Origin of the sequence: Haloarcula sp. CGMCC 1.6347 (assembly GCF_037078395.1) — an archaeon.
In the GTDB taxonomy this organism is placed as follows: Archaea; Halobacteriota; Halobacteria; order Halobacteriales; family Haloarculaceae; genus Haloarcula; species Haloarcula amylolytica.
Map to the genome: position 1 here is coordinate 1 of NZ_JAYMGX010000002.1, position 56368 is coordinate 56368.

A 56368-nucleotide genomic window follows, 5' to 3' on the forward strand; every position below is an offset into this window, starting at 1 on the left:
AAAGCGAGGGCTATATGCCCTCACACTCGGAGTCCCCCTATCGCACTGTCGTGCAGTGTAAAGGTTTCGCGCCTGCTGCGCCCCGTAGGGCCCGGTATCTTGTCTCAGATACCGTCTCCAGGCTCTTGCTCTCACAACCTGTACCGATTATCGGCATGGTGGGCCGTTACCCCACCATCTACCTAATCGGCCGCAGCCACATCCTACAGCGCCGGAACGTTTCTAACTCTCGACACTCCAGTCTGAGAGTTATATCCGCTATTGGCCTCAGTTTCCCGAGGTTATCGCGGTCTGTAGGGTAGTTTGGCCACGTGTTACTGAGCTATATGCTACGAGTCTGAACTCGTGCAACTAGCATGGCTAAATCGGACTCCGATAGCAATGGCCTCCGGCAGGATCAACCGGAATGTGCTGATATACATCAGCGGCGGAAGTGGTTGCACTCCGTCGGAAGCAAACACATTGGTTCCTACACCAATGTTGACTACTGCATGGGTCCGTGGGCTCACATCAGATTCCATCTTGACGGCGGACCGCAGGGGTGGAATCCTCATGGGGTGGATCTCGCCGGCCCCAGAAGGGGAAGACGAGATCCTCTCGTAACCCGCACCGACCCAGGTGGCCGGCCGAGCGTGTCGACCCGGGCTCGCTGCCCGGTGCGACCTTCGCATTAGTTCAGAAGACGGGGGAACATATAAATGGATCGTCTCACGACCGCCCTGTGTAGAACACACACGACGCATACGTAACGTGATGCCGTGACACGCATAACCGCAAGACAGCATCCGGGTGTCGGTGATCCAACGTGTATTCGTTCTCGGATCCTGACATGCGGTTCAGTGACCGAGTTCCAGCCAGCCATTATATATCAATTGGGAGTAGTAGGAACTCGACGGTAGACGACTGTAGTGTGCCGGGAGCTAAGACGGAGCAAGGGTCGGGACACTCGACAAGCAAGCAGTCAGACCAGCGACAATTGCTGGTCACAGCAGAGAACTATCTCACCGTCGTCGTGAACCAGGACGCGGTACAGTGGTAAAATTAGGCGGTCAGCGAGTCGATGTGGCCTTCGGCACGGAGCTGATCAGCGTCTTGCCCCTTGTAGCGCCATTCGATGTTGGCCTTCTCGTCTTGCCAGTCCCACGGTTCGGCGAGAACGATGTCGTCCTCGTTAATCCAGGTTCGGAACTTCATCCGGCCCGGTATCCGTCCGAGTCGGGTTTCGCCGTCCTCACAGCGAATGCGGACGTGGTTCCCGCCAAGGTGCTCTGTTACCACTGCAAACATCTCGTCGTTTGTAGGCATGCGGAGATTCCGCCGCCCTGAATCGTCGCTCACAATATAAATACAGTGTCCTCCCGTATAAGTCGTTTGAGAGGCGGGATAGCGTGTACCATGCGGCCGACATAGCGGCCGTGCCACGGCAGGAGCTTGCCGATAGCTACTGGAAATAGTGAACGGTGAAAACGAACTGACGACAGGACGTCGATTCAGTCGGCAGTCAGCGCCTGTGGTTCGTCGGCTTCCTCGGCCATCGAATCCGTCAGTCCGGAAGCGAGCGCAAACACTGCTTCCTTGTGGTCAGTCTTCGATTTGTGGATCGATGTCGGTTTGACACCGAGATCAGCGTACAGATCGTGCTCGACGCTCGTGTCCGCTTCGTGCTCGTAGTGGTGTTGTACCTGCGCGAGAAGGCTGTGAAGGTGAATGAGTTCTTGCTTCTTCATTAGTGTCCAATCTTATGGAGTGGAGGGTAATAGTACTACCTTGCCAACGGCTCACATGCCGCTACCGTTCGGATACGACTCTACCCAATCTCAGATGCAAAGATAGAGCCGTTTACCGGCGTATGAGCGCCTGTATCACGAGTTCCGCCTACGGATCGTAATATTCTGTTTTCCACCCTAATATCGAACAAAACAGAGAATTGCCACTATGTGACTCTTCCTTCATTAGCGGCTAAAGAGAATTGAGGTGCTACTGACCTGCGAAGCGCTCTCAATCATGAAAGACCACGACAATATATTAGTATTCGAACACTTCATACCTGCTGAGCACATACCTATGGCCGTAATGAACTGGAAGCACCCACGAGACAAGACTGCGGCTATGGCGAAACAAGAAGAAGCAAACAGCGGGACGGAGTGGTCATTCATCGCAGCGCTGATGACTGCTGCATAACGGTTTTCTCGCCGTCCAGAACTGAGTCTGACAGCAACGGATCTATGCACTGCAGGCAGAGGCCTTAGGTGATAGTACGGATATCGACCGTCGTATTGTGGACGACAGCGCGGCTGACACCAGTACACTGGTAGGTGTGTGGTTCCGAGTGGCCCGACCAGTTCGACAGTTCCTGCTCGAACAGGCGGTGCCATGCATCCGGATATGCAGTCTCCGAGACGTTGATCGAGACGGTTGTCGCGGACGGTGACTTGCCAGCCTGTGGCGAAATAAGCGTCTTGTTCTGGATAGCGGTCTCGATTGTGACGCGGTTCGACGACGAGAAATCCGTCTGTCCGTCGAGCGAAAGGGCAGAGATGTAGACACTGTCACTTCCGGGGCTACACCGGAAGCGGGGTTTCCGTGAAACGACCAGCCCCTCCTGCTGAACCCGGTACACTGCACCGCTGGTGTAGACGATATCAGTCCCCGAATCAGTCTCCCGAACGAACGCTCCGGTCGAAATATTCGTTGACTGTCCGTCGACAGTTACGTTAAGCGTCGACGATCGGATGGAGAGTCCGTGACCCTGGAGTTTCATACTCGTGGTCCGTCGTGGAGCGTCGCCCTGAATGTGGTCGCCCGTGGTTTCCGCGAACCCGACCATCGACGTTTCTGCGACATCGGTTGTCGCCCCCTGTTGGATGGCATCGAACGCCCCAAGCCCACCAAGCGTCACCAGCGCAATCCCAGTAATGATGATACTGAACGTGAGCGTAAACGCGAGCAGGTCGGACACACCACGGTCGTGACCGCTTTGGCTTGACAGCGGCGAAGTCATCCGCGAGTCACCTCCATACAGCCGGCAGTCCGGTTGTACGATACAGCCAGAGGCCCACTGGAGACGACAGATGGGCAGACATTAGTTTCGTTCTCGAATCGGACGACAGCATACCGATTCAGTCCTGATGCGTTCACGTACACACGCGTGCGTGAAGTATCAGGAGAGACCTCGACGTTGTACGACTGATCAGCGATGCGCTCGGGATACATCGCACGGAACGATACTGTCGAGTTGAGAGTGGCAGTGTCGAACGCATCCAAGCGGATCAGGTCGCGCGCGATACCATCGCCAACGTTCTCTAGAGCTTCTTCAGTCACTCGCTCACGCTGTGAGTCGACCATCTGGCTCCCGCCGATGAGGAGGCCGGTCACCAGCAGCGACGTGATACCGATAGTGAGTGCCTGCGTGACCGCCGGCGAGACACCACGGCTGTCAAACAGGAAACGGGTGAGGCTCATCCGTCGTTCACCTCCACCAGTACTGTTCGGTTGTAGCTCGCAGACGGTGTGTCGTAAGTCATGTCGATGGCAGGGACGACTGGATAGTTGACACGAGCAACTGGAGAGGCATAGTTCGAGGACGGGAACGTCCCGACTGCCGCAAACTGGTACCGCCCTTCGGCCTTATTTCCGTTCTTTATTTCAACTGAGTACGGGGGGTCAAGGCTGTGATAGCTATCGAAAGAACTGCTGTTACTTCCGACAGTGCATGACCCAGCGACAAGGTCGACGTTGACGTCTCCGTTGCCGTGACACTGCGTTTTGCCGTCGACCGTGACGTTGTTTCCACTATCAATTGTACTCGGCTCAACTGACAGTTTCATGTCCTCAGAGCCGTTTCGAATGACGACAGTGAAGGTATTCATCGAGCCGCCGACGACGTCCGCAGTGAGATTGAACACCGCAACGCGAGAGACATCATTCGCAACTAGCCAGTCGTTCTGCGGCCCGCCCGAGGGGTCTGGACGTTGGAACTTGGAGGACGTGCCCGTCTGATTGACTTCGGTACCAAGCGACGCCGACTCGTTCAGCGTCGCGTTGAGATAGGTTCCGCCGCTGCTTGCGACGACCCGGTTGTGCGTTCGCGTGTAGTTCCGAAGCGCGTACTCGTATCGCTCCTCGAATCCATCGAGGCCATCGCCCCGCGTCTGGGCCGCGAGTTGTCTGAGATCGCGCTCGACAGAGGCTTCGCGGTCAGCCGTGCGCTCGATGGTATCCGCGCTTCCGGTGGTCGTAATACCGTCAGTGACCGCGAGACTGTGGGCAAACAGAATCGTACTGAACACGACGATAGCGACAGCAATACCCCCGATCAACAGCAGTTGTCCGCGTTCGTTGGCTACCATACGACCAGACGCACCTCCACGACGTTGTAGACGATAGAGTCGGACTCCGCGTCGGGAGCGAAATACCCGTCGACGGTCGAGAGGGACGGTCCGGTCCCGCTGCAGTCGCCGATTCGAGCGGGCATATCGTCGGTCAGCGTCACCGTTTCGGTCGCGACGGCTGCGTCGGCTGGCCGGTCAGCAACGTTTGCGTCTGTTTCCTGCGAGACGATAGTCGTCTGGCGCGCGTCCGAATCCGAGTCCCAGTAACTGAAGTATAGATTGTATTGGTCGCCCTGGCGGTCGAAGGTCTGGTTCAACATCATCTCGAACTCGGTGGAACTGCCCGTCTGATTGCCGTTGAGTGTCGGCGTTCCGACGCTGTAACACGCCGTCGCGTTGTGCAGCGCTCCGGTTTCTGCCGCCAGTGATAGCGTGTCGCTCGCACGACTCTCCAGTTCTGCTGTCCGCTGCTGGGAACCCGTCTGGAACGGGCCGGTGTCGACTGCCGACAGGCCGTAGACGGTCGCCGTCACAACGACGATGGCCGCGAGAACGCCTTCCAGCGTGTAGGCTTGGCCACGCATCGTTACCACACCCTCACGACGAGCCAGCAGACCGGATCGCACTGGCCGGTTGCGTTGGTCAGTTTCACCACGCGAGACGTCGTTGCGACGTTGTCTCTGTCGGCGACATCGGGCCCCCAAGCGAGCCGCTGGTCGTGGTCATCAACTGCCGGGTCCCGTGTCCCTGCTTTGAGCGATGACGCGTTGACCACCGTTACGTTCACCCGCGGGTTCACGCGGCGCTCTGTCGCGACGTCGAGTCCGGCTTTCTCCTTGAGACCGCTGAGATCTGTGTCCGCGTTGAGGGACGCATTGATCCCACCACTCGTGTTGTAGCGAATGAGGTTTCGCGTCCCGTCGACGGAGTAGTTTTCGACGAGGTACGTCCCCGCCCTGTCCGCAATTGGTTGGTTACGCTGTACGTCTGGGGATTCGTACACGCCGACCGCGCTGCCCTGTACGAAGGCCAATACCCCGATTATCGTCACGAGCAGGACGCTCACCCCTACGGCGAAGTCCTGCGGTGTTTGTGCTCTTGTATCCATGTCCCACACACCCTATTTTCTGTCTGATACGTTCGCTGTCGAACCGCGAGTGGGGCGCTATCCCACGGCGATCCACACCACCAGTGCAATCGTCGACAGGACGACTGCGAACTTTACGCCGGCGACGAGCTTCACTTCCCGAATGTAGCCGGCGATAAACGACGACAACAGCGCCTGCAGCGTCACCGCGTGGAAGAACAGCATCGACAGCAGTTCCGTGTCGACACTGCCACCGAACCCACCGCCGGGCGCGCTCGAACTGCTTGACCCGGAGGCCTGCGTCGCCAGCCCCGACATCACATCGAGGAACTGTGTCTTTAGCAGCGCCATCACGCCCAAAAGCGTCAGGTAGGTCATCAGGATGATGACCGTCTGCATCCGCGTTCGGGACTTGCGCTCCCGTTCAATGTCGTCCTGGTTCTCCGAGGCCTGAGCGGCCGTCGAGAGCACGTCCTGAATCTGGCTGGAGGCCTCCTGTGCCTCCGCGATAAGCTTGACCGTCCGCGCCAGCCGCGGGACGTTGTACTTGTTGTTAAATTCCCGGAGCGCGTCCTTCAGGCTCGTCCCGTAGTTGACCTTCGCGTGAATGGTCTCGAACTCCTCTGAGAGCTTTCCGGAGGACGTCTCGGAGACCACTTTGACTGACTCCAGCAGCGTCATCCCGGTGTCGTTAGCCGACGCGAGTTTCCGGAGGTTCTCCGAGAGTTTCCCGATTATCGCCTTCCGCGAGCGCTGGTTCCACTCGTAGAAGATCATCAGCGGGATGAAGTTGAGGTACATCGGGACGTACACCCAGAAGAACGTCGAGCGGACCGGGACGGCGATCATCCCATCCAGCGATAACGGAGCCCAGCCGATGACGATAGCCGCGACGATGGCGAGGATGGACAGCGGCACCGTCAGCCACAGCACCAACAGCGGATGGTCACGGAAGAACAGGTCAGGCCGTTTGAGAATGCCGAGAAGTTCGTAAGTCCCTTCCCGGCTCTTGATCCGGTCGAAGACGCTGTAGGTGCCCGTGTAGCTCTCGATGAGTCCGAGGTTGAACACGCCGACACCTTCATCCACGACGAGTTCCTTCTCGCCGGGACTCGAACGCAGATAGCCGTCCCCGATAGAGTCCTGTGTCACAGTCGAGACGAGGACGAGAAAGCCCAGGCCGGTTAGCGGAATCAACCCGTACACAGTGCCGTAGATGAGCGATTTCTGTGCGTTGCCCATCATCGACATGATGACCAGAATGATGATGAGAAGCAGCGGGAACAGCGAGAGCGTCATGTACATCTCGCCGAACAGCTCCAGCGTCTCCAGCATCTTCTCCTGTTCCTGCCTGGCGGTTCGCATGTGCTTTTCCTTCTGGTCTTCGAGGAAGGAGGTCATGTCCCCGCCGGAGTTGATTATCGAGAGCATGTCCGTCAGGAACTGCGACAGCTCGTCCGACGGTGTCTGGAGCGCCTGGTTCCGGACTGCAGTCCGGTAGTCCGTGTCGAAATACTCCGTCTCCAGTACGATAGACTGGAACTCCTGTGCGACCTCACCGTACGTGTCTTCGGCCCGCCCCATCGACTGCAGGATTTCGAGTTGATTGAGCCCGCCCACGGACAGCGCGTACATGAACGAGATCGAGTCGGACAACAAGACGTTGATTTCGCGCTCGCGCGCGCTCGCACGGAAATACGGAATCGAGACAAGCGACCCGAACCCGATACCGAACCCGATGGCACCGAAGACGAAGCCGGTGACGATGACGAGGAAGGGGAGTTTCAGCACGGCCAGAATCTCTGAGACGCTCTCAGACACCGGAATCCCGATGAGCGTCGGCGCTTCCCCACCGGCAAACAGCAACTGGACCAGCAGATAGCCGAGGAACGTGCCGACGAGCCACAGTGCGAGGCCCGCAATGACACCGACCGCGAGCGCGCGTGCGAGGAACATCTCGACGTTGTCGGCCATCCGGGCCTCCGCGAGTTTGTTCTCGACGCTGTTGACGAAGTCGCCCTCGTCGTCGAACACCATCTGGTACGCCGGGTAGAACGTGTCACCGAGGGCACCGCCGCTGCCCACCTGTTGCTGACTCGGTGTGTCGAGGCTCATTCGCTATCTGCCTCCGCTCCGGCCTTCGGAACGAACTGGCCGAAGTCGATGCTGTCTTCGTCAGCGCTTTCCTCGGAATCGTCCATCAGCGCCGAGACGATGTCCGGCGTTTCACGGCTCTTGTAGGTGTTGAACAGCGGCTGTGCGTTGTCGAGCACCTGCTTTGTCTCCTCGACCATCTCCGGCGGCGCGTCCGGCCGGGGCACCATCTCCTCTTTCTCCGGATCGATATCGATCTTGACAGATTCCATCTCCCGGAGGTCCTCGAGCGACAGTTCGAGCTGGTCGTTGGCGATGAGCGTGAGAATGGTGTCGGGGTCGTTGATGAACGCCTGGATGGTCGCCGCGACCTGCGTGTAGGTGTTCAGCCCCTTCTCGATGAGGTACGCGAGGACGACCTTGCGCTTGAACAGTTCCTCGTCGAGTTTATCCTGGGTCCACCCGCGGTCGAACTTGATCTCCTCGAGGGTGTTGGAGTTCCCCATCTGGATGTACTCGTCCGTCTCGGCGCGCCACTCGTAGACGTCCCGGACGTTGATCTCGTCGTTCTCGGCGGAGTACTCGTTGATTTCGGTCAGGGACTTGTTCCGGCGGACCTTGTTGCCGTCGACCCGCGTCTGGGTCTGAATCGACACGAGGTCGAGCGCTGTAAACAGCGTTTTCGAGACGTTGATAGGTTCGGTCGTGAACCGCTTGATGACCTCGCCGACGGAGTCGGCGTGGAACGTGGTGTAGGTGGTGTGGCCGGTCGACATGACCTGGAACAGCGTCCGACCTTCCTCACCACGGATCTCACCCATGACGATGTAGTCCGGGCGCTGACGGAGTGCGGCCTCCAGCAGGTCGAACTCGTCGACGTCGCCCTTGTCGTCCTCACCGAAGGAGGGGCGCGTAACGCTTGCCACCCAGTTCCGCTGTGGCAATTCGACCTCGCGCGTGTCCTCGATAGAGACGATCTTGGAGTTCGACGGGATGAACAGCGAGACGGCGTTCAGGCTCGTCGTCTTCCCCGAGGCAGTACCGCCGGCGAAGATCAGGCTCTTGTTGTTCTCGATACAGAGCCAGAGGAACGCCATCTCGTCCAGCGAGAAGGTGTTCCAGTTGATGAGGTCGATCGGGGTAAAGGGCACGTCCTTGAACTGCCGGATGGTGTAGTTCGTCCCGTGGTCAGACACCTCCCGGCCCAGGGTCAACTGGGCACGCGACCCGTCCGGCAGCGTCGCGTCGACCTGGGGCTGGCGCTTCGAGATACCCTTCCCGGAACGCTGGGCGAGTTTCACGACGAAGTCGTCGAGTTCCCCCTCGCCGTGTTCGACGTTCGAAATAATCTGCTCGTAGTCGGTGTGATAGACGAACACCCGGGAGTTGTATCCGTCACAGGAGATGTCCTCGACGTTGATGTCGTGTTTGACGCCGTCGATGCGCGCGTAGCCGACGAAGTCCCGCTTGAGCATGTACAGCAGCTTCTCGACCTGATACTCGTTCAGCTTCGGGTCGTCGTCTTCGAGGATAGCCGGCTCAGGACGTGTCGAAATGCCGGAAAGTTGGCCCGTGGTTTCACTTTGTGTTTCCTCGTCCAGTCCGAACAGTTCCTTGACCTGCCCGAGAACGCTTTCTTCACCGCTACTGGAGACCGATCCGTTGTAGAGGTCGTACCGCGAGAGGAGTTGTTCGGCCTCCCGCTGGATGACCTGTGCTCGGTCGGCGTCGGTCCCCTGAACGATCACGTCGTCCTCGGAGTACTTGATCGCGGTCTTGAGCTTGCCCGAGAGGAACTCTCGGAGGTCGATCTCGATATCGGTGAGATACGGCTCGATGACGTAGTACTTCTTCTCGTTCTCTTTCCGTGAGTGGAAGATGATGACGCAGGCGTAGGGCTTGTTGACCCAGTATCGTTCCAGTTCGTTGAAGTGAGATTTCTTCGACTGGGGAACGGCTTTTTCGAGGTCGTAGCGGTTGACGACGGTTGTGTGGCCGTCTCGTGTCGAGAAGAACTCGTCTTCGTCCAGTTCCGGATTCACGTCGACGGTGTTTTCGTCGACGTACTCGTGCAGTTCACTGGCGATGTCTTCGGCGGCGGACAGCTTGTTTTCCGTGTGTTCGGGGTCGAAGTTCAGATACTCACTTTCGTCGAAAGGGATGACTTCGCCGTCACTGTCACGGGGGAGACTGCCGTCCTCGTAATAGTACTCCTGTTTGAAATGCTCCCATGTGTAGATGTCTTTCGCGACTGGTGTCGTGGTTGGGTCGAGATACTCCTCGAACGGCGCTTGCAGTGTTTTACCGGCACTTGCCGCGTCTTCGAGCCGCTGACTGAGTTCTCTCGGCTCGAAGCCGAGGTACACGCTCCGGTCGAACCGCCCCCCATCGTGTACCTCCCGCCGGAGATCGTCCCATGTGTATTCGCCGACCCGTACAGGCTCGTCAGTCAGGTTCCCCCCACCGTTGACCTGATCTGACTCACCTCCCCCAGTATCATCGATAGCCATTGTTATTCATCTCCAGTTAGGCAGGAAAAAACTTTATCCCCACCAAATGTCGATGAAAAAGAAGTTCCGGTTGTTCGTATCACGGTCTCCTTACGGTAGTAAGTGGACCATACTGAATGTTTCGCCGAGATTAATTGTCAATTAAGGAACGATTCGATCCGGGCCATCGCTTCTTTGAGATCGTCGAGACCGGTCGCGTACGACACTCGCAGGTGGCCCGACCCGCCCTCACCAAAGGCAGTTCCGGGTACGACTGCGACCCGCTTTTCTTGCAGCAGACTCTCGGCGAACTCGCCGGCATCGTCCCATGGACATTCCGGGAACGCGTAGAAGGCTCCAGCCGCCGGGAAGCAGTCCAGTCCCATCTCTTCGAAGCGTGTGAGGACGTACTTCCGTCGGCGGTCGTACTGGGCGGCCATGTCTGTGACCTCGTCGCGGCAGTTGTCCAGCGCCTCGATAGCGGCGTGCTGGGCCGTCGTCGGGGCCGAAAGCATCGAGTACTGATGGATACGGTTCATCGCCTCGATGGCCTCCGGCGGGGCCATCGCGTACCCGAGTCTGAACCCCGTCATGGCGAACGCCTTCGAGAAGCCGTTGAACACGACGGTCCGTTCACGCATCCCAGGGAGGGTAGCGATAGACGTGTGGTCGTGTTCGTACGTGAGGTCGGCGTAGATCTCGTCGGCGAACACGAGCAGATCGTTTTCGCGGCAAAAGGCCGCGACAGACGCCATCTCCTCGGCCGTCATCGTCGCTCCGGTCGGATTGTTCGGGTAGCAGTACACGAGGGCGTCGGCCTCGGCCGCACCGGACGATTCCAGCACCTCTCGGGTGAGTTTGAACTCGTCTTCCGCGCGTGTCGGAACGTCGATAACGTCGATACCGGCGAACGTCGCGCCAGGGATGTACGAGACGTAGCAGGGCTGGGCGATAGCGATCGAGTCACCGGGGTTTAGCAGCGCCCGAAAGGCGAGGTCGAGCCCCTCGCTCGCGCCCGCCGTGACGAGGATTTCCTCGTCCGGGTCGTACTGCAGATTGTGTGTCGACGCCTCGTAGTCCGCGATGCGGTCCCGGAGTTCCCGCTTCCCGCGGTTGGCTGTGTATGATGTCTGGCCGCGTTCGAGCGACGCGATAGCGGCTTCGCGGGCGGCCCATGGGGCCGAGAAGTCCGGTTCCCCGACCCCGAGCGAGATGATGTCGTCCATCTCCTCGGCCAGTTCGAAGAACCGCCTGATACCCGAGGGCGGCACGCTGTCGACCCTGTCCGCTGCTTCGAATGTCATGGTGAGACGGACAGGCGGTCGTCGTCGTCGTGGTCGTCGAACTCCATCCCCTGCTCCTTGTACGACTCCATGATGTAGTGGGTTACCGTCTGCGTGATCTCGGGAATCGGCGCGATTTTGTCGCTGATGAAATGCGACACTTCGCGCATCGAATCGCCCTCGACCTCCAGATCGAAGTCGTAGTCACCGCTGACGAGGCGAAGCGAAGTCACTTCCGGAAACTTCGCGATCCGGTCGGAGATGTCGTCGTAGCTGGTCTCACGGTCCAGCGTGACGTTGAGTTCGACGGTGGCGCGAACGCGCTCCTCGTCGGTCTCGACGGCGTTCCAGTCGACGACTGCCCCGTAGCCGCGGATAACACCTGCCTCCTCGAACTCCTCGATAGCCTCGGCTACCTCGCTCTCGGAGTAATCAGTCAACCGAGCGATGTCCTCGGTCGTGTAGCGAGCGTTCTCCCGTAGCAGGTCGAGTATCTCGCGGCGACTGCTCATACAGTGCCAGGAGAGTGACGCGGACAAAAGCCTTGCTCAATAGTGAGAGAGCATCACACCATTCGGTCGGAAATACACCAGACAGTTTTAATATCTCTGACGGTTAGGTGTCGACTAATGTTCGAAGAGGGTGGCCAGCGGGCTGGTTCTGACACGGGATGGGCACACATCGCGAACCACGACAAGGCGGCGACGGTTATTGACACGATACTCCGCCTCGATGCGGACGAAACGTATACGAAAACGGCCTTGAGCGAAGCAGCCGGTGTGCCGCTGAAGACGCTGTACCTCGACGGGACGCTCGAAGAACTGGTGACGGTCGGATTACTGGAAAAACACGAAGCGGAGGGGAAAGAGACGCTGTTCTCCGTTGACGACGGGAGCGCCGCGTTCGAGGCAGCGAAAGCCTTCGATACTGCGGCAGCGACGTCGGAAGAAGCGGACAGTTGAGCAAAAAGCGGTCGTCTCGGAAGTCCGTGTAGCGCGTCCGTGGACTTTTAGCGGCGACAGTCGTAGTAGGGAGCGATGGTTTCACTCGATTCGGAGTCCGACGTGCTCGGGCGTGGGGACGAAGCACCGCCGTTCGAACTCTCGGGAGCGGACGGGGCGACGTACTCACTGTCGGATTTCGCGGACAGGGACGCGCTACTGGTCGTATTTACCTGCAACCATTGTCCGTACGCGAAAGCGAAGATTGACGAGCTAAACCGGCTCGCGACGGAGTACGACGACCTCGCTGTCGTCGGGATCAATGCCAACGACCCCGAGGAGTACCCCGACGACTCCTTCGAGCGGATGCAGGAACTCGTCGAGCGCGGCGAGATACAGTACGACGCGTATCTGTTCGACAAGACCCAGGAGGTCGCGGCCGCGTACGGCGCCCGCTGTACCCCCGATCCGTTCCTGTTTCACAACGACGGCGGGACGTTCAAACTGGCGTATCACGGCCGCCTCGACGACGCGCCGAACCCGGACGACGAACCCAGCGAGCGGGAGATGGCCGCACACGTCGAAACGTTGCTCGATGGCGACCAGATTACAGCCGCTGAAAAACCGTCCAGAGGCTGTTCGATAAAGTGGAAGCCCGGCAACGAACCGGCGTACTGGGACGCCTGATCGGGCGGCCCAGCGTGAGCAGTGCCTTCGAGACGAGTACGTCGCCCGGAGTGAATCGGTGACCCAGAAGACGTGTGTTAATCAAGACATTCCTAGCTACGGCTACTTTTATGCAGTGGTGAGACAGCCGTCAGCATACATCATCAAAAAGCTCATCCACGGCGCGGAGACGGTCGTCGGCGAGATGCTCGAAGATCGGTCGACCGAGGCTGCCTTCTGGCAACCCAGACCGTAGAGCCCGTCGTTAGATTTCGTCCAGCGACTCGAACCCGCTCCAGCACTCACAGTCGAGGTCGTCGATGGACGTGACCTCGTCCGGAAGCGAACTTATCGGCATCCCGTCGTCAAACTCATCACACTCCTCGATGTGGATAGAAAAGTCGCTACTCGACATGATTGGCATAGTAAGTAATACGCCGTAGTGCTGCAAAAATCCTCGGAATCGAGACGGTCCGGGACACGCCCTGAGAACTGGTCACACAAAGGGCGTCGATCCGGACAGTGTCTCATTTTCGAGCGGTTCCCGATTGAATGTTACCATATATTAAGGGAACGCTTATTTGTTGATGGGTTTATGGTTCCTGATACGATACAGTACGCAATGAACTCCGGGAGTGGGACAGTGGACCAGCCTCTGAGCGAGGCCGCGTCCGTATTGGTACTGGCACGCGGTTCGAGCGACGCCGAACGAGAGGGGTGTGCCGGATTCCTGACTGAACAAGGAGTCAGTGTCTCGAAAGCCATCTGTGTCACAGTGTCTGAGTCCCCCGATTCCCGCCTCTCGCTGTGGCAGCAGCACCTCGACGACGAGATGCCCGAAGAGGCGATTATCGTCGACGCCGGCAGCGAGTTACCGGCTAACTCGCAGGCAGCGGCGTCTGGCGCATTTCCCTCATTGACGCTTGATACCCTTCCCTCGACAGTGGAGCCGATAGACATCGGAGCGGCTGTCTCTCGCCATCTCGGTCGACTGGAACAGGCAGATGCACCGCTGCTTCTGTGCCTGCATTCGCTTACTGGCCTGCTTGAATCCTGGGAACGCGACCGCGTCATCGCGCTGGTGACTGCGTTGAACCGACAATGTGCCGAGATGGACGTCTCCGGCCACCACCACATGGACCCGGAGGCCCATGCGGAGGAGACAATCGAGATGTTTCGGCCGCTGTATGACGTCGTGTACGAGTACCTCCCGGACCACGGCTGGACCGTCACAGCGTCGAAAGACACGGAGGAGACGCCGACGTTTCGGGACACCGTCACCCCACCCGGCGGCGTCAAGAAAGGCGACCCGGAAGAACCCGAAACGATCCCGATACCGTACTCGTTTGACCAAGTTCTGGAACTGATCTCCGCCCCGCGGCGACGCAGTCTCCTGTATCACCTGAAAGACCGGTCCGAAACCGAGGTCCCGCTCGACGACCTCGTCGACCGCGTCTACGAACGCGAGAAGGCCATCCCGGCCAGAGCGACCCCCAAATCACGCGACGAAGTGGGCGTGTCGCTGGCACACAATCACCTGCCGCGGCTGGACGACCTCGGAATTCTCTCGTACGAGACAGCGGCCAACACTGTCGAGTACTACCCCAATCCGGCGCTGGAATCGGTCATCCAGTACGTCGAGCGCCTCGAACTCGGCTAGCTCCGGTGCGGACCCACTCATTTATGTCACCGCTACCGGCATAGCCCGGTATGGACGAAACCCCGCTTCCCGAGGTCACAGAGCAGTTCGCCCGGACACTGGCGCCAGGCAGCGATGCAGTTATCGAGGAGATGGACGCCAAAGCCGACCGGGAAGGGTTCCCGACGGTCGGCCCCGCAGTCGGTGGCTGGCTTCGCCTCGTTGCCCGGATGGTCGACGCCGACCGTATCTTCGAGTTCGGCTCCGGCTTCGGGTACTCCGCGTACTGGATGGCCCCCGCGGTGTCCGACGACGGGCAGATCGTCCTGACGGAGATTGACGCCGACGAACTGGAGGAGGCCCGCGAGTTCCTCGACCGCGGCGGGTTCGCCGACCGGGCCGCTTTCGAACACGGGGACGCAATCGAAACCGTCGAAGGTTACGACGGCCCGTTCGACGTGGTGCTCATCGACAACGAGAAACACCGCTACGCGGAAGCCTTCGAAGCTGTCCGCCGGAAAGTGCCGGTCGGTGGAGCCGTGGTCGCCGACAATATGATCGAGGCCGGGCCGCTGGAGTTCGAGGAGGTACAGGCGTTGCTGGACGGCGACGACATCGACGCCAACGAAACGAGTCGCGGCATCGCCACCTATCTCGAACGTGTCGGCGACAACCCGGCGTTCGAGACCGGATTGCTGCCGCTCGGCGAGGGCGTCGCTGTGAGCGTCCGCGTGGAGTGAGCATCCCGGTATCGACACGCTCCGATTCTCGCCGACGAAAATGCGGGTGCATAGCTTATGTATGAGGACACACAACTCAGCGGCAACGCTGGTCCTAACGAATGAGTCTGATGATAGATATTCGGAAGCTCGGGTTGTTCAATCAGATGGCTAAAGAGGGCGGTAACACCGTTGCGAACCACCTCAGCCAGATGACAGGGATGGAGACGGAGATGGAGATCACGAAGATCAACTTCATCGATATCCCGGATATCAAAACACACGTCGGCGACGAGAAGCAGATCGGTATCAGTATCGAGATGGTCGAAAAGCCCCACGGGCACATCCTATTCCTGTTCAACGCCGCCAGTGCGAAGGACCTCGCCACCGGGATGATCGGCGATATGGGGGAAACGGACCCCAACGCGGACGGCTTCACCGACATGGAGCGCTCGGCGATTCAGGAGATCGGCAACATCATGACCAGCGGCTTCATCGACGGCTGGGCAAACGTCCTCGATACGACCATCGACATCTCTACGCCGAACTTCACGTTCGGCCCCGGGAGTGGGATGGTTGACCAGCTCGTCGGCGACCGGGACAACGAGATGGCGCTGATGTTCGATTCCCGCGTCCACGCGCTGGAGTCTAACATCAACGTGAAAGTGTACACGTTTCCGGAACTGGAAGAACTGGTCGACCTGATGCAGGAAATCGAAGTGTAAGCAGACGTGTGCGAACGGGGCGGCGAGCACTGCGGATGAACTCCTTTTCCCTCATGAAAGATTTAGCAGTGTTTCTTGTATCGTGAGCCCCTGCATCATGATATGCCAGGAGGCAGCCCGCAAACTCTACGACCGTTCCTGTGGCGTGCAGAAACACTGTATCCGGACACGGAAGTCGTCTCTCGTACCCACGAAGGTATCGTCCGTCACGACTACGCCGAATACGCCGAACGGACGGCGCAGCTAGCGAACGCGATCGAGGAAGCCGGCTACGGCGACGGCGAACGGCTCGGGACGTTCTGCTGGAACCACAGCCGGCACTTCGAGACGTACTTCGGGGTACCGGGAACCGGTGCACAGCTACACACTATCAACCCGCTCCTGCCCGACGAACACATCCAGTACATCGTCAGCGACGCACAGGACGAGCTCATTTTCGTCGACGAATCGCTCCTGCCGAAGCTCGAAGGTGCCGCCGCCGATGACCCCGAGTCCTTCGAAACGGTCGAGCAGTTCATCGTGATGAGTGAGTCCGTCCCCGAGACGGACCTCGATGCCGTCGCCTACGAGTCGTTCATCGCCGACCAGCCGACGGAGTACGACTGGCCCGAACTGGAGGGAGAACGGCCCGCAGGCCTCTGTTACACCTCCGGCACGACCGGACGGCCGAAAGGCGTCGAGTACACCCAGCAGATGCTGTGGAGCCACACGATGGCGATTCAGTCGCCACAGGGGATTCCACTCGACGACGACGACGTCATGATGCCCGTCGTCCCGATGTTCCACGTCAACGCGTGGGGACTCCCGTTTTCCGCAACTGCGGGCGGGGCCAAGCACGTCTACCCCGGTCCACAGCCGGAACCGGCAGACCTCGCGAAGCTCATCGAAGAGGAGGACGTCACCGTCACCGCCGGCGTCCCGACCGTCTGGCTGGGACTGATGGAGTACATCAAGGAAAACGACGTCGACCTCTCGTCGCTCGAACGGCTCATCGTCGGCGGCAGCGCCGCGCCCGAAGCGATGATCCGATTCTTCGACGACCGCGACGTGGAACTCGTCCACGCCTGGGGGATGACCGAGACGGCCCCGGTGGGTGCGGTGGCGTCTCTGCGGAGCGACCTGGAGGACGCCGACTACCAGACGCAACTGGACAAGCGGGCGAAGCAGGGACTCATCGCGCCCGGGCTGGAGTTCCGTGTCATCGACGACAACGGCAACGAGGTCCCGCACAACGGGGAGGACTTCGGCGAACTCCACATCCGCGGGCCGTGGGTGACGACGGAGTACTTCAAGCGGCCGGAAGCGAACGAACAGGAGTTCGAGGACGGCTATCTGAAGACCGGCGACGTGGTGTCCGTCGACGAGGACGGCTACATCAAGATCGTCGACCGGGCGAAAGACGTCATCAAGAGCGGTGGCGAGTGGATCTCCTCGCTCGAACTGGAAAACGAACTGATAGCCCACGACGACGTGAACGAGGCGGCAGTCATCGGTGTCCCCCACGAGCGCTGGCAGGAGCGCCCACTCGCGATGATCGTTCCGACGGCCGACGCCGACGAGGAGACGCTCGGTGATGAACTCCGGGAGCACATCCTCGATTCCTACCCCAAGTGGTGGGTGCCGGACAACTTCGTCACCATCGACGAGGTCCCGAAGACGGCAACCGGGAAGTTCGACAAGAAGTCGCTCCGCGACGAGTACGCCGACGAATCACTCGTCGAGGGCCGCGTCCCCGACGACGCCGCACCGGAATAGGGGAGCAAGCTCGTCTCCGGCGAGCTAACGGTTACTGGACGCCAGTGACGAGATTCCGGACTTCGGTCCGATAGGTGTCGGGCTGGAGTCCGAGGTCGACATCGACGGTGACCGTAATGCCGTCACTCAGGGCGTTTTCGACGACCTGCTCGAAGTTCTGTGCCGGGTACGCGCCCCCGGAGATGACGACGAAATCGCCGTGGTGCCAGACGGCGAACATCGCCGAGATGTCGATGTCGCTGGCCGGTATCTCGACAGCCTCGTTCTCGGTCACGTCGAACGAAATCCCCTCGAAGGGGTACACGGCGGACAGTTCGACCGTCTCGGCCGTCTCGCCGGTGTCGATATCGATGGTTCCCGCGCCGGTTTTCTCGATGTCGGTCAGTCCCTGGGCCTCCATCTGCTGTTCGAAGCTGTCGCGGGCGTTCGTTCTGACTTCCGCCAGCAGTTCCTTGCGACCTACGCCAGCCGGGAGATTGTCCAGATCGGGGCTGAAGTCGACGCGGGTGGCGAAAAACACGGAGAGCGCAGTCTGGACCTGATCGAGGGTACGACTGGCGACGCGTTCCTGTAGCTGTTCGTCGACGTACTGGACCGTACTGGAGACAGCCTCGACCGAGACCGGGCCGTAGCTCCGGTCGAACACTGTTTCCGAGGACTGGTCCGTTCGCGTCCAGCCGCCGTCTTCGAGGCGCTGTTTCGGAACGTCCGGTGGCGGTGCCTCGGCCGCGGCCAGAAACGAACATCCCGCAAGCCCGGCGGTTCCGAGGGTGGCTCCGGCAAGCAGGTAGTCTCGACGGTTCATGCCCGAGGAAGGCCACAGCCATGGAAAAGCGTGCTGGCCGATTATCAGGAGTTTCCGGGAAACAACTATGGCGGTGTTTGGCAGAGTTCCACGGAGTATATCAGTACACAAACCATGATAGTCCCCATGGATCTGCTATCCGAGAAACTCGTTCCGGAGCACGCACGCGAGGTCAAGGAGGAGGCTCGGGAGTTCGCCGCGGAGCACATCGAACCAGTCGCCGGTGAGTACTACGCGTCCGGGGAGTATCCCTGGGATGTGCTCGAAGCAGCCAGGGAGGCCGGCCTCGTCGCACAGGATATCGGCGAGGAGTGGGGCGGGAGCGGCTACGACCTCCAGCAGATGCTTGCGATGGCGGAGGAGCTGTACAAGGCCGACGCAGGGATCGCGCTGACGATCCAGCTCGCCAGCTTCGGGGCAGAGATCGTCGAGGACCACGGCGCGGACTGGCAGAAAGAGGAGTTCCTCGAGCCCGTCGCCACCGGCGACCAGCTTACCGGCCTCGCCGTCTCCGAGCCAGAGACGGGGAGCGACCTCGCCGGGATGACGACAGCCGCCGAGAAGGACGGCGACGAGTGGGTACTCAACGGCGAAAAGTACTGGATCGGCAACGGTGTCGAGGCCGACTGGGTGACGCTGTACGCCAAGACCGGTGACGATCCGAACGACCGCTACGGGAACTACTCGATGTTTATCGTCCCGACGGACGCCGACGGCTACCACGCCGAACACATCCCCGAGAAGATGGGCTTCCGGGCCTCCAAGCAGGCTCACATCGTGCTCGACGACTGCCGGATTCCGGAGGAGAACCTGATCGGCGTCGAAGGGGCCGGCTTCTACATGCTCGCCGAGTTCTTCAATCACGGCCGCGTCGTCGTCGGCGGCCACGGCATCGGCCTCGCCGCGGCGGCCATCGAGGAAGCCTGGGAGTTCGTCCACGACCGCGAGGCCTTCGGCAAGACCGTCGACGAGTTCCAGGCGGTCCAGCACAAACTGGCCGACATGCAACTCGGTCTCCAGTCCGCCCGAACGCTCACCTGGCACGCGGCCGAACGCGTCGCCAACCAGGAAAACGCCGGCTACTGGGCCGCACTGGCAAAGACCAATGCGACCGAAGCCGCGATGGACTGTGCGGAGAAAGGAATGCAACTACACGGGGGCCGGTCGGTGCTGACGGAGAACCGCATCTCCCGCGTGTACCGCGACGTCCGGATTCCGGTCATCTACGAAGGGGCCAACGACATCCAGCGGAACCTCATCTACAAGCAGGCCCCGATGTAACCGAGAGGGCTCAGTCGATCACTGTCGATTGGTTGATTGCGTCGCAAACGACGTATTTTTCGCTGGAACACCACCCTACGAGTGTTCTGACAGCCCTATACAAACGATCCGACACCACCCTACAAGTGTTCTATCACCCCCTACAAGTGTTCTATCACCACCCTGCAAGTGTTTCCAGTACGACTACAACCGGACCAGAACAGTGGACAGGTGTTCACACACCACCCTGCAAGTGTTCGCACGGGGTATGCGTCGTACGGGGGTGCGCGAGCGTCTGAGATTCCCGAAAACACCACCCTGCAAGTGTTTTTGAGACGTTGTTCGGAGTTCCGATGCACCACTCTAACACCACCGTGCAAGTGTTTCCCGCACTGGGAGCGACAGACGAGAGCCCACGGGAACACCACCCTGCAAGTGTTCAGAAAAGCCCGTTTTGAGCGGTTTTCCCGGTGAATTGGTGTTGACACCACCCTGCAAGTGTTTTCGAAACGGAATACCGGGAGGCTGTGGTGGAAACGGACGGACACACCGGTCTGCAAGTGTTCTACACACTGCAGCGGAGGGTAACTGCCACACAATCGCTCGGTAGCACTCCGGGTTCAGGTCTATTGTTGGCACACACACACCACCCTGCAACTGTTCTGGACGGCACAATAGAGGAACTGCCACTGAACACACACACACCACCGTGCAAGTGTTCTGCCGTGTGAGCCGGTGGGGGGAGGGGAGCAAATACGCTGGCTACGTGAACTGCCAGAGGTTCTGTTGCTCGTCGTCGGTCGTGTCCGGTGCCTCGAACTCGGTCGCCTCGTCTTCCAGATAGTGTTCGAGTATCCCGTTGACGTTGCTCGGCACGGCATCGCTGTAGGACGACTGGAGCGCGGCGTTGATGATATCGGTCGCGTCGTCGGTGACCTCGTAGATGTACTTGCGCCCGCCCTTGCGACCGAGGTTGCGTTCGGCCGAACGGACCAGCCCTTGCATGGAAAGCTGGTCGAGGAACTCGTAGATCTTGCGCTCGGATTTCACGCGGCGGCCGCTCGACTCCGCAATCGAGGAGTAGAGGTTGTAGATCCGCTTCGTCGACGCCTCGTGTTTCGGTTCGATGAGCGCAAGCGTCGTCGCGAGATACGTCAACGCCTGCTGTGAACTCAGGTCGTGCTCGAAGTAATCCAGCAGTTCGTCGGTTTCGATAGTGTCTGTCGCCCGTCGCGTATGCGCTTCTGTGACACCATCCGCGCCCTCCATCCGCGCGTACTCCCCGGCCTTTTCGAGGATTCGGAGTCCCTGCCGAACGTCGCCCCGTTCCTGTGCCGAGAAGGCCGCCGCCAGCGGAACGACGTCTTCGCCGAGCACGTCCTCCCGGAACGCGATGTCGGCGTAGTAGCCCAGAATGTCCCGGAGTTCGGTCGCGTCGTACGGGCCGAACTTGATCTCTCGCTCCCCGAGCGTCGATTTCACTTTGGGTTCCAGCACGTCGACGAACTTGAGGTCGTTCGAAATCCCGATGAGTCCGACCTTTGCATCGGTGATCGGCGTGTTCTCGTTCGCTTCGGCCCGCGGCAGTTCATACAGGAAGTCGTTCCGCGCGTCCGCCGGAATGTTGTCGATCTCGTCCAGAATAATGAGGACGTTCCCACCCACGGCCTCGATCTCCTCGTAGAGGAACTCGAAGACGCTGTCAGTGCTGTAGCCGCTCTCGGGGAGCTGGTTCTCCGGATCTCGGAACTCGTTGACGAGCGTGTTGACCAGCGCGTACGCCGACCGGTAGTTCCGGCAGTTTATCGGACCGACAACGGTGAGCGGGATGTCCTCGGCCTCGGCCTTCTCTTCGAGTTTGTCCCGTACCCACTTCGTAACGGCAGTCTTTCCGACCCCCGTTGGGCCGTAGACGAAGACGTTGTTGGGGTCGTGGCCGACGATGACGTCCTGAAGCGCGTTGATGTAGAACTCGATCTCCTCGTCGCGGTGAAAGATCGTATCCGGCGTGAACGTGTCTTTTTTCAGCGGTTGCTTTCGTTCGAAGATCGCGTCAGTCCCATCGAACGGGTTCTCGTTCACGTCGACCATCGTACGCCACCTTTTGAATGATTCTATATAAAACCAGTGACCACCGTACAAGTGTTTCAAGTGTTTTCACGCCGAACAGTCACACACCACCGTGCAAGTGTTTCTTCGATCCCTCTAGAAAACAGCCACGAGCAGTCTGCTGCACCGACCCTTCATCTAGAACACTTGAGTCCTGCGATTCTCGACTGTCTCGTTCTGGACCGAATATAGAACTAGTACTACTATTATATATTTTATGGTAAAGGCAATAAATCATATTCACCATCGAACGTCCTACCTTATAGAATTCAAGCTACAAGTGCTTCAGGGCACCCAAATCTGCATATACGGATAGTCTTCTGATCATTTACTCTCAGTAGAATCGAACAGCCTACCGCTTCTTTAAGTATGCAGTGGGACCCTCCCCCTCCCCACCCCCACCCCTGCAAACACCGAGAACACTTGCAGGGTGGTGTGTGTGGGTCCCGCTTTTCCACCGACATTTCGTTATAAAGGTCTCTCGGCATCGATATAGCCTGCAATCCCTGCCACAGCGAACGATGGATGATATAGCGAACTAGCCTGCTCCCCACGCGCACGACACTGCTCTTTACTTTCTGACAGCCCGTAGACACCGTATGGACGACCTCACAGTGACGTTCGTCGACCGGGGCCGCGTACAGGCTGATCGAAACTTCGTCGTCGACGGCCACAGCGTCGCGACGGCCTCGGACCGCGACCCGGAACACGAGTACGAAACGTACGTCGTGTGGAACCTCATCGTAGAGACGCCCGAGATGACTATCCTCTGGGACACCGGCTCGCATCCGGAGGCCGGCGACGGGTACTGGCCGACGTCGCTGTACGAGGCGTTCGCACACGTTGACGCCGAGGAGCACGCCCTGCCGGCGGATCTCGAAGATGCGGGCTACAGCATCGACGACATCGATGCCGTCGTGATGAGCCATCTGCATCTGGACCACGCTGGCGGCTTGCACAACTTCGCGGGAACAGACGTCCCGATCTACGTCCACCGGGAGGAACTCCCGTACGCGTACTACAGCGCCAATACGGACGACGGCTCTATCGCCTACCTCGCCAGCGACTTCGACCGGGACCTGAACTGGGAGATCGTCCACGGCGACAGCTATCATCTCACCGATGGGGTCGAACTGTTGCACCTTCCCGGCCACACGCCCGGACTCATGGGCGCGTTCATCGACCGCCCGGCACGGCCGCTCCTCGTCGTCGGCGACGAAGCGTACGTCGAGGCGAACTACGCGGGCCAGTCGATGGCGACGAGCCTCCTGTGGAACAACGGCGCGTGGAAGGAGAGCCTAGAGCGGTGCCGCGACCGACAGCGGGCGACGGGGGCTGAAGTGCTGCTCGGCCACGACCTCGCGGTGTTCGAGGATGTGTCTGGGACTGCGGATTGATTCGAGGTCCACGTCAGGTTAGTCCGACACAGCGACAAGCGTTCGGCGCTCCCCGTCGTCAGTCGCCACGACCCATCGGTCTTCGTGGCGCTCGATGACCGCCCACACGCCGAAAAACAGGTGCAACTCCAGTTCGAGACCGTTGACGCGCTCTCCGGTCTCCTCGATGCGGAACTCTCTGGACTCGGCCACGTTCGTCATCTCAAGAGCGAATGCCAACCGACGGCAAGCCGTAGTAATGGTCGCGCTGGCCGGTTCGAACGCGGCTCACTGTTCGAGATAGCCGTAGGTCTCCTCCAGATAGTCGATGATCCAGTCGACCGTCGACTCGTCGTAGGTCCAGAAGCCGTAGAACTCGCGTGGCTCGCGCTCCTCGGCCAGCAAGGCGCACTTCTGGGTCGGGTCACTGCCGCCGTCGAACACGACGAACCACGAGTCGGCGATCTCGTCCGACCGTTCCAGATGCAGCGAGAACGTGCTGTACTCGGGTGGTTCGACGTCAGGGACGGCGTAGGCGTGAACGTCCACGTCGGTCTCACCCAGCCGTTCGTAGAGGTCGAGTTCGCCCTGAAGCGTAGACAGTGTCTGGAAGCCGGCGTGCAGCGTTCCCTGTCCCACACGCCACGCGCGGTCTTCAATCTCGCGGGACGCGGCGGTCATCCGTTGGATGGACCACGAGGTGAACATCGTCTCGTCGAGGTGGTCGAGAATCGACGCGTACGGGCTGTTGTCCCGCGTGATGTACTGACGGCCTTCGTCAAGCGAGTCGGTGAACGAATTGAGGCTGGCGGCCGCGATGACCTCTTCGTCCTCGCTGAGAGTGATAAACTCGCCCGGGCGTCCGCTCTCAGTCTGCTCGGTCTGAACGTGGACGTTGCGGTCCGCGAAGCGCTCGCGCAGGTCTTCGGCCGCTGTCGGCCCGGCGTTGAAGATAGTCAGCGTCTTCTGATGGTCCTCGACGCCAGCGATGAGTTCCGTTAACGACATCCTCGACTGTACAACGGTATTCACTGTGTTAGTCGTTGCGGGAGGGAGTTACGCGGCTTACTATTAGTGGCTGACAAGTGTGGCTCGGGCGGATATATTGCCCCTGTGAACATCTCCCAATAGCGACGAACCCCATTTCGAAAACGGCAACCTGAGGTGCCTGAGACGAAAGATAACGATTAATGAGTGGTGATGTAGTGGAAAATCTTTAGTCATGGCCCCCCAACGGGATGATACGGCACCAGAGCTGGGGCCGAGGATTTCACCATGACAGACAACGAACTAATCTGGCGAATCGCCGGTGGTTCCGGTGACGGAATCGACTCGACAAGCCAGAACTTCGCGAAGGCCTTGATGTGGTCGGGGCTGAACGTGTTCACACACCGCCATTACCCGTCGCGTATCCGCGGCGGCCACACGTACGTGGAAGTACGTGCGAAAGACGAGCCAGTACAGTCCCGCGGGGACGGCTACAACTTCCTGCTGGCCCTGGGTGACTCCTTCGCCCGGAACCCGCAGGAAGAGGCCTACTACGGCAAAGAGGAGCTGAAACCGCTGTACGAGAACTTCGACGACCTCCGTGAGGGCGGCGTCCTCCTCTACGACGAGGGGCTGCTCGACGAGGAAGACGTCGACGAGATCGGTCTCGAAGAGGCCGCCGAGGAGAACAACTGGCACGTCGTCCCGATGGACCTCCGCGGCATCGCCAAGGAGCACGGCCGCGAGATCATGCGGAACACGGCCGGTATCGGCGCGACCGCGGCCATTCTCGACATCAGCACCGACGAGTTCGAGAAGCTCATCAAACAGAACATGAGCGGCGACATGCAGGAGGCGAACCTCAACGTCCTGCACGACGCCTACGAAGCCGCAAGCGAACTCGATGTCGATCACGACATCGAAGTCCCAGAGGGATCCCACGACGAGGAGCAGGTCATCCTCTCGGGCTCGAACGCCATCTCCTACGGCGCAATCGACGAGGGCTGTCGCTTCATCTCGGGCTACCCCATGACTCCGTGGACCGACGTGTTCACGATCATGTCACAGCACCTGCCCTCGTTCGGTGGGATCTCCGAACAGGTCGAAGACGAGATCGCGGCCGCCGCGCTGGCCCTCGGTGCGTCTCACGCCGGCGTGAAAGCCATGTCCGGGTCATCCGGCGGTGGCTTCGCGCTGATGTCCGAACCGCTCGGACTGGCAGAGATGACCGAGACGCCTATCGTGCTCGTCGAAGCGATGCGGGCCGGCCCCTCGACGGGGATGCCGACCAAGCCCGAGCAGGCGGACCTCGAACACGTCCTGTACACGTCACAGGGCGACTCCGCCCGCGTCGTGTTCGCGCCGGCGAACATCCGCGAGTGCTACACGCAGACCCGCTCGGCGTTCCGCATCGCCTACGAGTACCAGATCCCGGCTATCGTCATCTACGACCAGAAGATCCAGGGCGAACTCCGGAACCTCCCGGCCAGCCACTTCGACGAGGAACCGAACGCCGATCCTGGCTCGGTCCTCACCGAAGAGGAGATTCAGGACGCCGCACACCACTCCTCCGGGAAGTTCCAGCGGTTCCTCCACGAACCCGAGGACGGCTCGAACGTCAGCCCGCGCTCCGTGCCGGGCCAGAAGGACGGCCGTTTCCTCGCGACGGGCAACGAGCACAACCCATCGGGCCACATCAGCGAGGACCCCGAGAACCGCATCGCCCAGATGAACCGTCGGCTCAACAAGCTCGACGACATCCGTGCTGATCTGGACGAGAACACGTCCCACCAGACCTACCACGGACCCGACGAGGCCGACTACGGCATCCTCGTGTGGGGCAGCCAGCAGGGGACCGTCTTCGAGGCCGTCGACCGGCTCAACGAGAACGGTCACTCCGTGAAGGCACTGGGCGTCTCCGACATGGCCCCGTACCCGGAAGACGAGGTCTCCGAGTGGCTCGAATCAGTCGACGAGGCGCTCGTCGTCGAGATGAACGCCACGGCCCAGTTCCGCGGCCTGACACAGAAGGAACTCGGCAAGTACGGCGACAAGATGTCGAGCCTCCTGAAGTACAACGGCAACCCCTTCGAGCCCGCCGAGATCGTCGACGGGTTCGAGTCCAGCATCGACGGCGAGGAACTCGCCGCGAGCAACATGAAGTACGTCCCCGCGGCAGGTGACTAACCAATGAGTGCATTCTCAGCAATCAACGAAGAACGCGAGATCGAGCGCGACGAGTTCACACCCGGCATCGAACCGCAGGCGACCTGGTGTCCGGGCTGTGGCGACTTCGGCGTCCTCAAGGCGCTCAAGCAGGCCATGCCGGAAGTCGGCAAGAACCCCGACGAAGTCGCGCTGTTCACCGGTATCGGCTGTTCCGGCAAGCTCAACAGCTACTTCAACAGCTACGGCTTCCACACCATCCACGGTCGCTCGCTGCCCGTCGCCCGGGCCGCGAAGCTCGCCAACCCCAACCTCGAAGTCATCGCGGCCGGCGGGGACGGCGACGGCTACGGCATCGGCGGGAACCACACCATCCACACGGCCCGTGAGAACCACGACATCACGTACATCGTGTTCAACAACGAGATCTTCGGGCTGACCAAGGGCCAGACGTCGCCGACGTCGCCGAAGGGCCACAAGTCCAAGACACAGCCCCACGGCTCGGCGAAGTCGCCGATCCGACCCCTGTCCCAGCAGCTCAACGCCGGCGCGACCTACATCGCCCGCACCGCGGCTGTCAACCCGAACCAGGCCAAGGAGATCATCGCCGAAGCCATCGAGCACGACGGCTTCGCGCACATCGACTTCCTGACCCAGTGTCCGACCTGGAACAAGGACGCGAAACACTACGTCCCGTACACGGACGTCCAGCAGTCCGACGAGTTCGACTTCGACGTCTCGGACCGCGCGGAAGCCGCCGAGATGATGCGAAAGACCGAGGAGCGACTGTACGAAGGTGAAGTCCTGACCGGTCGGATGTACGTCGAGGACGCGCGCCCCTCCTACGGCGAGGAGAAGCGCCAGATCGGCGAGATGCCCGACGAACCGCTCGCAGAGCGGTACTTCGACGAGGACGCGGAGTGGGAGCGGACCTACGACAACCTCCTCGAACATCACAAATAAGGCCCGCTACTGGACTGCAGACACCACCTCGAACGTGGGTTTCTGGTTCGGAAGATATTTTTTCATGCACCGAAAAGATTACTCCATGAGTGCCGAGTCCACGGAGCGTCGAATCCTGTCGGTCCTTGAAGAGGACGCACAGGCCTCGTACGCAGAAATCGCGGAACGAGCCGACGTATCGAAGCCGACAGTCCGGAAATACATCCAGAAACTCGAAGAGGAGGGCGTCATCGTCGGCTACTCCGCCGATGTCGACCCGAAGAAGCTGGCAGGCCAGTCGATTGCCCTGGTCGGCATCGACATCGCGAGCGATTGCTACGTCGAGGCCACGCGGAACCTCAAGGAGATCCCGGAGATGGAGGAACTGTACACGTCCAGCGGCGACCACATGCTGATGGCGGAGGTCCGAGCGATGGACGGGGACTCGCTGGCGGACGTCATCGAAGACAAGATTCTCGCGCTCGACGGTGTTACCGCCGCGCATCCGTCGTTTCTCCAGGAACGGCTGAAGTAACGGGTTTTTAGACGCTCCAGCGCTGACTGCACGGTATGCTTTCTCGGCTGGTGCTCGGACTCGGGCCGACGGCCGCGGACCTTCTCGACGCGATTAGCGACGACCGCGGCGACCTGACAGTCGTGACCCAGGACGAGCACCGTGCTGAAACGCTCCGAGCGGACGGTATCAACGTACTCGAAGCCGACCAGACTGACCCATCTGTTCTCGCCGACCTCGACGTTCACCCTGAGAGCGTCATCGTCGCCAGTGAAGACCCGGAACGGAACGCCGACGCGGCGACGGCCGCCCGTGACTGCTTTCCCGACGTGTTTCTGCTCGCCTACGCCGGCCGCGGCGCGACGGCGGACCAGCGCGACCGACTCGATAGCGTGGCGGACCGGCTGGTTACGCCGGAGTCTGTCGTTACCGACTACGTCACCCAGTCGGTCGGCGACGAGGGAACGCGGGCCAGACAGCTCCATCAGGTACTGCGGGACATCGACGATCACCTCGCCGTCGTCACGCACGACAACCCCGACCCGGACGCGATTGCCAGCGCTGTCGCCCTCGGCGCGCTCGCTGAACGGGCCGACTGCGAGGTGACGATCTGTTACTACGGGGAGATTTCCCATCAGGAGAACCGGGCGTTCGTCAATCTCCTCGAATTCGATCTCCGGAACCTCGATGCCGATTCGCCGGACGAACTGGACGCGTTCGACGCGTTCGCGCTGGTCGACCACTCCAGAGCCGGCGTCAACGACCAGCTCCCGCCCGAGACTCCCATCGACATCGTCATCGACCACCATCCGCCGCGCGTCCCAATCGAAGCCCGCTTCGTCGACCTCCGGAGCGGCGTCGGGGCGACGAGTACGTTACTGGTCGACTATCTCCAGCGGTTCAACATCGACATTCCGACCACAATCGCGACGGGCCTGCTGTTCGGTATTCAGGTCGACACGAAGGACTTCCGCCGGGAGGTCGCTGCCGCGGACTTCGAGGCCGCCGCGCATCTCGTGACGAACGCCGACATGGCGACGCTCCAGCGCATCGAAGACCCGAGCGTGAGCCCGGAGACGCTGTCGGTCATCGGCCGCGCGATCGCGAACCGCGAACAGGAGGGCTCGGTGCTCCTGACCGGCGTCGGCGAGATCAGTGATCGGGACGCGCTCGCGCAGGCGGCTGACAGGCTGCTCGATCTCGAAGGCGTTCAGGCGACGATGGTGTACGGCGTCGTCGACGGGACGATTTACGCGTCCGCTCGGGCACGCGGCGCGGATATCGACCTCGGCGAGGCGCTGCGGGACGCCTTCGGACAGATCGGGTCCGCGGGCGGTCACGCCGATATGGCGGGCGCACAGATCGACCTGGGGATGATCACCGTCGACGACCGCGAGGAGTCGCTGGAAGAGATCGTCCGCTCTATCGTCTCGGACCGGTTTCTCGACGCTATCCAGTCGCGGTCCCACCGGTTGCTCGGCCGCGTCTACGCACGCTCTGACTACGACGTGACCGCGTTCACGGAGTCGACGGCGCTCAGACGGGACAGCGGAGACACCATCACGACGGCTGGAGACACGCCTGCAGGGTCGAGCGACGACACCGCAACGGACTGGAACAGCGATGTGCTGTTTCTGGAAGACGGCGACGAAGACGGAGGCGACGAGCCAGAACAGGCGGACGACGCGGCTGAGCCGCCGGACGACGAGTCAGAACAGGCGGACGACACCCCGGAGACGCTCGTCGAACCCGACGACAGCGAGCCGTCGTAGGCGAGCCTTTTTTGCCGTCGGTCGAGAACGTCGCGCCGATGGAGGAATCGAGTCGACCGACGGTCGGAGACTACATGACACGCGAGGTTGCCACCGTCGAACTCGACGACACTGTCGGGGAGGTCGCCCGACGTATCGCCGACAACGACCACTTCAGCGGGTTTCCGGTAACGGACGGCCGCCGCGTCGAAGGGTTCGTCAGCGCGCGCGACCTGCTGCTCGCCGAGGACCACGAGCCGATGTTCCGCGTGATGACCGATGACATCCTCGTGGCGCACCCGGACATGGCCGTTCAGGACGCGGCGCGCGTCATCCTGCGGTCGGGCATCCAGAAACTCCCGGTCGTCGACGACGCCGGCCACCTCGTCGGCATCATCTCGAACGCCGACGTGATCCGCTCACAGATCGAACGGGCGACACCGGGCAAAGTGGACAAGCTCGGCCGGACGCTGGAGAACATCCACGGCATCACGACACACGAAGGCCGACGGGAGGTGGAGCTCGACGACCTGACGCCGACACAGACGACGGTGTACGCCGACGAACTCGAAGGCCGGGTGTACGAACTGGAACGCGGGCTGGCGGAACCGCTCGTCGTCATCGACAACGGCGGGGACCTCCTGCTGGCTGACGGCCACCACCGCGTGAAAGCCGCCGCGCGGCTCGATATCGACGAAATGGACGCCTACGTCATCGTTCTCGACGAGACGGTCGAACTGGGGATGGCCGAGACGGCCGCAGACTCCGACCTGGAGTCGATCGACGATATCGAGGTCGTCGACTACGCGCACCACCCGCTCGTCCAGACGACGGAACGACTCCAGGATTAGTCCCTGCTGGTGCGTCTGACGGTAACATCAAGCTTGCCCGAACCTTCTTACTAAATCATGACATACACCGGAGTATGTTCGACGAGTCGGACCTCCAGCGCATCCGCGAGCAGAAAGGCGAGTGGGAAGCCGAGACACTGGACCCCGTACTGGACGCCTACGGCGAACGCAAGGAGCAGTTCGCGACGGTCTCAAACCTCGACGTAGACCGGCTGTACACACCTCTCGACGTGGACGACGTCGATTACGAGGAAGACATCGGCTTCCCCGGTGAGGAGCCGTTCACACGCGGCGTCTATCCGACGATGTACCGCGGCCGGCAGTGGACCATGCGGCAGTTCGCGGGCTTTGGCACCGCCGACGAGACCAACGAGCGGTTCCACTATCTCATCGACGAGGGCCAGACCGGGCTCTCGACGGCTTTTGACATGCCGACGCTGATGGGAATCGACTCCGACGACGTGATGGCCGACGGCGAGGTGGGCAAGGAGGGTGTCGCCGTCGACACGCTGGCGGACATGGAGCGGTTGTTCGACGGCATCGACCTCGGTGAGGTCTCGACCTCCTTCACGATCAACCCCAGCGCCCCCGTCATCTACGCGATGTACATCGCGCTGGCCGACCAGCAGGGCGTCCCGCGCGAGGAAATCCGGGGGACCCTCCAGAACGACATGTTCAAGGAGTTCATCGCACAGAAGGAGTGGGTCATCCCACCGGAGCCGTCGCTGAAGCTCGTCACCGACACTATCGAGTTCGCCAGTCAGGAGACCCCGAAGTTCAAGCCCATATCGGTGTCGGGGTATCACATCCGGGAGGCCGGCTCGACAGCCGTACAGGAACTCGCGTTCACCCTCGCGGACGGCTTCGCCTACGTCGAAGACTGTCTGAACCGGGGGCTTGAGGTCGACGAGTTCGCCCCACAGCTCTCCTTTTTCTTCAATTCGCACAACTCCATGTTCGAGGAGATAGCGAAGTTCCGCGCGGCCCGGCGCATCTACGCCCGGGTGATGGACGACTGGTACGACGCGGAGGCCGACGCGAGCAAGCAACTGAAGTTCCACACCCAGACCGCCGGCCAGTCACTGACGGCCCAGCAACCGCTGAACAACATCGTCCGCGTGACGATTCAGGCCCTCGCAGGTGTGCTGGGCGGGACCCAGAGCCTGCACACCAACAGCTTCGACGAGGCGCTGGCGCTCCCGTCCGAGCAGGCGGTGCGGGTCGCCCTCCGCACACAGCAGATCATCGCGGAGGAGTCGGGCGCCGCCGACATCGTCGACCCGATGGGCGGCAGTTTCGCCATCGAGTCGCTGACCGACGAGGTCGAGGAGAAGGCGATGGCCTACATCAACCACATCAGGGACGAACTCGGTGACGGGTCGGTCCGCGACGGCGTTATTCAGGGGATTCAGGACGGCTACTTCCAGCGCGAGATTCAGGACGCCGCCTACGAGTACCAGCAGCGCGTCGAGAGCGAGGAAGAGGTCATGGTCGGCGTCAACAAGTACACCGTCGAGGAAGACACCGAGCCCGAAATTCTCACCGTCGACGAGGACGTGCAGGAACGCCAGCGGGACAAGCTTGCGACGGCCAAGGCAGAGCGCGACGACGCGGCCGTGGAAGCGGCGCTCGACGAACTGCAGCAGGTGATCACGGACGGCGGGAACGTCATGCCCGTCATCATCGACGCGGTGAAAGCCTACGCGACGATGGGCGAGATCATGGCCGTCTTCGAGGCAGAGTACGGGAGCTATCAGGAAACGGCCAGCGTCGCCTGACTGGACAGAGCGTACGCTCAATCGTCGCTTGAAGGACTGCTTTCGAGGTGTAACCAATCTCCATCATCACCCGATCAGGCACACTGATACGACCCGAGCCGTTCCTGGCTGACGGATTCGGACCCGTTCAGGTTGGTCGACTCGGTCAGGACAATCAACTCCACGCGTTCCATCGCGTCGTCGTGGCGTTGATTCCACCGGGAACACAGATACGTTGCGAGCGACCGTCGAAGACTGGGTTCGTGACGGGCTGTCCCGAGGAACTTCTTCCAGCGCTGGTTCGGAAACCGGTCTGACACCTCCGGCGGCCGAGAGAGAGTGACCGGCTCCCCGGTAAGCGCGTCGACCCGGTTCCCGGACTCCAGAGTTGCCGGGGCCGCGTACCACCACGTTTCCTGTGGCGGGTCTGGCGCGAACATGTTCCAGCTCCGGTCCTCGATTCTGTCCGGCGTGCCCGTCGGTGCGGCGACGAAGCCGACCGCGATGGCGTTGAGAACGACAATGGCGACGATCCCGAGCGCCGCTAGCGAAGCCGTCGTCGTGGGGAACCAGAGTTGCGAAGGACCTGTCGCTGAATCCGGCCCCCGCGGGCGCAACGCTTCGATGGCGGCGGGCCAGCGGTCCGCGAGCGCGTCCCAGAACGGCGTCGGGAGAAACAAGACCAGCCCGAGAATCGAGACGAGCGGAAACACACCCAGGAGAAACGAGAACGCCATACAGACGTGTGCGGTGACGAACGCCGCGACCAGTCCCGTCCGATACCAGCCGGTCCAGATGAGCAACAACGGGGACCCAGCGAGCAAGGCGAGCCAGAGCCAGTTCCCCAGGACCAGCGCCAGGTCCCAGCCTGCAACCACGTCACCAAGCCGGACAGTGAGGTGGTCGAGCTGGAACACGTACCGCACCGCAGTCCCTCGGTGCCAGTACGTACCACGAAGCTTCATGAGGCCGTTCGTCACATACACGGCCAGTACTTGCAGGAGGATGCCCGCAGTGCCGGCGGTGGCGACCCGTGTCGGCGCAGACTCCGGCGACCCATTTTCCCAGCCACAGCCAAGCGGGAGGAGGAGGCTCCAGAACAGCAGCCGGCGAAACAGCGTATCGCCGGCGTTGAGGACGACAGGGTTCCGGAGCTGTATCGATACGAGCAGGACGAACGCGACGCCCGCGCTCAGGCGGGGCCGGTAGCCCACTACCAGCGCCAGTCCTGCGAGCGCCGTCAGTCCGAGGGCCACCAGCGGGAGCCAGACGGTCCCCGAGAAAGCGAGCGGCGACACGTCTCCCAGAACCGGATACAGTTCAGCCAGTGTCGAGCGCGGGAGCGCGCCGCTATCGGTGTAAAAGGCGACGATGTCCGACCACCGTAGGACAATATCGACGATGAGACACAGCCCGAGCCCCGCTCTGAACGCTGCGAGCGCACGTCGGTCGATAGCGATTCGGTGGACCAACCACTGACGGAGGGGAAATTCGGGGCGCATTTGTAGGGAGGGCGGTGAGACACCGGCTTGCTGTCACGCAGGCGACTAGCAGCCGATTTTCTGTCGGATTAAAATAAACTAACGGAATCGGGCATCAGATAGCTGAGGGGTCCACAGCGGTACGAGGAACTGGTTCACACGGCAAGATATACTGCAGCAACGGACACTCAGGAACTGGCCGCGTCGTCGATTCGCTCGGAGACGTACACGACGAGGCCAAGCAACACGCCGAGGACGATGCCGATAGTGACGAACCCGTAGATGGCGACGCCAAACGGCGTCGGTGGCAGCGCGATCACACCGAACAGTTCCGGTTCGAGGTCTTCCGGTCGGATGCTGCCGAGCACGAACCCCATCACGCCGGCAAGAACAACAATAGCAACGTACAGGCGAAGGACGATTTGCTGTCCGGACCTGGCCTCGGCTGACTCGCTCATGTGGGAACAACGGCTCGGAGACGATTAGCCTTTTTCACTTCCACGCCGTAGCTATCCTATGTCACAGAAGGAACTGTTGTTTCTCGTCCTGACCGGAATCGCGCTCATGATGTTCGTGACGGCCATGGTACTCGTCTCCGGCGCGAGCTAACAGGCACTGTCCGTTCGGACGTAGCCGCGAACGACAGAAGTAGACGAAAACAGAATTCGGCCGCTTACGAGTCGTCTTGTTCTTCTTCGCCGCCGTCAGCGAGCAGCGAGGGGTCCTTCTCCGGCGCTTCGGCTTCGAGCTGCTCGTCGAACCACTGGAACTCGCGGTCCAGCATGCCGTCGCGTTCGAGGTTCCACGGGTCGCCGTCCTCGACTTTCGGGCCTTCGAGCCAGGACTGGACGATGTTCCAGACGAAGAACAGCTGGCCGATGAACAGGATGACCGCACCCACCGTCGCCGCTTGGTGGAAGGTGCTGACCTGCGTCAGCGGTGCGATAGCGCCGTCGAATTCGTAGGTGGCGTACCGGCGCGGCATCCCCAGGTAGCCGAGCGCGAGCATCGCGAAGAACGTGATGTTGGTCCCGACCATCGAGAACCAGAAGTGCGCCTTCCCGAGCGTGCGCTGGTACATCCGCCCGGTGAATATCGGGAACCAGTAGTAGATGCCGGCGAAGGCCGCGAAGCCGATGGCACCCATCACGATGTAGTGGAAGTGCCCGACGACGTAGTAGGTGTCGTGCAGAATCAGGTCGACGGGGATGGAAGCGAGGAACACGCCCGTAACACCGCCGATGATGAAGTTCGAGACGAAGCCGATACAGAACAGCATCGGCGTCGTCAGGCGCAGGCGGCCGTTCCACATCGTCGTGATCCAGTTGAACGTCTTGACTGCGCTCGGTATCGCGATAGCCAACGAGACAGCCATGAACGACGCCCGGAGCCGCGGGTCCATGCCCGTCGAGAACATGTGGTGGGCCCAGACGCCAAAGGAGAGGACCCCGATGGCAAGCGTCGAGTAGACGACGAACTTGAAGCCGAACAGTTTTCGGCCGGAGAACTTCGGCAGGATGAGGCTGACCAGTCCCATCGGCGGCAGGACGAGGATGTACACCTCGGGGTGGCCGAAGAACCAGAACAGGTGCTGCCACAGCAGCGGGCCGCCACCCTCGACGGCGAAGAACGTCGTCGAGAGGTTCCGGTCCAGGAGGAGCATGACGATGGCGCTCCCCAGCAGCGGAAACGCGAACAGGATGAGCGCGGACTGGGTGAGGATCGTCCACGAGAAGATGTCGAGGTTCGCCCAGTTGACCTCCTCGTTGCGCTCCGTGAAGATGGTCGCGATGAAGTTGATCGCGCCCATCGTCGCCGCAACGCCCGAGAGGTGCAGTCCCAGCAGCATCAGGTCGACGCCGGGGTTCGCCTGCTCGACCGACAGCGGCGTGTACATCGTCCAGGCCGTACGAGCCGGCTCGATCATGTTCTCGGTCACCGGCGCGAGGAAGAATCCGGCCCAGATAAGCAGGGCCGCCGGCGGAAGCAGCCAGAACGCGATGGCGTTGATACGCGGGAACGCCATGTCGTCAGCCCCGATGAGCAGGGGGATGAAGTAGTTCGCGAACGCCGCGATGATGGGCGTCCCGAACAGGAACAGCATCGTGATGCCGTGACTCGTCAGGATGGAGTTGTAGGCGTTGTTGCCGAGGATGGCCCCGGCGGGCGTGACGAGCTGGAGGCGGATGAGCATCGCCATGATGCCGCCCACGGCGAATGCGATGACCGCGTACACCCCGTACAACAGACCGATGTCCTTGTGGTCGACGGTTGTTAGCCAGCGAATGATACCTGCGGGTTTCTCACGGTTGATGACCGCTGCCTCGTCACCCGTGACGGCCCCGCCACCCGCGAGCGGCGTATACGAACGCCAGTTCTCGACACGGGTGAGAAGCGCGGCGACGCCGACGAGGAGGACGGCCATCAGCCCCGTCAGCACAATATCTCCTGCTACCATAGTCGTCCTTCAGGACTGGGACATTATCAAAGGGTCGATTCCTGCAGCAACGATCATAAAACACGGCTTCCATCCGGCGGTGAAACCGCAGAAAGGAGGGATCACCTCGCACTGTCATCCGGTAGCGACCGCGGTCGGTCTTCGAAACGGTTTGTCTGAACCCGTCCGCTCAGTCTTCGTGGCCGAGTTCGCCGCTCTCCTTCTCAGCGTTCTCGACGGCCTTCCCCGCGTAGTAGGTCAGGACAGCGAGCAGCAGGAACATCGAGATGATCAGTGCGAACTGCATTCCGGAGAAGACGGGATCCGTTCCGAATGCCGGGAACGCGGCGAACGCGACGATGAAGAAGAGGAGGATCCCGAGCGGGATAACGTTCACAGTGAGGTCGAGCAGGGTGTCTTTTTCGAACCCGAACAGTGCCATGCCTGTCCGTTAGCACAGGTCGGTAAATAGAGTGTTGGTTTCCGAACCGGGCGGGTACCCGTCTCAGGCCGCGGTCTGTTCCATTATCGAGGCGACGCCACCCATCGCGATCATCACGGTGCCCGCCGCGGCGACGGCCACCAGCCGAGTGAGGAGTGGCCCGGTCCCGACGTTCGAGAGCGCGATATCGGCGACCGGGACCTGCCAGACCGCAAACGCGGCGGCGAGGACGATAAGAACCACTCCCACGCCCAGCAGGGTCGGCCACGGCCGTTCCACGTACCCGGACTCCGTGAGGATACCGGCGATACTGCCGCCGAACAGTATCAGTCCGAAGACGGCTACCGGAAAGAGTCCGACGAACACGCCGATCTCTGACAGTGCTAATCCCAGTGCGACGAACAGCGGCCACGGGCTCGCAGTCGGATACTGGTCGCTTAGTCCCGGCTCCTCTGCCATACACGTACTTACACTCGAATCGGCATATGTCCATCGGACCGCGCCCGTGGGCACAAACTATTTGTCTGCCATCCGGCTTGGTGGGAGTAATGAGTACACGCACGGTCGAACGGGTCGACGGCTGGGAGTCGGTTCCGTTCGACGGCGGGTTCGCGGGCCTGCAAGACCTCGCCGGGCAGGAGTTCTCCGGCGCGGTCATCACGGGTCCGACGCGCCTGTTCATGTTGAACGGGACCGTCGTCGGCGTCCTCGACGGCACTATCGAGGACTTCGAGGACGCGTCGGGAACAGCCAAGCGGTCGCCCCACGAGGCCTTACCCCTGCTTGCAGTGATGCAGGAGCGGGCCGACGAGGTGAAAGCGCAGTACTACACCGAAGACACCGCGCTTGCAGACGTCGATCAAACCCTGTCGAGCGGCAACTTTACGGGCTTTATCGAACTCTCGGAGAACGTCCTCTCGGGCGACTACTACACCGTCTACCACCAGGGCCGCTCGATGAGCGTCGCGTGGGTCGGGAACTCTGACAACCTCATCACCGACGACGAGGCCTTCGAAACGGCCAACGACGAGGTCGGCATCTACGAGGTCATGCCGGTCGACATCGAGCCGATCGAGATTCCGGAACCGCCGGACGACGAGGCGGACGAGCAGTCAGCGGACCCGGCGGCCGCCGGCGTCGATCCGCTCGACGCTGGCGACGAGACGGCTGTCGCCGACGTACCCACTGACGAGGGTGCGGTAGATAGCACGCCGACAGAGACGGCAGCACCAGACGAACCGACACCACAGGGCGACGCCAGCGATGAACTGGCGGACCCATCCCCGGACCCCGTCGGAGATACCGGAGCCGATGGAACCGACGAGGCTGAACAGGCCCAGACCGCAGCAGAGTCGACACCGGACCGCGGCCCTGCAAGCAGCGGCCCGCCGGGGTCGAAAGCCGCTGGTGCGACTCCGGGCCGGTCCCGCCGCAGTTCCGAGTCGGACGAGCAATCGAGCGTGGCCGAGAAGCCGAATACGGACAGCCAGCCAGACAGCGGAGCGACCGACCGGGCGGCGACAGATACTGACACCGTGACCCAGACAGAACCGAACAACGACGCCGCGACACAGACGGAACCGGACAACGACGCCGCCGAACGGGAGACCAGAGTGGGTGAGACTGCCGGGGAGACCGAACCGAAACGCCCGGCGACGGACCCGTCACAAACGCAGGAAGCCCAGCAGGCGAGTGCTCGGAGTTCCCAGTCACAGAGCGACCAGACGGCTTCGACGGACCGTCGCGCCGAACCGACCGACTCGAAACCGAACCAGAGTACCGAGTCACGGCCGTCCCAGGCACAGTCCGGGACTGGAGCGGCAACGCCGACGCCGGACGCCGGTTCTGGCGGGTCAACGACGGACCTGGAGACGCGCTCGGTCCCGTCGCTGGACCCGAACAAGTCCGGTGGTGCTCGTGAAAGCATGACAACCAGCGTGTCCCCCACCCAGACGCCACCGACAGGTGGGCAACAGGCCTCGACGCCGCGACGTGACCAGCCAGCACAGGACGACTCGGCACCGTCGACCGAATCCAGTGTGCAGGGACCAGCACCGGCACAGGAGAGCCGTCGCACACCTGCGAAAGACCCACAGCCGGCCGAGACGCCCAAGACCCAGCCTTCGACAGAGGACCAGCGACAGTCGCCTGCCGACGAAGAGCCGACACCGCGCGAGCAGGAGCGCGTCGCGGAACTGGAGTCCGAACTGGAACAGCGGGCCGAGACGGTGTCGGAACTCGAATCCGAACTCACAGATCTGGAAGCCACGAACCAGGAACTCCGGGACGAGCGCGACCGCCTGGAGTCGGAGCTAGCCGACGCACGGGCCGAGATCGACCGGCTGGAGGAGCAACTCGACGAGCAGGACGACACCGCTGCGGGTGGCACCCGGCTCAGCGTCGGCGAGGCGATAAACGGGACGAACCTCTTCGTCAGGTACGACTCGAAAGGCAAGGCGACGCTGGAGGAGGCCAGGGACGGCGAGGCGAGCCGCGATGAAGTCGAGGCGAACCTCAGGCTGGAGTACCACACGCAGTTCGAGGCCGAGGGCGCCACGGTCAACGGGACGCCCTTCGAGGAGTTCCTCGAGGACAGCATCCAGTACCGCTTCGTCAACTGGCTCATCCGGAACCTCCTCTACGAGATTCGGGACACCGGCCACGCTGGAGCGATGAAGGACCTCTACGAGGGCCTTCCGGCTATCGACCGCGCCGAACTGAACGGCAACGTCACGGTGACCTACACGGAGGACGGCCAGGAGAACCGCTCGCAGGAGCGGTTCGACGTCGTCGTCCGCGACCGGATGGGGAACCCGCTGGTCGTCGCCAACATCAACGACTCGCGCGAACCGGCCTCCGAGGGCCAGATGTCGGACCTCATCCGGAACGCCGAGCGGGTCGGCAACGCCTCCGGATCGCTTGCGTCGGCGTTTCTCGTCACGAGCAGCTTCTTCGAGCCGGGGGCGCTCGAAACCGCCGAAGAAGCCACTTCCAGTGGGCTGTTTAACCGCGATAAGCGGAAGAGCTTCGTGAACCTCTCGCGCAAGGAGGGCTTTCACCTCTGTCTGTTAGAAGCGAGAAACCAGGAGTTCCACCTGGCGGTCCCGGAACTCTGAGAAAGAAGCTTAGCCTTCGATTTCGGCCGCGTCTTCGATCTTCATACCTTCGAGCTTGTCGATGATTTCGTCGACCTTCTCGTCTAAGTCGTCGACGAACTCACCGGTCTGTTCGGTCGTGATCGCACCCTGGCTGGAGGGCTCGATGAGGTTCTCCTCTTCGAGAACGCGCAGGGAGTACCGCACCTTGTGGTGCGGGTAGCCGGTTTCGTTGGACATCTTCACGATACCGATAGGCTCGTTCTCGATAACCATGCGAAGCACCTGCAAGTGGCGCTCCAGCATGTCAACTTCCTTTTCAAGCCTGTCTATCATGGCAATTGTTAACTTGTGTTTGCGGTATTTAAAGGTTCTCCCTCGGCCAATCGCTACAACGTTGATACGTTCGAACAGGGGTATCTTAAAACCGTCGTAACGGTTCACATGGGTACTGCTCACGAGCGTGATTTCCGGACCGTAATCTGTTTATCACGGTGGATGGAAGGTGCGTGCGATGACCGTAACCATCGTCGGCTCACAGCTCGGCGACGAAGGGAAGGGCGGCATCGTCGACCTGTACGGCGACGACGTGGACGTCGTCGCGCGCTATCAGGGCGGCGACAACGCCGGCCACACCGTCGTCCACGAGGGCGAGGAGTACAAGCTCTCGCTGGTTCCGAGCGGAGCCATCCGCGGCAAGGTCGGCGTCCTCGGCAACGGGTGCGTCGTCAATCCGCGAACGCTGTTCGACGAGATAGACACGCTCCAGGAACGCGGCCTCGACCCGGACGTTCGCATCGCCGAACGAGCACATGTCATTCTCCCATTCCACCGGGTGCTCGACGGCATCGAAGAGAAGGTAAAGAGTGAAACAGACCAAGAAGTCGGAACGACGGGCCGGGGTATCGGCCCGACCTACGAGGACAAGGCCGGCCGGCGCGGCGTTCGCGTCGGCGACCTGCTCGACCCGGACGTGCTCCGAGAGCGCCTCGAATACGTCGTCCCGCAGAAGCGGGCCGTCGTCGAGGACGTGTACGGCCTCGACGTCGACGAGCTTGACGATCCGGATGCCTTGGACGTGGACGCCATCTTCGAGGAGTTCCGCGAGTTCGGCCGCCGCTTCGAGGCCGAGGACATGACCGTCAACGCCGGAGCCTTCCTCAGCGCGACCATCGACGAGGGCCAGAACGTCATGCTGGAGGGCGCACAGGGGACCATCATCGACATCGACCACGGGAACTACCCCTACGTCACCTCCTCGAACCCGACGGCCGGCGGCGCGGCGACCGGGACCGGACTCAGCCCCGGCGTCGTCGGCGACGGCGAAGTCATCGGTATCGTGAAGGCGTACCTCACCCGCGTCGGGAGCGGCCCGCTGCCGACCGAACTCGGCGGCGTCGTCGGCGACACGCCCGGCTACGACGAGCAGGGCGAAGGCGAGAACGAGGAACTGGCGAACTACATCCGCGAGGAAGGCGGCGAGTACGGGACCGTCACCGGCCGCCCGCGACGTGTCGGCTGGCTCGACCTGCCGATGCTGCGCCACTCCACGCGCGTGTCCGGCTTTACCGGCATCGCCATCAACCACCTCGACGTGCTCGCCGGCCTCGACGAAGTGAAAGTCGGTCACACGTACACGCTCGACGGCGAGGAACTGGCGTCGATGCCCGCGACGACCGAGCAGTGGAAGCGCTGTGAAGCCAACTTCAAGTCCTTCGACGGCTGGCCCGAGGTCGACTGGGCGAACGCCGCCGACGAGGGGTACGACGCGCTGCCGGAGAACGCGAAAGCCTACGTCGAATACATCGAGTCCGAACTCGACACGCCGGCCTACGCCATCGGCGTCGGCCCCGGCCGCGGCGAAACTATCGTTCGCGAGCACCCGTTCTAGCGGGCTGTTCTCCCTACTTCGACGTTTGAGGGGGCAGACGCGATTACCCAGTGACGTGGCGACACTCACTGGGAGAGCGGCAGACTTTTGCGACCGCCGGTCTTGGTCGACTGTATGAAAGAGGACCTGATGGAAATTATTTGCTGCCCTCTGGACAAGCACGACCTCGACCTCGAAGTGACGGAGCGCGACGACGGCGAGATCCTGGCGGGCGAACTCACCTGTACCGAGTGTAGCGAGACGTTCCCCATCGAGGACGGCATTCCGAACCTGCTCCCGCCGGATATGCGCGACGAGGCACCGGCCTGAACCTTTTTTTCCTCGCCCCGCGGAGTCACGTCCGTGCCTGACTCCCTGCCCGTGCACCTCAATCGGACGGACATCCACAGCCTGGAGGTTCCAAACGAGTTCGACGCGACAGGGAGTTTCGACGTACGATTAGTCAATCACGGCGAGGCCCTGCACGTCCATCTTCACCTCGACGACTCGCTCTCCTCCGTCGCATCGCTCGACGCCACGAACCACCACGTACGGGCCGAAACCGACCGACTGGTCAGGATAACTGTCGACGGTGACGGCCCGGTCCGCGGCAAGCTAAAGGTCGTGACGGGGTACGGCGCCGAGACCCGGTACATCGACATCTACATCCCGGAAGGCGGGACCGAGAACGAACCGGTCATCGTCGACGACGAGCTGTCGAAGCCACAGCCGAAATCGGCGACGGAATCGGAACCCGGGCTCGAAGACCTGTCCGCGGGACCGATACTGGCGGCTGGCGGTTTCACGGTCCTGATTGCGGGCCTCATCACGCTGGTTCTCACCGAGAGCCTGCTGTTGACCGCTGTCGCAGTCCTCGCAGTCACAATCGTGCTGGGACTTCTGTCCGTCGCCGTTCGCTCGTCCTGAACCCCGTTACTGTTCCGTCTCGACGCCGCCGAGGTTCCCCTCGTCGTCGAACAGCTTCGCGCGCAGGAACCGCGCCCGGTACCGGTTGGCTCCCTCGTAGATGTCCGCCTCGCGGATGTCCTCGGCCTCGCCGTCGGCGACGGCATCGATGATGGCCTCGACCTGCTCTTTTTCGCTGGGCGTGAGTTCGAACTCGTAGGTCTGGCTCGTCTCGCCTTCGAGTTTCGTCCACTGGCGTGCGCCGGCGATGACGAGCGAACAGGGTTCGCGGCAGGGGAACTCACCCGACCCGCCGTCGACGCCGAGGTCCGTCTCCTCGTCGTACTGCCACTCCCGGCGCTTGAGACACTGGGAGTCGTCACAGCAGGCCTCGGCTACCCAGTTGACGTGTTCGTAGCCGTCGCCGCGATCCCAGGTCTTGACGACGCCGTAGATTCCCGTCTGGCGGTCGACGGTGTCCCGCCAGTGGTTCACGTCGAGTTCGCCCTCCCGCTCGCGGTGCCAGTTCGCAATGGTCGCCGGGTAGAACGCGTCGACAGTCGTGACGAACTCGCCCGCCGAGAGGGCCGGGAACGCCCAGCCCGTCTGGAGCGACGGCGCGGTCTTGAGCGGACGGTAGCCGCCGTCGTCGTCGTGTTTCGCTATCTCGCGTGCATCGAGCGGGTCGTCATGCGTGTCGAGTGCGCTCGTCCCGACGTCGGCGTCGGCGCGGTGGCGAACACTGTAGGCCCGTTCCCCGTCGGAGAGCGTGACGGTCAGATGGAGTTCGCCCCAGGTCGCGGACACCCCGTCGGCGAGCGCGTCGTAGCGCTCGGCCACGTCCCGTTGCTCTGCCCCTTCGAGCCAGCGGAGGAACGCCCAGCGGTCCGCCTTCTGGGGCGCTGTGGCGTGCCAGAAATACCAGTTTCGGACGTACGGTGACTCCGCCGCCACCGTCCGGAGCGTCTCTTCGTCGATACCACTGTGGTCCACGTCCGGCGTCTGGAACGTGTACCCGTCGCTCTCGTGGGCCACATGGAGGTCGTCGAAGGCGATGCCATCGGGGGCAGTTGCCACCAGCGCGTCCACGTACTCGCCGTCCATACGGGAAAACGGAACTCAGTCGGCAAAAGTCGGCTGGTTCCGGCCAGCCAGCAGTGTCAGTCGGTCTGTGTTCCGGTACAAAGCGGCAGGCGCTGAGCGATCAGTCGCCGGTCGCGGGCTTCGCGCCGCCGGTCTCCTCGCGCACCTGCTCGATGGCGCTGCTCACGTCGGCTCCCGCGTCAGCCGCTCGCTCAAGCACCACGTCGGCCATCAGCGGCTCCGTTCCGACCGCACCGGCGTACCAGATATCGTGGCCCTCGACAGTGGTCGGTACGTCGTAGCCCGTCCGGTAGTCGTCGGTCAGGCCCATGTCTTCGGGGATGTCCTCCTGGGTGTGGAAGCCGTCGGCGATGAACAGCGGCACGACGACGATGTCGTCGCTCTCGAAGTAGTCCGCGACGTCGTCGACCTCGGGGTCCTCGTCCATGAACAGCGACTGCACCTCGTCGAAGCGGCCGCGCTCGCGGATGCGGTCGGCGTGGTACTGGATGGCCTTCGCGGAGTTCTCGTTGCGCTCCGTGCCGTGGCCGACGACTGCGAGTCCGAACCCGTCGCCGACGTCGGGGTCACCGGTGACGGACTCGGCCCGCTGGACGATGACGTCGCTCATCGAGTCGTGCGTCCCGACCGGGCCGCAGTAGTGGACTGTCTGGTCCGTGTCCTCGGCGGCCAGCGTCGCGTTGGTCGCGCTCGTCCCGTCGGAGTCCCACAGCTCGGGGTCCCAGTCTTCCAGGCGGAACTCCCGTGGAATGACCTGCTCGGTGAAGTAGCCCTCAGAGATGAACAGCGGGACCAGATACACCTCCTCGGCGTCGACGGTCCGCAGCGCCTCCCGGAACGACGGTTCCTCCTTCCAGAAGGACTCGCGGACCTCGCCGAACGCGCCGGTCGCCCGAATCGTGTCGGCGTGGTCGTACGTGGGCGTACTCGACTCGGCGTTCAGATGGGAGCCGTGGGCCGCGATAACGAGTGCTTCGTCCATACTCACCGGTTGGGGCGAGCCGTCCTTAGGGCCTTCGTTGGCCTGTCCGGGTAGCCGGCGGGCTGTTCGGTGTTCAACTCGGAAAGTGAGTGGTTACCGATCGATTCCGCCCGATCACAGCCCGAACAGGAGGACGTAGAACAGCAGTCCGGCTGCTGCCAGCAGTGCGGCGTGTCCCAGCGCGCCAGCAGCGACAACAATGCCACCGATGACTCGTTCCGCCGGTTCCAGGGGCTGTCCGAACACTTGCCGTTCGCGTTGTGCAATAGCCATTGTCCTTCCCTCATGTAGAGAGACAGCCTCCTGTGGCACAATCCCCTATGACTGTTCTCACTTGCTGGGAGCGGACCCGCAGTTCTGCGGGTTTAGCGCGTCCGTACCGTGGTCATGACGGGATAGAACGGGCACCGCTGGCTCTCTCCGGTCGAAGCGCGCTCGCTCGCATCGATAGAACCGCTTTTGTCTGCGCCGTTCGTGCCCGACGCCAATGTCACTCGCAGCCGCGACCAGGGACGCCGTCCGCGAGCGCCCGTTCCTCTACGACGCACTTCGGGCGGGCGTGGTTAACTACACGGCCGCCGCTCGCACGCTCGACATCGACGGCGAGGAGGAAGCCGTCGCGACTGCGCTCCGTCGGTTCGCCGAGGAACTGCCCACCGACCCGCCACACGACAGCGACGCCAGGGTCTCGATGCAGAGCGGGCTTGGCCGGGTCGAGTCCCCCGGTGCTGAGTCGACCGCCGTCCTCACAGTCGGCGACGCCGCCTTCGCCGAGGGCGCCGGTTCGCTGACTGGCATCGTCGCCACCGGTGACCTCTCGGCGGCGGCGCTGGCCGAGGTGCTCGGACGCCTGCGAGCGACCGATATCTCGACCGAGGCCGCCGGCGTCACCGACGACGCGCTCGTCGTGGTGGTGAGCCGCCGCGCGGGACCGGACACGCTCCGGGTGGTCGAAGCGACTGTACAGGGGTGAGTCGCCTTCCGACGGCTTAAAGCGGGCGGCCCCAGTTTCCCCCGGTAATGACGCTTCGCGTGACGAACACGTTGACCGGTGAGAAAGAGCCCTTCGAGCCGCGCGACCCCGACTCCGTGCTGCTGTACTACTGTGGGCTGACGACCTCCGACCCACCCCACCTCGGGCACGCGCGCGGCTGGGTCCACGTCGACGTGATGGCCCGCTGGCTCGACCACCTGGGCTACGACGTCCACCACGTCGAGAACTTCACCGACGTCAACGAGAAGATCGTCGCCCGCGTCGGCGAGGACGGCGACAGCGAGGAGAGCGTGGCCCGCCACTACGTCCAGCAGGTCATCGACGACATGCGGTCGCTCAACCTCGGCCGCGCGGAGGTGTATCCCCGCGTCTCCGAGCACGTCCCGGAGATCATCGACCTCGTCGAGCGACTCGTCGAGGGGGGCCACGCCTACGAACAGAACGGCTCCGTCTACTTCGACGTGACAAGCTTCGAGGACTACGGGAAACTCTCGAACCAGTCCGTCGACGACATCGAGTCCCAGGGTGAGGAGACCGAAGGCGAAAAGCGCCATCCGGCCGACTTCGCGCTCTGGAAGGCCGGCGGCGTCGACCCCGACGACATCGCCGACCACCAGCACCCCGAGGCCGCGCCGGCCGCGGAGGCCTGCCAGACGGCCCAGACCTGGGACTCCCCGTGGGGCGAGGGCCGACCGGGCTGGCACATCGAGTGCTCGGCGATGTCGATGACCCACCTCGACGAGTCCATCGACATCCACGTCGGCGGGCAGGACCTCGTCTTTCCCCACCACGAGAACGAGGTGGCCCAGAGCGAGGCCGCGACCGGAACGCAGTTCGCGAAGTACTGGCTCCACGTCCGACTGCTGGAAACCGAGGAGGAGAAGATGTCCTCCTCGCTGGGTAACTACTTCACCGTCGCCGACGCCGTCGAGGAGTTCGGCCCCGACGTGCTCCGGACCTTCCTCCTGTCGACGGCCTACACCTCGCGGGCGACCTACAGCGACGAGACCATCGCGGAGGCCGAGGAGCGCTGGGACCGCCTGTCCCGTGGCTACGAGCGGGCAGTTGAGGCCTGCGACGACGTGGACGCATACGCGAAAGTAACCGACGAGACGCTTCGTGACGCTGTCGCAGACGCCCGATCGGCGTTCGAGGCCGCGATGAACGACGACTTCAACACGCGGGAAGCGATGACCGCGCTGCTCGACCTGACGGCCGCTGTGAACTCCCACCTGGATGCCCACGAGCAACGGGACTACCAGGGGCTCCGCCGCGCCATCGAAGCCTTCGAGGAACTCGGCGGCGGCATCCTCGGGCTGGCGTTCGGCGACGACGACAGCGGCGACGTGTCGCTGGCCGGTGACGTCGTCGACCTGGTTCTGAATATCCGCGAGCAGGAACGAGAGGCCGGTAACTACGAACGCGCCGACGAACTCCGGGACGAACTGGAAGCGCTCGGCGTCGAGGTGCAGGACACTGACGACGGGCCGACCTACCGGCTCTGAAAGGGGACGATAGACCGGTTCTAGGACGTTTATCGACGGTGTTTTGTACCTTAGTTAACAGCTTGGGCGGCCAAGCACTTTATATACTGGACACAGTGTAGAAACAACAATGCGAAAGGGCATCCTCACGCTTCTCGTCGGGTTACTCGTCGCCTCGTCGGGCTGTGTCGGCCTGATAACCGGGGAGACAGTCGAGTTCGACTCCGCACCGGCGTCAGTCGGCGACAGTGCGCTCGAAGAGACCGGCTACGAGCAGTCGATGGCTGACGAACAGACTATCGAGCGGACGGTCACCGTCGCCGGGCAGGAGCGAACCATCCGCGTCACGAACCACGTCCGACAGTACGAGCGTGGCATCGACCTCGGACCGCTCGGTGAGGTCAACGCCGGCCGATTCATCGTCTTCTCGACGCCCAGCGCCAGCGTCGCGGGGAAGTCGCTGAACCCGGCCGCCAGCTGGTCCAACGAACGCCTCGTCGAGGAAGTCGCCAGCCGGAACGACCAGATAAACGATGTCCAGTTCGAACGCAACCGCTCGGTTGAGGCACTGGGCGAGTCCCGTGAGGTGGCCGTGTTCTCCGGAACGACGGCCATCGAGGGCCAGGAAGTGGATGTCCTGATTCATCTCACGAGCTTCGAACACGAGGGTGACGTGGTCGTCGCTGTCGCCGTCTACCCGGAACGGATCGACGACCGCGAAGGGCCGCGTGTCGATACGCTGCTCGGCGGCCTCTCGCACTCGGGCAACTGACTGCGGGGACACTGTTTTCTTTCGGGCCAGTGATGACGGAGGCATGAATCGGCTGTTTGTCGCCGGTGCGGTGCTCACGCTCGTCGGCATTGCTGGCTATGCTGTCGGGACGAGCGTCGCCTACCCCGGCCGGTCTGCGTCGGTGACGGCGGTCATGGTCGGGCTGACGGTGGCGGCCGTCGGCCACGCCACGCCGACGGAGGACACACCGTGATTTCCGCAGTGGTGTACGCCGACGGACAGGCAGTGGAGTACGAGGACCTGGCGGCAGCCCGAACGGCCGTCGGGACGACGTGGGTTCACGTCACCGACGCGACACCCGAAGAAATCGACGCCGTCAGTTCCGCCTTCGATCTCCACTCGCTGGCTATCGAGGACATCAAGACCGACGTCCGGGCGAACGTCCAGGAGTTCAACGCCTACACGTTCGCGCTCGTCAAGTCCGCGTCGCTCACGCCCGGCGATACGACGTTCGACAAGGAGGTGAAAACGACGCCGCTTGGCCTGTTCATCGGCCCCGACTGGGTCGTCACGCTGTCGACGGGAGCCGTCCCGTCCGTCCAGCGCGTGATGGACGCCGTCGGCCGCGGGGACGAGCGACTCCTCCACCGCGGCCCGGATTTCACGGCCTACCGGGTCATCGACGTCATCGTCGACGCGTACTTCGACCTACTGGACGAGATCGAGACTGATATCGAACAGATCGAGGAGGAAGTGACCATCTCCACCGATATCGAGACGCTCGAACGGATCAACGACGTTCGGCGCGACCTGCTGTCCTTCCGCAAACAGGTCTGGCCGGCGCGGGAAGCGATCGGCGTGCTCGCCCGTGGCGACCCCAACCAGATCCAGCCACAGACGGAGAAGTACTTCCGGGACGTGTACGACCACCTGGTCCAGATTGTCGACCTGACCGAGACGTACCGCGACCTGGTGGCGGGGGCGCGAGATATCTACCTGAACACGGTGTCCCAGTCGACCAACGAGGTAATGAAGATGCTCACCGTCGTCGCGACCATCTTCATTCCGCTGACCTTCGTGGTCGGCATCTACGGGATGAACTTCGCCGACAGCCCGTACAACATGCCGGAACTGGGCTGGGCGTTCGGCTACCCCGCGGTGATGATCGGGATGGTGATCGTCGTCGCCGTCTTGCTCGCCCATTTCCGCCAGCGGGGCTACCTATAACGCCAGCGGGACGAGCAACACCCCCATCAGAGTCGCCCGCCGAGCCCCGAACTTCGGGGGCAAGTGGCCGACTGCGGTCGCGGCCCCGAACGCACCTACGCCGACCAGCCCCGCGAAGAGCGCGGAGAGACAGATCAGGACCGCAATCACCGACAGCGAAAGGTACGCCGGGTCCAGTCGGCCGACAATCCGGAGGTAGCGGTCGCCGACGGTCGGGACGAGTATCGCGCCGGCGACGGCAGCGATGGCGACCGCGGCGAGCAGTGCCGGGAGCACCAACGGGACTTCGGCCCGGTCGAGCGCGACGAGGACGCCGGTTCGGGGCGTCCCGAGCGAAATGAGCGCGAACAGCGCAAAGACAGCCGTCGCCGTGTTGACGCCGCTCGTCGTGACGATGAACGCTCGCGGTCCCTGGTCGGAGATCAGGCCCAGCGCCAGCGTCGCTGCGATAGCGCTGGAGACGCCCGGAATGTAGCCGACTACGCCCCCACAGAGTGTGCCGATACCGGCGAGAACGCCGACCGTTCGTCGCGGCGTCGTCACCGTCGCGTCGGCCTGTGGCGGGACGCCGTCCCCTTCGATAGCGGCCAGGAGCACCGGCGCGCCGAACAGTCCCGAAAACAGTGGGACCAGCACGTCCGACACAGGCAACGCTCCGGTTACCGGCGCATCGAGCAGGGCGATTCCGAGCAGTCCACTGGCGGCCAGGGAACACGCCGCGCCGACCTGCCGACGGCGGCCGCGTTCGGTGACCACGAGCAGGGCGGCGACCCCTGCAAGGAGCACCGGGAGCCAGGGCCGGACCAGCGGATACGCACGCTCCATTCCGAGGGTGAGCGGAACCGCGAGCGGGACGGCAAACACCACGGCCAGCCCGCTCCCGAGCGCAGACAGGCGAAGCGCCTCCCGACCGCGGCCCTCGATGACCAGCTGGTGGCTCGGTAGCGCACTGGCCGCCATCGCCGGGTCCGGGACGCCCAGCGCCAGCGCCGGAATCACGTCGAGAAAGGTGTGTGTCACCCCGGCCGCAAGCATCGCGACGCCGACGTAGAGCCGCGGCCCGGGCAGGCTGCTCGCCGCCGCGGCGAGCAGGAGCGCGAACGTGTTGGCGTGCAACCCCGGAACGAGCCCGCTGAGCGTTCCCAGCCCGACACCCGCGCCGACCGCGGCGAGTAGCGCGAGCGTCGTCGTCGGGTCGACGGCGGGCGTCCCCGGTAGCATACCGGGGCGTGGCCCCGTTCCCGTACTTGAATCTCCGCGACGCTCGGCCTTTCCGGCCGAATCCCCCTGAACCTGGCGAGCTTTTTGGTGTGCCGGCCATTCGTACCGGCATGAGCAACGAGTCCCGAAAGTCGGCTGGGTTCAAGGACCGAACGCCAGTGACGACGGCCAGGGAGACGCTGTTGGACGCAGTGTCCCCACACGAGCGGACGGAGCGCGTTCCGCTGCGCGACGCCGACGAGCGCGTCGTCGCGGGCGAAATCACTGCCGAGCGAGCGGTGCCCCACTACCGGCGCGCGGCGATGGACGGTTTCGCCGTGCGGGCGGAGGACACCTTTGGCGCGAGCCAGCGGTCGCCCGCATCGCTCCGGGTCGGTGAGACGGTGACCACAGAGACAGCGGCCCGCGTACACACGGGGAGCGAACTCCCCGATGGCGCAGACGCCGTCGTGATGGTCGAGGAGACCGAGGTGGCCGGCGACAGCGTCACGGTGTTCGATGCGGTCGCGGGCGGGGAGAACGTCGCCCCCATCGGCGAGGACGTGGCGGAAGGGCAGACGCTGTACGAGGACGGCCACAGGCTCCGCCCGTCGGACCTCGGACTGCTGAAATCCGTCGGGAACGACGCTGTCGAGGTGTACGAGCAGCCAACCGTCAGCGTGATTCCGACCGGGGAAGAACTGGTGCAGGACGATCCGGAGCCAGGACAGGTCATCGAGACGAACGGCCAGACCGTCACCCAGTACGTCGAACGCTGGGGCGGCACAGCGACTTACCGCGATATCGTCACCGACGACGTGGACGCGCTCCGGGCGGCCATCAGCGACGACCTCGACCACGACATCGTGGTGACGACCGGCGGGTCTTCCGTCGGTGAGCGGGACCTGCTCCCGGAGGTCGTCAGTGGAATCGGCGAGGTGCTGATCCACGGCGTCGCGCTGAAGCCGGGCCACCCGGTCGCGCTGGGCGTGGTCGAGGAGACGCCGATTCTCATGCTTCCGGGGTATCCGGTTGCCTGCATCGTCAACGCCGTCCAGTTCCTCCGACCGGCGCTCCGTTGGGCCGGCCACCTCCCGACGGCTGACCCGCCGACGACCGAGGCCGAACTCACGCGGAAGATCGCCAGCGAGCCGGGGACCCGAACCTACGCGCGGGTGGAACTGCACGATGAAGGCGCGGACGAGCAAACGACCGCGACGCCGACGCGGGCCAGCGGGTCGGGCGTCCTCTCAAGCGTTGCGCTCGCCGACGGCTGGGTCGTCGTGCCGGAGTCCGTCGAGGGATACGACGCCGGCGACACCGTGACCGTCGAGGACTGGGAGTGGTCGCAGTGAGCGACCGCCGCGAGTTCCGCGATCTGGCGTCGCCCGAGGAGGCCCACGAAGTCGTGGCTAGCCTCGATATCGACCCCGCCCCGGAGACGGTCCCGCTGGCTGACGCCCGGGACCGTGTTCTCGCCGAGCGAGTCGACGCCGACATCGACGTGCCGGGGTTCGACCGCGCGAGCATGGACGGCTACGCCGTACACGCCAGGGACACCTTCGGCGCTGACGAAGCCGACCCGGTGACGCTGTCGGTCGCCGGCGAAGTTCACGCGGGCGAGGAGCCCGACGTGACCGTCGAACCGGGCGCTGTCGCCGAAATCTCCACTGGCGCGGTGATGCCGCCCGGTGCCGACGCCGTCGTGATGGTCGAGCGGACGACCGAGACAGACGACGGCGTCGAGATACGCACGTCCGTCGCGCCCGGTGACAACGTGATGCTCGCCGGCGCGGACATCGCGGCCGGGGCGCGCGCGCTCGGTCCCGGCACGCGCATCACGCCCAGGGAAATCGGCCTCCTGTCGGCACTGGGCGTCGACGAGGTTCCGGTGCGTGGCCGGCCCCAGGTCGGCATTCTCTCCACCGGCGACGAACTCGTCCGGCCCGGGAACCCACTCGACAGCGCCGCCGGCCAGATATACGACGTAAACAGCTACACGCTGGCCGGCGCGGTCGCGGAGGCCGGCGGCGACCCGGTGATGTACCCCCACGCCGGCGACGACTACGAAGAGATGGAGCGGCTGCTCCACGAGGCGGCCGACGAGTGCGACCTCGTCCTCTCGTCGGGGTCGACCAGCGCGAGCGCGGTCGACGTCATCTACCGCGTCATCGAGGAGCGCGGCGAACTCAGGCTTCACGGCGTCGCCGTCAAACCCGGCAAGCCGATGCTCGTCGGCACTATCGGCGACTCGGCGTACGTCGGCTTGCCCGGGTACCCGGTGTCGGCGCTGACCATCTTCCAGACGTTCGTCGCGCCGGCGGTCCGGGACGCTGCCGGACGGGACCCGCCACAGACAGCGACGGTGTCCGGAACGATGGCGGTTCAGGAACGCTACGGCGAGGGGCGCAGACGCCTGATGCCGGCCGGACTGGTCGAAGACGAATCGGGCTCACTGCTGGTCTACCCCGTCGACAAGGGCAGCGGCGCGACGACGAGCCTCGTCGACGCCGACGGCTTCGTCGACGTACCGCCGGGGACAGACTACCTTGCGGAGGGGGAGGCAGTCGACGTGACGCTGTTCTCTCCGGCAGTCAGACCGCCGACACTTCTCGGCATGGGCGAGGACGACCCCCTCCTCTCGCGCCTGCTCGACACCGTTTCCCGCCCGCGGTACCTCCCGCTCGGCTCCACCGAGGGGCTCCGCCGCTTCGACAACGGCGTGCCCGATATCGCTGTGGTCGCGGGACCGTCCGCCACCGACCACGAAACGACCGACATCGGGGGATGGCAGCGTGAGTGGGGACTGGTCGTCGCTGCTGACAGCGACGTATCGGGACTCAACGACCTTGTTGATGGGGACTACCGCTTTGTCAACCGAGACACAGCGTCCGGCCTGCGCCGGAGTTTCGACGACGCACTCGACGCGTTCGGGGACGAGCGCGGCGTCGGCCGGGCCGAGGTCGTCGACGCTATCGACGGCTACGAACTCACGACGAAGGCCCACGGAAGCCCTGCCCGGAAGGTGCTGGCAGGCGACGCAGATGCAGGGCTGGGCCTCCGTGCCACAGCAGCGAAACTCGACCTCGGGTTCGTCCCGCTGGGGACCCAGCCCGTGCGGGTCCTTGCGAACCCGGACCGCCAGGGGAAAGCCAGCGTCAGCGAGTTTGCCGAGACGCTGGACGACATTGATTCGATGGCCGACGGGATGGCCGGAATGGAGTCGTCGTAGCGGACTCCGCTCAGGGGACACACATAATCGAAAAACGACCGATTCTATGTCGAAAGCAGCGGCATAGTCTCGCTGACCACTACATCGCCCGGTTTGTGTTGCTGAGTGGGCCACGCCCAATCATGCGGTGCTTTATCACGCAACAGAGAGATGACACGTCTGTGCAAGGACTTGAGTCAGCGGTGGGGCTTCTGACCCTGATTTTACAGCTCCTTCTGTTCTTCATGCTACAGCTCGCAGTAATGTGGGGAATAACTGGCGGCATCGGGGTGGCCGGGGGCGTGCTGTCCGCTCCGATGTTATCCGTGCTCCCGGATGTCCGTCGCTTCCTCATCCTCGCTTCTGGCGGCCACCCAGACGGCGAGACGCCGTCCTGGCGGGTGGTCCTTCGACCTCGGTATCTACTCCTGTCGATGGTGTTCGGTATCCTCTATGGACTAGTTGTTGTCGTGCTTCTTGTCCCGTTCATACGGTTCGGGCTGTTCCCGGGCCGTGGTGAGCTGACCCTGTCACTCGCGCTCCTGCCGGCAGTGTACGTCGTGGCGAGTACACTGTTCGCCTACGGGGTCCACCGCTTCTCGTCTGCGTGGACCGAAACAACCTCGACGCGGTCCGTCCTCATCCAGTGGGCGGTCTTTCTGGGCGTGGTCGTTACCGTCGGGACCGGTAGTGCATACGTCGCCGCGCTCGTGTAGTGGAAGCGCGACCCCGTTCCGCTGTAGCTCGGCGTGGGGTAGCTCGTGGTCAAAAGCGGCTGTCTCGCCACGTCGCACCACGTCAGAGTCGGGCAAGCGATGGAACTACTGACCGACGATAGACGTTGACGATTCACTCGGTAGCCGTGGTGTGATGGCCTCGGTAATTTTTGATGCCACCGGGAGCAGAAACCTTTGCCATGGTGGCCTCTAAATGTCAGAGAGTGAGAGCCGACACAGCCAGCCTGCATCGTGCGACCGCTATCGCGGATGAGCTGAGGGGGAACGACGATGGCCGGTAGGGAGCATCCAAGGATAGATAGACCCAGACAACAGCGTGTCTGCTCGACCCAGATGGGAGCGGATGCGCGTCAGCAATGACAGAGCCATTGAGTACCGACGACCTCGCAGCCCCGTTCCGCTTCGCATACACTCCAGCAACGCTCCGCTATGGCCCCGACGCCACGCGGTCGTTAGGTGCGGAGTTGGACACACAGGGATTTGAGCGCGCACTGGTCGTCTGTGGCTCGACCGTCGGCGAAACGGCGGCCGTGATGGACCCCGTGCGCGATGGACTGGGTAACCGATTAGCCGGCACCTTCGCGGAAACGACACCCGCCAAACGTCTCGGCACAGCCTACGACGGGCTCGAACGCGTCCGTGAAACCGACGCCGACTGCCTCGTGGCCGTCGGGGGCGGGAGCAGTCTCGACGTTGCCAAAGTTATCAGCGTCCTCGCAGCGACGGACCGCGACCCGGCCGCTGTTGGCCGCGAGTTCGTCGACACCGGAACGGTTGCCATTCCCGACGGAGACCTGCTGCCCATCATCGCCGTTCCGACCACGCTGGCCGGCGCTGACCTCTCTATTGTGGCCGGCGTCACAGCAGACCCCGACACCTGTCCCGTCGACGAGCCAGCAAGCGGTGGCGTCAGCGACCCGAAGCTGATGCCGGCGGCTATCTGCTACGACCCCCAAATGGTCGCGACGACACCTTGGTCGATACTCGCGGCCTCGGCGATGAACGGCTTCAACAAGGGCATCGAGACGCTGTACGCCGCCAACGCGACGCCAATCACCGACGCGACAGCGGCGCGCGGCCTTGAGCTTCTCACCGAGGGCCTGCTCGCGGTTGGCGGCGGCGACGACGACCCGTGGGTGTATCAGGCGCTCACGCAAGGTATCATGCTCGTCCAGTACGGCATCTCAAGGGCTGACGGGACGACGCTGTCGCTCCTCCACGCTTTTGGCCATGGACTGACTCGGACCTACGAGGTCCAGCAGGGCGCGGCCCACGGAGTCATCGCCCCGCACGCCCTCTCGTATCTGTTCGAGCAGACTGACGGCCGGCAGTCACTCTTGGCCGATGCGCTCGGCGTCGGCAGTGCTGCCGACCCCGCCGCTGCCGTCGTCGACCGAGTCAGTGAGGTAGTGACGACGCTGGGACTGCCGACGCGACTCCGGGATGTCGACGGCCCCGACCGTGAGGCGTTCCCCGAAGTTGCCGACGCCGTCCTCGAAGACGCCTTCATGGCGAACGTCCCGTCAGAACTGGAACCCACACGAAAAGACATCGTCAGCGTGTTAGAGTCGGCCTGGTAGTGCCTTGCTCGGAGACGGGCAAAACAGGCAAAATAGCATACCGCGCGCCATCGGCGCGCGGTTTCACTTCTCGCGACCAGCGGGAGCGAGACGGTCGTTTTTAGCGTAGATTTTTGCGAACCCGCTCCCCGCAGCGGCGCGAAGCGCCGCGAGGAGAGGGGGTGACGTAAAAAGGTACTACATGTCAGGCCAGGCCTTGACGGCCCGACCGACGCCAGTAACGTCCTTGATCCAGCGGGCGGCAATCGCCTTCTTCAGCAGTTTCGCGGGCATCCCGCCGAAGGTTTCGATGGGCATGTTCACCACGTCGTGGGCGACGGCTTTCTCGCCGACCGACACGACCGTCCCCTTGTCCTTGTGGGTCCACGTTTTGAGCGGCTGGCCGCGCACGGCGCGAGCGAGGTTCTCGCCGGCAACCTCGGCGGCTTGCCAGGCGGCCTGGGCCGTCGGCGGTGCGGGCTGGTCGCCCGGCTGGTCAATCAGCGCCGAGTCACCGATCGCAAAGACGTGCTCGTCGTCGGTCTGGAAGTTCCCTTCCGCGTGGACGCGGTGGTTGCGGTCGTCTTTATCGAGGTCGACATCCTGCATGCAGTCCCGGCCGGTGATGCCGCCGGTCCAGACCAGCACGTCGTAGTCCA

55 protein-coding genes and 1 rRNA gene (1 of these 56 cut by a window edge) are annotated in these 56368 nt (G+C 62.7%); 28 read left to right on the forward strand and 28 right to left on the reverse strand.

Annotated elements, in window-relative coordinates:
* The 3 genes from VI340_RS08285 to VI340_RS08295 all read right to left on the reverse strand — a co-directional run.
* Positions 1–408 (reverse strand): 16S ribosomal RNA (locus VI340_RS08285); the annotation flags it as partial.
* A 633-nt stretch (positions 409–1041) separates the two neighbouring features.
* On the reverse strand, positions 1042–1338 hold the full coding sequence (locus VI340_RS08290) for a translation initiation factor eIF-1A (protein ID WP_044951882.1): 297 nt from the start codon (positions 1336–1338) through the stop codon (positions 1042–1044).
* 152 nt (positions 1339–1490) lie between these two features.
* Positions 1491–1727, reverse strand: coding sequence for a UPF0058 family protein (locus VI340_RS08295; RefSeq protein ID WP_008313394.1), 237 nt, complete (start codon positions 1725–1727; stop codon positions 1491–1493).
* A gap of 277 nt (positions 1728–2004) precedes the next feature.
* On the opposite strand from VI340_RS08295, the gene VI340_RS08300 reads away from it, so the two are divergent.
* Positions 2005–2181: a hypothetical protein gene (locus tag VI340_RS08300; protein ID WP_008313392.1), complete on the forward strand. Its 177-nt coding sequence runs from the start codon at positions 2005–2007 to the stop codon at positions 2179–2181.
* 64 nt (positions 2182–2245) lie between these two features.
* Here the strand turns inward: VI340_RS08300 and VI340_RS08305 are convergent, their stop codons facing one another.
* From VI340_RS08305 to VI340_RS08345, 9 genes are all read right to left on the reverse strand, one after another.
* Positions 2246–3001, reverse strand: a complete 756-nt coding sequence (locus tag VI340_RS08305) for a DUF7289 family protein (RefSeq protein WP_049943110.1) — start codon at positions 2999–3001, stop codon at positions 2246–2248.
* Positions 2998–3462 (reverse strand): DUF7266 family protein, encoded by a 465-nt coding sequence (locus tag VI340_RS08310; RefSeq protein WP_008313388.1) that lies wholly within the window; start codon positions 3460–3462, stop codon positions 2998–3000. The genes VI340_RS08305 and VI340_RS08310 overlap by 4 nt, the downstream gene beginning before the upstream one ends.
* Positions 3459–4349, reverse strand: coding sequence for a hypothetical protein (locus VI340_RS08315; RefSeq protein WP_336331183.1), 891 nt, complete (start codon positions 4347–4349; stop codon positions 3459–3461). The genes VI340_RS08310 and VI340_RS08315 overlap by 4 nt, the downstream gene beginning before the upstream one ends.
* Positions 4343–4915: a DUF7288 family protein gene (locus tag VI340_RS08320; protein ID WP_336331182.1), complete on the reverse strand. Its 573-nt coding sequence runs from the start codon at positions 4913–4915 to the stop codon at positions 4343–4345. Before VI340_RS08320 ends, VI340_RS08315 begins: the two co-directional genes overlap by 7 nt.
* A 2-nt stretch (positions 4916–4917) precedes the next feature.
* A complete protein-coding gene (locus tag VI340_RS08325; protein ID WP_044951885.1) occupies positions 4918–5439 on the reverse strand; it encodes a DUF7287 family protein in 522 nt (173 codons plus the stop codon).
* A gap of 57 nt (positions 5440–5496) precedes the next feature.
* Positions 5497–7533: a type II secretion system F family protein gene (locus VI340_RS08330; protein WP_336331181.1), complete on the reverse strand. Its 2037-nt coding sequence runs from the start codon at positions 7531–7533 to the stop codon at positions 5497–5499.
* Entirely contained in the window at positions 7530–10022 is a 2493-nt protein-coding gene (locus VI340_RS08335; RefSeq protein ID WP_336358189.1) for a type II/IV secretion system ATPase subunit, read from the reverse strand. Before VI340_RS08335 ends, VI340_RS08330 begins: the two co-directional genes overlap by 4 nt.
* Before the next feature lie 137 nt (positions 10023–10159).
* A complete protein-coding gene (locus VI340_RS08340; protein WP_008313375.1) occupies positions 10160–11305 on the reverse strand; it encodes a pyridoxal phosphate-dependent aminotransferase in 1146 nt (381 codons plus the stop codon).
* Entirely contained in the window at positions 11302–11796 is a 495-nt protein-coding gene (locus tag VI340_RS08345; protein WP_008313373.1) for an Lrp/AsnC family transcriptional regulator, read from the reverse strand. The genes VI340_RS08340 and VI340_RS08345 overlap by 4 nt, the downstream gene beginning before the upstream one ends.
* A gap of 117 nt (positions 11797–11913) precedes the next feature.
* On the opposite strand from VI340_RS08345, the gene VI340_RS08350 reads away from it, so the two are divergent.
* Positions 11914–12246, forward strand: coding sequence for a hypothetical protein (locus VI340_RS08350; RefSeq protein ID WP_008313371.1), 333 nt, complete (start codon positions 11914–11916; stop codon positions 12244–12246).
* Between the two features lie 75 nt (positions 12247–12321).
* Positions 12322–12912, forward strand: a complete 591-nt coding sequence (locus tag VI340_RS08355; RefSeq protein WP_008313369.1) for a thioredoxin family protein — start codon at positions 12322–12324, stop codon at positions 12910–12912.
* A gap of 244 nt (positions 12913–13156) precedes the next feature.
* On the opposite strand, the gene VI340_RS08360 is transcribed toward VI340_RS08355, so the two are convergent.
* On the reverse strand, positions 13157–13315 hold the full coding sequence (locus VI340_RS08360; protein WP_014040640.1) for a hypothetical protein: 159 nt from the start codon (positions 13313–13315) through the stop codon (positions 13157–13159).
* 198 nt (positions 13316–13513) lie between these two features.
* Here VI340_RS08360 and VI340_RS08365 point away from each other — a divergent pair, with 198 nt between their 5' ends.
* The 4 genes from VI340_RS08365 to VI340_RS08380 all read left to right on the forward strand — a co-directional run bounded on the left by VI340_RS08365 (position 13514) and on the right by VI340_RS08380 (position 17729).
* Positions 13514–14551 carry a DUF7504 family protein gene (locus VI340_RS08365; RefSeq protein ID WP_008313362.1) on the forward strand — a complete coding sequence of 346 codons (1038 nt, stop codon included), beginning with the start codon at positions 13514–13516 and terminating at the stop codon, positions 14549–14551.
* A 50-nt stretch (positions 14552–14601) separates the two neighbouring features.
* Entirely contained in the window at positions 14602–15270 is a 669-nt protein-coding gene (locus tag VI340_RS08370) for an O-methyltransferase (protein WP_008313361.1), read from the forward strand.
* A gap of 101 nt (positions 15271–15371) precedes the next feature.
* The gene (locus VI340_RS08375) at positions 15372–15974 is read left to right on the forward strand and encodes a chemotaxis protein CheC (protein ID WP_023843310.1); all 603 of its coding nucleotides are present in this window, start codon (positions 15372–15374) and stop codon (positions 15972–15974) included.
* Between the two features lie 102 nt (positions 15975–16076).
* Positions 16077–17729 carry a long-chain fatty acid--CoA ligase gene (locus VI340_RS08380; protein WP_008313357.1) on the forward strand — a complete coding sequence of 551 codons (1653 nt, stop codon included), beginning with the start codon at positions 16077–16079 and terminating at the stop codon, positions 17727–17729.
* 31 nt (positions 17730–17760) lie between these two features.
* On the opposite strand, the gene VI340_RS08385 is transcribed toward VI340_RS08380, so the two are convergent.
* Positions 17761–18534 (reverse strand): hypothetical protein, encoded by a 774-nt coding sequence (locus VI340_RS08385; RefSeq protein ID WP_336358190.1) that lies wholly within the window; start codon positions 18532–18534, stop codon positions 17761–17763.
* A 126-nt stretch (positions 18535–18660) separates the two neighbouring features.
* Between VI340_RS08385 and VI340_RS08390 the strand changes: the two genes are divergently transcribed.
* On the forward strand, positions 18661–19815 hold the full coding sequence (locus VI340_RS08390) for an acyl-CoA dehydrogenase family protein (protein ID WP_008313353.1): 1155 nt from the start codon (positions 18661–18663) through the stop codon (positions 19813–19815).
* A gap of 741 nt (positions 19816–20556) precedes the next feature.
* Here VI340_RS08390 and VI340_RS08395 read toward each other — a convergent pair.
* Entirely contained in the window at positions 20557–21885 is a 1329-nt protein-coding gene (locus VI340_RS08395; RefSeq protein WP_008313351.1) for a Cdc6/Cdc18 family protein, read from the reverse strand.
* A gap of 617 nt (positions 21886–22502) precedes the next feature.
* Between VI340_RS08395 and VI340_RS08400 the strand changes: the two genes are divergently transcribed.
* Positions 22503–23300: an N-acyl homoserine lactonase family protein gene (locus tag VI340_RS08400; RefSeq protein ID WP_336358191.1), complete on the forward strand. Its 798-nt coding sequence runs from the start codon at positions 22503–22505 to the stop codon at positions 23298–23300.
* A gap of 18 nt (positions 23301–23318) precedes the next feature.
* On the opposite strand, the gene VI340_RS08405 is transcribed toward VI340_RS08400, so the two are convergent.
* Both VI340_RS08405 and VI340_RS08410 read right to left on the reverse strand, forming a co-directional pair.
* Positions 23319–23501, reverse strand: a complete 183-nt coding sequence (locus VI340_RS08405; protein WP_008313347.1) for a hypothetical protein — start codon at positions 23499–23501, stop codon at positions 23319–23321.
* Positions 23502–23567: 66 nt separating this feature from the next.
* Complete coding sequence (locus tag VI340_RS08410; RefSeq protein WP_008313345.1) at positions 23568–24287, reverse strand: DICT sensory domain-containing protein; 720 nt, start codon at positions 24285–24287, stop codon at positions 23568–23570.
* 267 nt (positions 24288–24554) lie between these two features.
* On the opposite strand from VI340_RS08410, the gene VI340_RS08415 reads away from it, so the two are divergent.
* The 6 genes from VI340_RS08415 (at position 24555) to VI340_RS08440 (ending at position 32268) form a co-directional block, all read left to right on the forward strand.
* Entirely contained in the window at positions 24555–26453 is a 1899-nt protein-coding gene (locus tag VI340_RS08415; RefSeq protein WP_336330865.1) for a 2-oxoacid:acceptor oxidoreductase subunit alpha, read from the forward strand.
* Between the two features lie 3 nt (positions 26454–26456).
* Positions 26457–27395 carry a thiamine pyrophosphate-dependent enzyme gene (locus VI340_RS08420; protein WP_008313341.1) on the forward strand — a complete coding sequence of 313 codons (939 nt, stop codon included), beginning with the start codon at positions 26457–26459 and terminating at the stop codon, positions 27393–27395.
* Positions 27396–27480: 85 nt separating this feature from the next.
* A complete protein-coding gene (gene lrpA1, locus VI340_RS08425; RefSeq protein ID WP_004591923.1) occupies positions 27481–27909 on the forward strand; it encodes an HTH-type transcriptional regulator LrpA1 in 429 nt (142 codons plus the stop codon).
* Between the two features lie 35 nt (positions 27910–27944).
* Entirely contained in the window at positions 27945–29660 is a 1716-nt protein-coding gene (locus VI340_RS08430; protein WP_336358192.1) for a DHH family phosphoesterase, read from the forward strand.
* A 38-nt stretch (positions 29661–29698) separates the two neighbouring features.
* The gene (locus VI340_RS08435; protein WP_008313337.1) at positions 29699–30490 is read left to right on the forward strand and encodes a CBS domain-containing protein; all 792 of its coding nucleotides are present in this window, start codon (positions 29699–29701) and stop codon (positions 30488–30490) included.
* A gap of 74 nt (positions 30491–30564) precedes the next feature.
* The gene (locus VI340_RS08440) at positions 30565–32268 is read left to right on the forward strand and encodes a methylmalonyl-CoA mutase family protein (protein ID WP_008313335.1); all 1704 of its coding nucleotides are present in this window, start codon (positions 30565–30567) and stop codon (positions 32266–32268) included.
* 74 nt (positions 32269–32342) lie between these two features.
* Here the strand turns inward: VI340_RS08440 and VI340_RS08445 are convergent, their stop codons facing one another.
* The 5 genes from VI340_RS08445 to VI340_RS08465 form a co-directional block, all read right to left on the reverse strand.
* Positions 32343–33749, reverse strand: coding sequence for an HTTM domain-containing protein (locus VI340_RS08445; protein WP_336358193.1), 1407 nt, complete (start codon positions 33747–33749; stop codon positions 32343–32345).
* Positions 33750–33916: 167 nt separating this feature from the next.
* Complete coding sequence (locus tag VI340_RS08450) at positions 33917–34186, reverse strand: DUF7520 family protein (protein ID WP_008313333.1); 270 nt, start codon at positions 34184–34186, stop codon at positions 33917–33919.
* A gap of 215 nt (positions 34187–34401) precedes the next feature.
* Entirely contained in the window at positions 34402–36186 is a 1785-nt protein-coding gene (gene ctaD, locus VI340_RS08455; protein ID WP_008313332.1) for a cytochrome c oxidase subunit I, read from the reverse strand.
* Positions 36187–36355: 169 nt separating this feature from the next.
* Positions 36356–36607: a DUF6684 family protein gene (locus VI340_RS08460; protein ID WP_008313331.1), complete on the reverse strand. Its 252-nt coding sequence runs from the start codon at positions 36605–36607 to the stop codon at positions 36356–36358.
* 63 nt (positions 36608–36670) lie between these two features.
* The gene (locus VI340_RS08465; RefSeq protein ID WP_008313330.1) at positions 36671–37066 is read right to left on the reverse strand and encodes a DUF7541 family protein; all 396 of its coding nucleotides are present in this window, start codon (positions 37064–37066) and stop codon (positions 36671–36673) included.
* Between the two features lie 89 nt (positions 37067–37155).
* Here VI340_RS08465 and VI340_RS08470 point away from each other — a divergent pair, with 89 nt between their 5' ends.
* On the forward strand, positions 37156–39723 hold the full coding sequence (locus tag VI340_RS08470; RefSeq protein ID WP_336358194.1) for a DUF7527 domain-containing protein: 2568 nt from the start codon (positions 37156–37158) through the stop codon (positions 39721–39723).
* Positions 39724–39732: 9 nt separating this feature from the next.
* On the opposite strand, the gene VI340_RS08475 is transcribed toward VI340_RS08470, so the two are convergent.
* Positions 39733–40038, reverse strand: a complete 306-nt coding sequence (locus VI340_RS08475; protein WP_004516266.1) for a hypothetical protein — start codon at positions 40036–40038, stop codon at positions 39733–39735.
* Positions 40039–40216: 178 nt separating this feature from the next.
* Here VI340_RS08475 and VI340_RS08480 point away from each other — a divergent pair, with 178 nt between their 5' ends.
* The 3 genes from VI340_RS08480 (at position 40217) to VI340_RS08490 (ending at position 42499) form a co-directional block, all read left to right on the forward strand.
* Complete coding sequence (locus VI340_RS08480; protein ID WP_008313325.1) at positions 40217–41593, forward strand: adenylosuccinate synthase; 1377 nt, start codon at positions 40217–40219, stop codon at positions 41591–41593.
* Positions 41594–41707: 114 nt separating this feature from the next.
* Positions 41708–41902 (forward strand): methytransferase partner Trm112, encoded by a 195-nt coding sequence (locus VI340_RS08485; RefSeq protein WP_336358195.1) that lies wholly within the window; start codon positions 41708–41710, stop codon positions 41900–41902.
* Positions 41903–41935: 33 nt separating this feature from the next.
* The gene (locus VI340_RS08490; RefSeq protein ID WP_225306764.1) at positions 41936–42499 is read left to right on the forward strand and encodes a DUF7524 family protein; all 564 of its coding nucleotides are present in this window, start codon (positions 41936–41938) and stop codon (positions 42497–42499) included.
* 6 nt (positions 42500–42505) lie between these two features.
* On the opposite strand, the gene VI340_RS08495 is transcribed toward VI340_RS08490, so the two are convergent.
* From VI340_RS08495 to VI340_RS08505, 3 genes are all read right to left on the reverse strand, one after another.
* Positions 42506–43582 (reverse strand): DR2241 family protein, encoded by a 1077-nt coding sequence (locus VI340_RS08495; protein WP_008313318.1) that lies wholly within the window; start codon positions 43580–43582, stop codon positions 42506–42508.
* A 100-nt stretch (positions 43583–43682) separates the two neighbouring features.
* Positions 43683–44564 (reverse strand): CbiX/SirB N-terminal domain-containing protein, encoded by an 882-nt coding sequence (locus tag VI340_RS08500; protein WP_336330871.1) that lies wholly within the window; start codon positions 44562–44564, stop codon positions 43683–43685.
* Positions 44565–44678: 114 nt separating this feature from the next.
* Entirely contained in the window at positions 44679–44837 is a 159-nt protein-coding gene (locus VI340_RS08505) for a hypothetical protein (protein WP_004956734.1), read from the reverse strand.
* Positions 44838–45051: 214 nt separating this feature from the next.
* Between VI340_RS08505 and VI340_RS08510 the strand changes: the two genes are divergently transcribed.
* The 5 genes from VI340_RS08510 to corA all read left to right on the forward strand — a co-directional run bounded on the left by VI340_RS08510 (position 45052) and on the right by corA (position 49002).
* Positions 45052–45537, forward strand: coding sequence for a DUF7523 family protein (locus VI340_RS08510; protein ID WP_008313310.1), 486 nt, complete (start codon positions 45052–45054; stop codon positions 45535–45537).
* Between the two features lie 47 nt (positions 45538–45584).
* Positions 45585–47063 carry a cysteine--tRNA ligase gene (gene cysS, locus VI340_RS08515; RefSeq protein WP_008313308.1) on the forward strand — a complete coding sequence of 493 codons (1479 nt, stop codon included), beginning with the start codon at positions 45585–45587 and terminating at the stop codon, positions 47061–47063.
* Between the two features lie 109 nt (positions 47064–47172).
* Positions 47173–47814 carry a DUF6517 family protein gene (locus VI340_RS08520; protein WP_008313306.1) on the forward strand — a complete coding sequence of 214 codons (642 nt, stop codon included), beginning with the start codon at positions 47173–47175 and terminating at the stop codon, positions 47812–47814.
* 43 nt (positions 47815–47857) lie between these two features.
* Entirely contained in the window at positions 47858–48028 is a 171-nt protein-coding gene (locus VI340_RS08525; protein WP_008313304.1) for a hypothetical protein, read from the forward strand.
* Positions 48025–49002 (forward strand): magnesium/cobalt transporter CorA, encoded by a 978-nt coding sequence (gene corA, locus VI340_RS08530; RefSeq protein WP_151145908.1) that lies wholly within the window; start codon positions 48025–48027, stop codon positions 49000–49002. The genes VI340_RS08525 and corA overlap by 4 nt, the downstream gene beginning before the upstream one ends.
* Here the strand turns inward: corA and VI340_RS08535 are convergent.
* Positions 48997–50223, reverse strand: a complete 1227-nt coding sequence (locus VI340_RS08535; RefSeq protein WP_336358196.1) for a tripartite tricarboxylate transporter permease — start codon at positions 50221–50223, stop codon at positions 48997–48999. The genes corA and VI340_RS08535 overlap by 6 nt on opposite strands.
* Positions 50224–50333: 110 nt before the next feature.
* On the opposite strand from VI340_RS08535, the gene VI340_RS08540 reads away from it, so the two are divergent.
* The 4 genes from VI340_RS08540 to VI340_RS08555 all read left to right on the forward strand — a co-directional run bounded on the left by VI340_RS08540 (position 50334) and on the right by VI340_RS08555 (position 55730).
* Positions 50334–51557 (forward strand): molybdopterin molybdotransferase MoeA, encoded by a 1224-nt coding sequence (locus VI340_RS08540; protein WP_336358197.1) that lies wholly within the window; start codon positions 50334–50336, stop codon positions 51555–51557.
* On the forward strand, positions 51554–53434 hold the full coding sequence (locus VI340_RS08545; protein WP_336358198.1) for a molybdopterin biosynthesis protein: 1881 nt from the start codon (positions 51554–51556) through the stop codon (positions 53432–53434). The genes VI340_RS08540 and VI340_RS08545 overlap by 4 nt, the downstream gene beginning before the upstream one ends.
* 242 nt (positions 53435–53676) lie before the next feature.
* Positions 53677–54129 (forward strand): hypothetical protein, encoded by a 453-nt coding sequence (locus VI340_RS08550; protein ID WP_336358199.1) that lies wholly within the window; start codon positions 53677–53679, stop codon positions 54127–54129.
* Between the two features lie 377 nt (positions 54130–54506).
* A complete protein-coding gene (locus VI340_RS08555) occupies positions 54507–55730 on the forward strand; it encodes an iron-containing alcohol dehydrogenase family protein (protein WP_336358200.1) in 1224 nt (407 codons plus the stop codon).
* Between the two features lie 177 nt (positions 55731–55907).
* On the opposite strand, the gene VI340_RS08560 is transcribed toward VI340_RS08555, so the two are convergent.
* On the reverse strand, positions 55908–56368 hold the 3' end of the coding sequence (locus VI340_RS08560) for an NAD(P)/FAD-dependent oxidoreductase (RefSeq protein WP_336358201.1). Its footprint extends 709 nt past the window's final position; only the last 461 of its 1170 coding nucleotides appear in the window; its start codon lies beyond the right edge, outside the window; the stop codon is at positions 55908–55910.

Excerpts from the sequence above, each read along its gene's own strand:
- VI340_RS08525 (WP_008313304.1), top strand. The coding sequence starts at position 47,858 with ATGAATCGGCTGTTTGTCGCCGGTGCGGTGCTCACGCTCGTCGGCATT.
- VI340_RS08500 (WP_336330871.1), bottom strand. The coding sequence starts at position 44,564 with ATGGACGAAGCACTCGTTATCGCGGCCCACGGCTCCCATCTGAACGCC.
- VI340_RS08315 (WP_336331183.1), bottom strand. The coding sequence starts at position 4,349 with ATGGTAGCCAACGAACGCGGACAACTGCTGTTGATCGGGGGTATTGCT.
- VI340_RS08325 (WP_044951885.1), bottom strand. The coding sequence starts at position 5,439 with ATGGATACAAGAGCACAAACACCGCAGGACTTCGCCGTAGGGGTGAGC.
- VI340_RS08345 (WP_008313373.1), bottom strand. The coding sequence starts at position 11,796 with ATGAGCAGTCGCCGCGAGATACTCGACCTGCTACGGGAGAACGCTCGC.
- VI340_RS08395 (WP_008313351.1), bottom strand. The coding sequence starts at position 21,885 with ATGGTCGACGTGAACGAGAACCCGTTCGATGGGACTGACGCGATCTTC.
- VI340_RS08415 (WP_336330865.1), top strand. The coding sequence starts at position 24,555 with ATGACAGACAACGAACTAATCTGGCGAATCGCCGGTGGTTCCGGTGAC.
- ctaD (WP_008313332.1), bottom strand. The coding sequence starts at position 36,186 with ATGGTAGCAGGAGATATTGTGCTGACGGGGCTGATGGCCGTCCTCCTC.
- lrpA1 (WP_004591923.1), top strand. The coding sequence starts at position 27,481 with ATGAGTGCCGAGTCCACGGAGCGTCGAATCCTGTCGGTCCTTGAAGAG.
- VI340_RS08535 (WP_336358196.1), bottom strand. The coding sequence starts at position 50,223 with ATGCTACCGGGGACGCCCGCCGTCGACCCGACGACGACGCTCGCGCTA.
- VI340_RS08335 (WP_336358189.1), bottom strand. The coding sequence starts at position 10,022 with ATGGCTATCGATGATACTGGGGGAGGTGAGTCAGATCAGGTCAACGGT.
- VI340_RS08385 (WP_336358190.1), bottom strand. The coding sequence starts at position 18,534 with ATGAACCGTCGAGACTACCTGCTTGCCGGAGCCACCCTCGGAACCGCC.
- VI340_RS08400 (WP_336358191.1), top strand. The coding sequence starts at position 22,503 with ATGGACGACCTCACAGTGACGTTCGTCGACCGGGGCCGCGTACAGGCT.
- VI340_RS08370 (WP_008313361.1), top strand. The coding sequence starts at position 14,602 with ATGGACGAAACCCCGCTTCCCGAGGTCACAGAGCAGTTCGCCCGGACA.
- VI340_RS08430 (WP_336358192.1), top strand. The coding sequence starts at position 27,945 with ATGCTTTCTCGGCTGGTGCTCGGACTCGGGCCGACGGCCGCGGACCTT.
- VI340_RS08450 (WP_008313333.1), bottom strand. The coding sequence starts at position 34,186 with ATGAGCGAGTCAGCCGAGGCCAGGTCCGGACAGCAAATCGTCCTTCGC.
- VI340_RS08470 (WP_336358194.1), top strand. The coding sequence starts at position 37,156 with ATGAGTACACGCACGGTCGAACGGGTCGACGGCTGGGAGTCGGTTCCG.
- VI340_RS08350 (WP_008313371.1), top strand. The coding sequence starts at position 11,914 with ATGTTCGAAGAGGGTGGCCAGCGGGCTGGTTCTGACACGGGATGGGCA.
- VI340_RS08510 (WP_008313310.1), top strand. The coding sequence starts at position 45,052 with ATGTCACTCGCAGCCGCGACCAGGGACGCCGTCCGCGAGCGCCCGTTC.
- VI340_RS08475 (WP_004516266.1), bottom strand. The coding sequence starts at position 40,038 with ATGATAGACAGGCTTGAAAAGGAAGTTGACATGCTGGAGCGCCACTTG.
- VI340_RS08295 (WP_008313394.1), bottom strand. The coding sequence starts at position 1,727 with ATGAAGAAGCAAGAACTCATTCACCTTCACAGCCTTCTCGCGCAGGTA.
- VI340_RS08405 (WP_008313347.1), bottom strand. The coding sequence starts at position 23,501 with ATGACGAACGTGGCCGAGTCCAGAGAGTTCCGCATCGAGGAGACCGGA.
- VI340_RS08300 (WP_008313392.1), top strand. The coding sequence starts at position 2,005 with ATGAAAGACCACGACAATATATTAGTATTCGAACACTTCATACCTGCT.
- VI340_RS08440 (WP_008313335.1), top strand. The coding sequence starts at position 30,565 with ATGTTCGACGAGTCGGACCTCCAGCGCATCCGCGAGCAGAAAGGCGAG.
- VI340_RS08320 (WP_336331182.1), bottom strand. The coding sequence starts at position 4,915 with ATGCGTGGCCAAGCCTACACGCTGGAAGGCGTTCTCGCGGCCATCGTC.
- VI340_RS08435 (WP_008313337.1), top strand. The coding sequence starts at position 29,699 with ATGGAGGAATCGAGTCGACCGACGGTCGGAGACTACATGACACGCGAG.
- VI340_RS08465 (WP_008313330.1), bottom strand. The coding sequence starts at position 37,066 with ATGGCAGAGGAGCCGGGACTAAGCGACCAGTATCCGACTGCGAGCCCG.
- VI340_RS08460 (WP_008313331.1), bottom strand. The coding sequence starts at position 36,607 with ATGGCACTGTTCGGGTTCGAAAAAGACACCCTGCTCGACCTCACTGTG.
- VI340_RS08540 (WP_336358197.1), top strand. The coding sequence starts at position 50,334 with ATGAGCAACGAGTCCCGAAAGTCGGCTGGGTTCAAGGACCGAACGCCA.
- VI340_RS08520 (WP_008313306.1), top strand. The coding sequence starts at position 47,173 with ATGCGAAAGGGCATCCTCACGCTTCTCGTCGGGTTACTCGTCGCCTCG.
- VI340_RS08420 (WP_008313341.1), top strand. The coding sequence starts at position 26,457 with ATGAGTGCATTCTCAGCAATCAACGAAGAACGCGAGATCGAGCGCGAC.
- VI340_RS08445 (WP_336358193.1), bottom strand. The coding sequence starts at position 33,749 with ATGCGCCCCGAATTTCCCCTCCGTCAGTGGTTGGTCCACCGAATCGCT.
- VI340_RS08410 (WP_008313345.1), bottom strand. The coding sequence starts at position 24,287 with ATGTCGTTAACGGAACTCATCGCTGGCGTCGAGGACCATCAGAAGACG.
- VI340_RS08365 (WP_008313362.1), top strand. The coding sequence starts at position 13,514 with ATGAACTCCGGGAGTGGGACAGTGGACCAGCCTCTGAGCGAGGCCGCG.
- VI340_RS08480 (WP_008313325.1), top strand. The coding sequence starts at position 40,217 with ATGACCGTAACCATCGTCGGCTCACAGCTCGGCGACGAAGGGAAGGGC.
- VI340_RS08360 (WP_014040640.1), bottom strand. The coding sequence starts at position 13,315 with ATGCCAATCATGTCGAGTAGCGACTTTTCTATCCACATCGAGGAGTGT.
- VI340_RS08505 (WP_004956734.1), bottom strand. The coding sequence starts at position 44,837 with ATGGCTATTGCACAACGCGAACGGCAAGTGTTCGGACAGCCCCTGGAA.
- VI340_RS08550 (WP_336358199.1), top strand. The coding sequence starts at position 53,677 with ATGTGGGGAATAACTGGCGGCATCGGGGTGGCCGGGGGCGTGCTGTCC.
- VI340_RS08340 (WP_008313375.1), bottom strand. The coding sequence starts at position 11,305 with ATGACATTCGAAGCAGCGGACAGGGTCGACAGCGTGCCGCCCTCGGGT.
- VI340_RS08310 (WP_008313388.1), bottom strand. The coding sequence starts at position 3,462 with ATGAGCCTCACCCGTTTCCTGTTTGACAGCCGTGGTGTCTCGCCGGCG.
- VI340_RS08330 (WP_336331181.1), bottom strand. The coding sequence starts at position 7,533 with ATGAGCCTCGACACACCGAGTCAGCAACAGGTGGGCAGCGGCGGTGCC.
- VI340_RS08380 (WP_008313357.1), top strand. The coding sequence starts at position 16,077 with ATGCCAGGAGGCAGCCCGCAAACTCTACGACCGTTCCTGTGGCGTGCA.
- VI340_RS08390 (WP_008313353.1), top strand. The coding sequence starts at position 18,661 with ATGGATCTGCTATCCGAGAAACTCGTTCCGGAGCACGCACGCGAGGTC.
- VI340_RS08375 (WP_023843310.1), top strand. The coding sequence starts at position 15,372 with ATGAGTCTGATGATAGATATTCGGAAGCTCGGGTTGTTCAATCAGATG.
- VI340_RS08485 (WP_336358195.1), top strand. The coding sequence starts at position 41,708 with ATGAAAGAGGACCTGATGGAAATTATTTGCTGCCCTCTGGACAAGCAC.
- VI340_RS08305 (WP_049943110.1), bottom strand. The coding sequence starts at position 3,001 with ATGACTTCGCCGCTGTCAAGCCAAAGCGGTCACGACCGTGGTGTGTCC.
- cysS (WP_008313308.1), top strand. The coding sequence starts at position 45,585 with ATGACGCTTCGCGTGACGAACACGTTGACCGGTGAGAAAGAGCCCTTC.
- VI340_RS08555 (WP_336358200.1), top strand. The coding sequence starts at position 54,507 with ATGACAGAGCCATTGAGTACCGACGACCTCGCAGCCCCGTTCCGCTTC.
- VI340_RS08355 (WP_008313369.1), top strand. The coding sequence starts at position 12,322 with ATGGTTTCACTCGATTCGGAGTCCGACGTGCTCGGGCGTGGGGACGAA.
- VI340_RS08495 (WP_008313318.1), bottom strand. The coding sequence starts at position 43,582 with ATGGACGGCGAGTACGTGGACGCGCTGGTGGCAACTGCCCCCGATGGC.